The following is a 56,024-nucleotide window of genomic DNA, read 5'->3' as shown; positions in this document are numbered from 1 at the left end:
GACCCGGCCGTCGTCACCGCCGTGCGGGAGGCGGTCGCCGCGGAGCCCGCCGTGCTGCGCGCCCACCTCGGGCGGGGGCAGGCCGACGGGACCCTGGCGCTGGTGCTCGACCCGTCCGTCCCCACCGCACCCGCCGAGACCGCCCGCGCCGTGGCCGCGCGGCTCGCCGCCAGCGAGACACTGAGGGCCCGCCTGGTGCGCGGCCTCGACCTGGCACTGCTGCCGGCCGGGGCGACGCCGCCGGGCGAGCCCTTGTACGTGAAGGAGCGGGGATCGGCTGCGTGACGCAGCGGTGATCGGCTGGGTCGGGAAACGGGGATCCGCGGGAGCGTCTCAGCCGTAGATCGGCCCGGTGTACTTCTCGCCCGGGCCCTGGCCCGGCTCGTCCGGGACGACCGAGGCCTCGCGGAAGGCCAGCTGCAGCGACTTCAGGCCGTCGCGCAGCGGTGCCGCGTGGAAGGAGCTGATCTCGGTGGCGCTCGCGTCCAGCAGTCCGGCGAGCGCCGACACCAGCTTGCGGGCCTCGTCCAGGTCCTTGTGCTCGTCGCCCTCCTCGGTCAGACCGAGCTTCACGGCGGCGGCGCTCATCAGGTTGACGGCGACCGTCACGATCACCTCGACCGCCGGGACCTCCGCGATGTCGCGGGTCAAGGCGTCGAAGTCGGGCTGCTCGGCGGGGCCGGAGGGGGAGGTCTCACTCATGCCCCACACGATAGGTGCAGGACGGAGGGCTCCCGCAGCGAGCCCCGGACAGCTTGAATTAGCCCTTCCCCATCGATGCTGCTAACCTTGTGTGACGACCGGCTGGACGCGTATGCCCAGGGCATCACGAGTCCGGCCCACAAGTGGAGGCTTCGAACTCCCACCTGACCGCCCTCCGGGGCGGCGGGTCACCGGTCAGACGGTTCCCGTCCCAGTAGCGGCGATCCGTCCGAAAGTGCGCCCCGCGGCCATCGCGGCGGTCGTTCCGGTAGTTCGAGGAGCCCCGCCTGTGATCGTCCGGGGCATTTTTCGTGCTTCGGCGCGGTTAGGTCTGTCGAACACAGAGTACGCGGCTGTCCGCCAGACCGTCGCGTGGTGCTAACCGAGGAGGATCCATCAGCGCCGAGCCCCGCATCAACGACCGGATTCGCGTTCCCGAGGTGCGACTTGTCGGTCCCAGTGGCGAGCAGGTCGGTATCGTGCCGCTCGCGAAGGCACTGGAGCTTGCGCAGGAGTACGACCTGGACCTGGTCGAGGTCGCGGCGAACGCCCGTCCGCCCGTCTGCAAGCTCATGGACTACGGGAAGTTCAAGTACGAGTCGGCCATGAAGGCCCGTGAGGCGCGCAAGAACCAGGCGCACACGGTCATCAAGGAGATGAAGCTCCGGCCGAAGATCGACCCGCACGACTACGACACCAAGAAGGGTCACGTCGTCCGGTTCCTCAAGCAGGGCGACAAGGTCAAGATCACGATCATGTTCCGTGGTCGCGAGCAGTCCCGGCCCGAGCTGGGCTACCGGCTGCTGCAGCGGCTCGCGGAGGACGTCCAGGACCTCGGCTTCGTGGAGTCGAACCCGAAGCAGGACGGCCGCAACATGATCATGGTTCTCGGTCCGCACAAGAAGAAGACCGAGGCGATGGCCGAGGCCCGCCAGGCGCAGGAGGCCCGCAAGGCCGAGGCGAAGGCCCACCCGGGCCGCTCGCAGAACGCCGCTGAGGCCGAGATCACCGAGGCCCCGGCCGAGGCTTCCGCCGAGGCGTGACTCCCGGGACCCCCGTCCCAGGACGTATCCGATACAAGAGCGACGCTCACCGTGCCCGGTTCTCGCGACCGGGCACCGGAGCGCCACCTACGAGGAGAGAACGGCGCTATGCCGAAGAACAAGTCGCACAGCGGTGCCAGCAAGCGCTTCAAGGTCACCGGCTCCGGCAAGGTGCTCCGTGAGCGCGCCGGCAAGCGCCACCTGCTCGAGCACAAGTCGTCCCGTCTGACGCGTCGTCTCACCGGCAACGCCGAGATGGCCCCGGGCGACGCCAAGAAGATCAAGAAGCTTCTCGGCAAGTGACGCGGCGGCGCGTGATCGCCCTGCGATCTCCGCGCGCCGTACGTCAGGACCGGGACCCAATCGTTTCCGGGCCGTGTGAGGACAACCACGGCCCCGCTACAAGGAGTCAATCAAGTGGCACGCGTCAAGCGGGCAGTCAACGCCCACAAGAAGCGCCGGGCGATCCTCGAGCAGGCCTCCGGCTACCGCGGTCAGCGCTCGCGCCTGTACCGCAAGGCCAAGGAGCAGGTCACCCACTCGCTGGTCTACAACTACAACGACCGCAAGAAGCGCAAGGGTGACTTCCGCCAGCTGTGGATCCAGCGCATCAACGCCGCTGCCCGCGCCAACGGCATCACGTACAACCGCTTCATCCAGGGTCTGAAGGCCGCGAACGTCGAGGTCGACCGCAAGATCCTGGCCGAGCTGGCCGTCAACGACGCCGGCGCGTTCGCCGCGCTCGTCGAGGTCGCGCAGAAGGCCCTGCCGAGCGACGTCAACGCGCCCAAGGCTGCGTGACGCGGCGCCGGCCCGGCCGGTGCGATCCATACGGACCCGTGGGCTCTGCCTGCGGGTCCGTCGTATGTGCGCCGTGCGGTGCCCGAGGCGTGTCCGGCACCGCCCGGGGCCGCCGGCTGATCGCCGTCGCGGCGGAAGGTTCCTACCGAAGGTGAAGCTCTCCATGTCCCCCGCCACCCCTGACCTGCTCTCCCCCCGCTCGCCCCGCGTCTCGGCAGCGCGGCGGCTGGCCAAGCGGAACTTCCGGGGCAAGGAGCGGCTGTTCCTCGCGGAGGGGCCGCAGGCCGTGCGGGAGGCGGCGGCGCACCGGGCCGGCGACACGGCCACCCTCGTCGAGCTGTTCGCCACGGTCGAGGCCGCCGAGCGGTACGCCGACATCGTGGGGGAGGCCCGCGCCGCGGGTGCCCGGATCCACCTCGCCGCCGACGACGTCATCGCCGACATCTCCACCACCGTCACCCCGCAGGGGCTCGTCGGCGTCTGCCGGTTCCTCGACACCCCCTTCGAGGACATCGTCGCGGCCCGCCCGAAGCTCGTCGCGGTCCTCGCCCATGTGCGCGACCCCGGCAACGCGGGCACCGTCCTGCGCTGCGCCGACGCCGCCGGAGCCGAAGCGGTCGTCCTCACGGACGCCTCCGTCGACCTCTACAACCCCAAGGCCGTCCGGGCCTCCGTCGGCTCCCTGTTCCACCTGCCCGTGGCCGTCGGCGTCCCCGTCGAGCGGGCGGTCGCCGCGCTCAGGGACGCCGGAGTGCGCATCCTCGCCGCCGACGGCGCGGGCGAGCACGATCTGGACGACGAACTGGACCACGGCACCATGGGCGGCCCCACCGCGTGGGTGTTCGGCAACGAGGCCTGGGGCCTGCCGGAGGAGACCCGCGCCCTTGCCGACGCCGTCGTACGGGTTCCCATCCACGGAAAGGCCGAGAGCCTGAACCTCGCGACCGCCGCCGCCGTATGTCTGTACGCGTCGGCCCGTGCGCAGCGCGGCTCCGGAGGATGCCGCTCCGCCACCCGCAACCAGTAGGGTGACCAGCCCGGGGGCCTGCTGCACCGGCTGAGAGGTGGGGTGAGGGGATGACTGTCGGCACCGGTCGCGCGCCCGGAGCGCGGGACGCGCGACGACCACCCGCGCCCCGGCAGGACGATCCCGCCGGCCTCGGCATCGACCCCGACGACCTGCCCGACGGCCTGGTGGTCGCCGACGAGCACGGGCGGATCATCTGCTTCAACGCCGCCGCCGCCCGGATCAGCGCCGTACCCGCCGACCAGGCCCTGGGACAGCTCCTGGAGAAGGCCCTGCCGCTGGAGGACCTGGAGGGGCGCCGCTGGTGGCAGCTGACCGACCCCTACGGCGGCCTGGCCATCCGGGTGGGCCAGCCCGAGCGCAACCTCCTGCTGCACGGCGGCCGGGAGGTCCTCGTCTCCGCGAAGTACGTCCGCGCCCACCCCACCGGCCCGGTCCGCCGCGTCGTAGTCTCCCTCCGCGACACCGAGGCACGCCGCCGCACCGAGCGCAGCCACGCCGAGCTGATCGCCACCGTCGCACACGAGCTGCGCTCGCCGCTGACCTCCGTCAAGGGCTTCACTGCGACCCTGCTCGCCAAGTGGGAGAGGTTCACCGACGACCAGAAGAGGCTGATGCTGGAGACCGTCGACGCCGACGCCGACCGCGTCACCCGGCTCATCGCCGAACTGCTCGACATATCCCGTATCGACTCCGGCCGCCTGGAGGTGCGTCGCCAGCCCGTCGACATGGGCGCCGCGGTCGGGCGGCACGTCCAGGCATACGTCGCCGCCGGCCAGCCCGCCGACCGGTTCCTGGTGCGCGTCGAGAAGCCGCTGCCCGAGCTGTGGGCCGACCCCGACAAGATCGACCAGGTGCTGAGCAACCTCGTGGAAAATGCCGTGCGGCACGGCGAGGGATCCGTCACCATCGATGTCACACCGGCGCCGTCCCCACGGGAAGGGGAAGCCGCCGGGACCATCGAGAACACCGCCACGTCGGTCACGGTGAGCGACGAGGGGCCCGGCATTCCGGAGGAGTCCATGAACCGTGTCTTCACCCGCTTCTGGCGGGGCAGCAAGCGCGGCGGCACCGGTCTCGGGCTCTACATCGTCAAGGGCATCGTCGAGGCCCACGGCGGCACCATCACGGTCGGCCGCGCCCGAGGGGGCGGCGCGGAGATCCGATTCACCCTGCCCGTGGGCACCCCGGCGTACCTGCTCTGAGCACCGGCCGAGGACCCACGGGCGCATTCGCTTTCCCCAGCCCCGTTAGACTCGGCCTTTGGCACCTTTGTGTCCCGAAAGCCGTGACGATCTGTCCGCGTGGCGGTGCGAGTCGGTGACGGGGACCTCCAGCCAGCCAATCGGAAGCACGGGAAGAGATGTCGGCACCCAATAAGTCGTACGACCCTGTCGAGGTCGAGGCGTTGAAACCGGAAGAGATCGAGCGCATGCGGGACGAGGCGCTCGCCGCCTTCGCCGCCGCGGACTCCCTCGACGCGCTCCACGAGGCCAAGGTCGCCCACACCGGCCCCGCCTCCCCGCTCTCCCTCGCCAACCGCGAGATCGGCGCCCTGCCCCCGCACGCCAAGGCCGACGCCGGCAAGCGCGTCGGCATGGCCCGCGGCGCCGTCAACAAGGCGCTCGCCGCCCGCCAGGTTGAACTGGAGGCCGAGCGGGACGCCCGCGTGCTGGTGGAGGAGGACGTCGACGTCACGCTGCCGTACGACCGCGTACCGGCCGGCGCCCGCCACCCGCTGACCACGCTCTCGGAGCGCATCGAGGACGTCTTCGTGGCCATGGGCTACGAGGTCGCCGAGGGCCCGCAGGCCGAGGCCGAGTGGTTCAACTTCGACGCCCTGAACATCGGCCCGGACCACCCGGCCCGCGGCGAGGCCGACACCTTCTTCGTGCAGGGCCCCGAAGGCGGCAGCGAGTCCGGTGTCGTCCTGCGCACCCACACCTCGCCGGTGCAGATCCGCTCCCTGCTCGAACGCGAGCTGCCGGTCTACGTGATCTGCCCCGGCCGCGTCTACCGCACCGACGAGCTGGACGCCACCCACACGCCCGTCTTCAACCAGGTCGAGCTGCTCGCCGTGGACGAGGGCCTGACCATGGCCGACCTCAAGGGCACCCTGGACCACATGGTGCAGTCCCTGTTCGGCGAGGGCATGAAGACCCGGCTGCGGCCGAACTTCTTCCCCTTCACCGAGCCGTCCGCCGAGATGGACATGGTGTGCTATGTCTGCCGCGGCGAGTCCGTCGGCAACCCCGACCGGCCCTGCCGCACCTGCTCCTCCGAGGGCTGGATCGAACTCGGCGGCTGCGGCATGGTCAACCCGCGGGTGCTCACCGCATGCGGTGTCGACCCGGAGAGGTACAGCGGCTTCGCCTTCGGGTTCGGCATCGAGCGGATGCTGATGTTCCGCCACAACGTCGAAGACATGCGAGACATGGTCGAGGGTGACGTCCGGTTCACCCGGCCGTTCGGGATGGAGATCTGATGCGGATCCCGCTTTCTTGGCTGCGGGAGTACGTCGACCTGCCGGCGACGGAGACCGGGCGCGACGTCCAGGCCAAGCTCATTTCGGCCGGCCTCGAGGTCGAGACCGTCGAACAGCTCGGCGCCGACCTCAAGGGGCCGCTCGCCGTCGGCCGGGTGCTGACCATCGAGGAGCTGGAGGGCTTCAAGAAGCCGATCCGCTTCTGCACCGTCGACGTCGGCCAGGCCAACGGCACCGGCGAGCCGCAGGAGATCGTCTGCGGCGCCCGCAACTTCGCCGTCGGCGACAAGGTCGTCGTGGTCCTCCCGGGCGCCGTGCTGCCCGGCGGCTTCGCGATCAGCGCCCGCAAGACCTACGGCAAGACCTCCCACGGCATGATCTGCTCCAGCGACGAGCTGGGCATGGGCGACGACGGCAGCCAGGGCATCATCGTGCTGCCGCCCGAGACCGAGGTCGGCAAGGACGCCATCGAGCTGCTGGAGCTGGTCGACGAGGTCCTCGACATCGCCGTCACCGCCAACCGCGGCGACTGCCTGTCCCTGCGCGGCGTCGCCCGCGAGACCGCCATCGCCTACGGCCTGCCGCTGCGCGACCCCGCCCTGCTCGACGTACCGGCGCCGAACGCGTTCGGCTACGCCGTGCGGATCGACGAGCCGTACGGCTGCGACCGCTTCGCCGCGCGCACCGTCTCCGGCCTCGACCCCGAGGCGCGCTCCCCGATCTGGCTCCAGCGCCGCCTCCAGAAGGCCGGGATGCGCCCGATCTCGCTCGCCGTCGACATCACCAACTACGTGATGCTGGAGCTCGGCCAGCCGCTGCACGCCTACGACCGCAAGCTGGTCCAGGGCACGATCGGCGTGCGCCGGGCCGAGGAGGGCGAGAAGTTCACCACCCTCGACGGCGTCAAGCGCACGCTGCACGCCGAGGACCTGGTCATCACCGACGAGCGTGGCCCCATCGGCCTCGCCGGCGTCATGGGCGGTGCCAACACCGAGATCGCCGACCACGAGGACACGGAGAACGCGACCACCGAGGTCGTCATCGAGGCCGCCCACTTCGACCAGGTCTCCATCGCGCGCACCGCCCGTCGCCACAAGCTGTCCTCGGAGGCCTCCCGCCGCTTCGAGCGGGGCGTCGACCCCCAGGCCGCCTCCGCCGCGGCCCAGCGCACGGTGGACCTGCTGGTCCTGCTCGCGGGCGGCACGGCCGACGCCGGTGTCACCGAGGTCGCCGCGCCCGCGGCTCCGCGCACGATCACCGTGCCGGCCGACCACCCGGACAAGGTCGCGGGCGTCGTCTACGGCCGTGAGGCCGTCGTCCGCCGGCTCCAGCAGATCGGCTGCCAGGTGGAGGGGCAGGACGACCTGACGGTCACCGTCCCGTCCTGGCGGCCCGACCTGACGGACCCCAACGACCTGGCCGAAGAGGTCATCCGCCTGGAGGGCTACGAGAACCTGCCCTCCACGCTGCCCAGGCTCCCCTCGGGCCGCGGCCTCACCCACCGCCAGCGGCTGCACCGCCGGGTCGGCCGCGCGCTGGCCGGCGCGGGCTACGTCGAGGCGCCGACCTACCCGTTCGTCGGCGAGCAGGTCTTCGACCAGCTCGGCCTGGAGCCCGGCGACCCCGCGCGCCGCGTGGTCCGGCTGGTCAACCCGCTCAGCGACGAGGAGCCCGTGCTGCGCACCACGCTGCTGCCGGGCCTGCTCGGCGCGCTGCGCCGCAACGACGGCCGCGGCAGCCACGATCTCGCCCTGTTCGAGACCGGCCTGGTCTTCCACCCGCGCGAGGAGCAGCGGGTCGCGGCCCAGCCGCCCGTCGACCGGCGTCCCACCGACGAGGAGATCGCGGAGCTGAACGCGGCGCTGCCCGAGCAGCCGCGCCATGTGGCCGTGGTCCTCGCGGGCGCCCGTGAGCAGACCGGCTGGTGGGGCAAGGGCCGCCCGGCCGACTGGGCCGACGCGGTCGAGGCCGCGCGGACCGCGGCCCGCGAGACCGGGGCCGAACTGATCGTCCGCAAGGGCCAGTACGGACCGTGGCACCCGGGCCGCTGCGCCGAGTTCGCGGTCGTCGTGGACGGCACCGAGCGGGTCGTGGGCCACGCGGGCGAACTGCACCCGCGCGTGGTCAAGGCACTGGGCCTGCCCGAGCGCACCTGCGCGATGGAGCTGAACCTGGACGTGCTGGAGCAGGTCGGCGACGACACCCCGCAGGCGCCGGGCATCTCCACGTTCCCGGTCGCCACGCAGGACGTCGCCCTCGTCGTCGACAAGCCGGTCCCGGCCGCCGACGTCGAGGCCGCGCTGCGCGAGGGTGCCGGTGAACTCCTGGAGTCCATCCGGCTGTTCGACCTCTACGAGAACGCCGAGCAGCTCGGCGAGGGCCGCAAGTCCCTCGCCTACGCGCTGCGCTTCCGCGCGCCGGACCGCACGCTGACCGTGGACGAGGCGTCCGCCGCCCGCGACGCGGCGGTGGCGCTGGCCGCTGAGCGCACGGGGGCGGAGCTGCGCAGCTAGCCGGTGAAGTGCGGGGAACTGCGAGTCCGTTGCCGTCTGCGGGCAGTCGGTGGCCGGTCGCGCGGTTCCCCGCGCCCCTTTTTGAGCCGGCCTCGGTCGACAAGGTGGGCCATCGGTGGAGCGGGTCCGTTGTCGGCTGCGGGTGGCCGGTGGCCGGTCGCGCGGTTCCCCGCGTCCCTTCTCGAGTCCGCCTGGGTCGACAGGGCCGGCCACCTTGCGGAGCGTCGCCGTGCCGGGCCGCCGTGTTTTGTTGAGGGGGAGCCGGCGGCCCGGACGGCCTCTTGGAGGAGGCGGTTCAGTCAACCGGGTGGGGACTCTCCGCGACAGCGCGCGTACAGCGCGGATGCGCGTGCTCCGTTCACACCCCGTGTGAAGGCGAACGCACTACGCTGTCGCCACCGAGCCACCGGGGGGCACTCATGCAGCCCAACACACTGCTCGACGCGATCCTGGACGAGGCCGGGATCTCGCACGCGGGCCTGGCAGCGCACGTCAACCAGGCGGGGCGGGCCCGCGGACTCACGCTCCGGTACGAACACACCGCCGTGGCCCGGTGGTTGAAGGGCCAGCGGCCGCGCGGCCAGGTGCCCGACCTGATCTGCGAGGTACTGGCGGTCCGGCTGCACCGGCCGGTCACGCTCGACGACATCGGCCTCGGCGTGCCCGGCGAGCCCTCCGCGCCGCACGGCACCTCGCTGTCCGGGTTCGTCGAACGCGCCACCGCCCTGTGGCGGTCCGACGAGCAGCAGCGCCCGCACCTCCTCGGAGCCCCCGCCGTGACCGGCACGCCCGCCGTCATGCCCGTGTGGGAGTGGGAGAACCCGCCCGAGGACGTGGACGTCTCCCGCGGTGGCCGGCACCGGGTCACCTCGTTGGACATCGAGATGCTGCGCGCCGCCCGCACGCACTACGAGCAGATGTACCGCAAGGCCGGCGGCGTCGCGACCCGCGGCCGTGTCGTGGGCTTCCTCAACGCCGAGGCCGCCCCGCTGCTGCGGGGCAACTACACCGACGCCACCGGCCGCCAACTGCACCGCGCCACCGGCGCCTTGGTGGCGATCGTGGGCATCTGCGCCTACGACTCCGACGCGCACGGCCTGGCCCAGCGCTACTTCCACCAGGCGCTCAGGCTCGCCAAGGCCAGCGGGGACCGGGGACTTGGCGCGTATGTGATCGCGCTGCTGGTCAACCAGTCGCTGTTCATGCGGGAGTACCGCCAGGCCGTCGCCTTCGCCGAGGCCGCCCTGCGCGCCGCCGGCCAGCACATCACCCCCGCGCTCGCCTCCGACCTGTACGCGATGCAGGCCAAGGCCTACGCCCACCTCGGCGACGGCACGAGCGCCCTGGGCTGCATCGGGCGCGCCGAGTCCGCGGCAGAACGCATCCGGCGCGGGTACGAACCCGACGAGACGGGCTACGTCCAACCGGGCCTGGTCAACGTGCAGGTGGCGGAGGCCTTGCTCAGCCTCGGCGAACTGGCCGCCGCCGAGGAGCACGCCGCGGCCGCCGTGGACAACCCCGCGCACGACCGGGGCAGGGTGCACCGGCTGGCCATGCTCAGCACGATCCAACTGCGCCGGGGCAACACCGACAAGGCGGTGGCCACGGCCGTGCGGATGGCCGAACAGGCCCGTGGGATGGAGTCGCAGCGGCTGCGGGACAGACTGCGTGCGGTGCGCGAGCACCTGGTGCGCAGCGGCGGCGCCGGCACGGCCGAGGCGGCCGAACTGATCGACGGGGCCCTGCGCGTACCGCTGTGACCGCGGCGCGGTGCTCCTGGCGGCTCGCCGTGCGCCTGCTGCGGGACCGTTCCGGCTGCGATATTGCCACTGACCCGACGGAAGGTGGCAGAACCGTGCAGTGGACGAAACAGAACGAACAAACTGTGTACGCAAACCGCTGGTTCACCGTCAACCTCGCGGATGTCGAGCTGCCGGACGGCCGGCACCTCGACCACTTCCTGATACGGCTGCGGCCCGTCGCCGTGGCCACGGTGGTGAACGAGGCGGGTGAGGTCCTCCTCCTGTGGCGCCACCGCTTCATCACCGACAGCTGGGGCTGGGAGCTCGCGGCGGGCGTCGTGGAGGACGGCGAGGACGTCGCGGCCGCCGCCGCCAGGGAACTGGAGGAGGAGACCGGCTGGCGGCCAGGACCCCTGCGTCACCTCATGAGCGTGGAGCCGTCCAACGGACTCACCGACGCCCGGCACCACATCTACTGGTCGGACGAGGGCGAGTACGTCGGACACCCGGCGGACGACTTCGAGTCCGACCGCCGGGAATGGGTCCCCCTCAAGATCGTTCCCGACCTGGTCGCCCGCGGCGAGGTCCCGGCCGCCAACATGGCGGCCGCGTTGCTGCTCCTGCACCACCTCAGGCTGGGCCAGGACACCCTGCCCTGACGGGCAGCCGGGCAGGTTCCGTGCCGGCCGGGCAGGGCCCACCAGGCCTGTGAACGACACGGGCCCGGCACCACCTCGGTGCCGGGCCCGCTGACCGTCGCTCTTCGTGGTCAGCCGTAGGTGTAGAAGCCGGAGCCGGACTTCCGGCCGAGCCGGCCGGCGTCCACCATGCGCTGGAGCAGAGGGGGAGCGGCGTACAGCGGCTCCTTGTACTCCTCGTACATGGAGTGGGCGACCGAGGCCACCGTGTCCAGACCGATCAGGTCGGACAGCTTCAGCGGGCCCATCGGGTGGGCGCAGCCCAGCTCCATGCCGTTGTCGATGTCCTCGCGGCTGGCGATGCCCGACTCGAACATCCGGATCGCCGAGAGCAGGTAGGGGATCAGCAGCGCGTTCACCACGAAGCCCGAGCGGTCCTGGGCGCGGATCGCGTGCTTGCCGAGCACCTTCTCGGTGAACAGCTGCGCCCGGCTCAGCGTGCCCTCGGAGGTGGTGAGCGCCGGGATCAGCTCGACCAGCTGCTGCACCGGGGCGGGGTTGAAGAAGTGGATGCCGATCACCTGGTCGGGCCGCGCGGTGGCGACCGCCAGCCTCACCAGCGGGATGGAGGAGGTGTTGGAGGCCAGGATCGCGTCCGGCCGGGTCACCACCTGGTCCAGGACCTGGAAGATCTCGGTCTTGACCTGCTCGTTCTCCACCACGGCCTCGATCACCAGGTCGCGGTCGGAGAACTCGCCGAGGTCGGTGGTGAAGCTCAGCCGGGCCTGCGTCGCGTCCCGCTCCGCCTCGCTGATCTTGCCGCGCTCGGCCGCCTTGGCCAGGGAGTTGAACAGCCGGGTACGGCCTATCTCCAGGGCCTCGCCGGTGGTCTCGGCGACTTTCACCTCCAGGCCGGCCCGGGCGCACACCTCGGCGATGCCCGCACCCATCTGGCCGCAGCCCACCACTCCGACGCGTGCAATGTCTCCCGAAATGCCGGTCACATCGTCCCTTTCGCAGTTCCTACGGCTGTGGCAGGCGGCCCGTTGTGCGGTGCCTGCTCCGATCGTGCACGTTACCCCCGTAGTGACCGTGATCGGTTGCCCGGGTCGGGCATCCTGAGCAGGAGAACGATCCGTGACCGTGCGGATCCACGGCGTACTGGGAGTGCCCGGATGGCCCGAGCGGCACGGGTGACACGACGGTCGTTCACCATGGCGGCGCTGTCGACCCTGGCGATGACCGGCGACGCGGCCACCGCGACGGGCGGCACCGGCACGGACCGGTGGGGCCGCGCCGCGGTCAGCGAGATGCGCGGCATGTGGCTGGCGACCGTGCGCAACCGCGACTGGCCCTCACGCACCGGGCTGAGCGCGGCCCGGCAGCGCGGTGAGCTGGCCGCCCTGCTCGACGTGGCGGTGCGCCGCCGGCTCAACACGGTGTTCCTCCAGGTGCGCCCGTCGGCCGACGCGCTGTGGCCCTCGCCCCACGAGCCGTGGTCGCAGTTCCTCACCGGCACGCAGGGCAGGGACCCCGGCTGGGATCCGCTGGGCACGGCCGTGGCGGAGGCGCACGCCCGCGGACTGCGGCTGCACGCCTGGTTCAACCCCTACCGGGTCGCCCTGCACGACGACCCGGCCCTGCTGGCCGCCTCCCATCCGGCCCGCAGGCACCCCGACTGGGTGGTGCGGTACGGCGGGTGTCTCTACTACAACCCCGGACTGCCGGAGGTCCGGTGCTTCGTGCGGCAGGCGATGCTCGACGCGGTGTCCCGGTACCCGGTGGACGGCGTCCATTTCGACGACTACTTCTACCCCTATCCGGTCGCCGGCCAGACCTTCGACGACGACGCCGCCCACCACCGGTACGGCGGCGCCTTCGCCGGCCGGGCCGACTGGCGGCGCGACAACGTCGACCGGCTGATCCGCGAGACGGCCGCGGCCATCGCCGTCACCCGCCCGGGCACCCGGTTCGGGATCAGCCCCTTCGGGGTGTGGCGCAACGCCTCGACCGACCCGCGCGGCTCGGACACCCGGGCCGGCGTGCAGACGTACGACAACCTGTACGCGGACACGCGCAAGTGGGTCATGGAGGGCTGGATCGACTACGTCGTCCCGCAGCTGTACTGGGCCGTCGGCTTCGCCACCGCCGACTACGCCGCCCTGCTGCCCTGGTGGGCCGAGGTGGCGCGGGGCAGCCGTACGCGGCTGTACGTGGGGGAGGCGCTCTACAAGGCCGGCGACCCCGCGCAGGGCGCGGCCTGGCAGCAGCCCGACGAACTGTCCCGTCACCTCACCCTCGCGGCCGCGCACCCGGAAGTACGCGGGCACGTCTTCTTCGCCGCGAAGGAGGTGGCTGCCGACCCGTCGGGGGCCATGGCGCGGGTCGTCGCCGACCACTACCGCCGGCCGGCGAGACCCCCGCGCTGACTCAGTGGTGTTCGTGCTCCTTCTTGTGGCGGACCTGGCAGTCGGGGCCCGGTGACATGACGGCCTCGTGCCCGTCCGGGAAACGGACGCGGTACGGCGGGTTGCCCTCCGTGCCCATGACCTCGACGATTTCGCTGATCTGGTCGTGCTGACCGACCACCCTGCCGTGTTGGACGAGCTGGTCGCCCACGGTTGCGCGCATCTGCGGGGCCTCCTCACCATGTGCGGGAGCAGCGGTCCTCGACTTCCGAGTCTACGGGTGCGGAGCGCGACTGGAACCGGTGAGCGCCGGGCCGGTGTGCGGTCGGCACCGGTGTGAGCGCCGGTCAGCCGCGCGCCCGCTGGGTGACGGCGATGCAGACGAGCACGGCTACGGCCGTCACGGGGGCGGCCGCAGTGAGGTGCTCGCCGAGCAGCAGCACCGACCACACCAGTGTGAGCAGGGGTTGGGCCAACTGCAACTGGCTCGCCCTGGGGATGCCGACGGCGGCCATGCCCCGGTACCAGACGACCAGCCCGAGGAACTGCGAGCCCGCCGCGACCCAGAGCAGCCCGGTCACGCTGTGGACGCCCAGGTGCACGGGCTCGTGCGTCAGCGCGAGCGCGGCCGCGGGCGCGGTGAGCGGCAGGCACACCACCAGCGCCCAGCCGATGACCTGCCAGCCCGGCATCACGCGGGCCAGCCGGCCGCCCTCGGTGTAGCCGGCGGCGCACACGAGCAGGGCGCCGAACAGGTAGGCGTCGGCGGTGGTCAGCGCACCGCCGCTCTGCTGCACGGTGAAGGCCACCACGGCCGCCGCGCCCGCCAGCGCCGCCGTCCAGAACGTGCGCGAGGGGCGGATGCCGAAGCGCAGCGCGGAGAGCAGCGCCGTGGTGAGCGGCAGCAGGCCCACGACGACGGCGGCGTGCGCGGTGGTGGAGGTCTCCAGGGCGAGCGTGGTGAGCAGCGGGAAGCCGAGGACCACTCCGGCGGCCACGACCGCGAGGCCGGGCCAGTGCCGGCGTGCGGGCGGCGGTACGCGCAGCGCCAGCAGGCAGCCGCCCGCGAGGACGGCGGCGAGCACACTGCGCACGGCCACCAGGGACCAGGGTCCGAAGCCCTCCAGGCCCCAGGCGGTGGCCGGGAAGGTCAGGGAGAAGGCGACCACGCCGAGGGCCGCCTGAAGGATGCCGGCGCGCGGGTGGGCCGGGGCGTCCACCGCTATCGGTGTCGGTGCGGTAGCGCTACTCTGTACTCTCATGCAACAGCGTAGCAGCGTCGCCGAACTGGCAAAATGCCTGCGGAGGGAGCTGGACCGCTACTCACCTGGCGGAAAGCTCCCGTCGAGCCGGGTCCTCGTCGAGCGGTACCGGGTCAGTCCGGTGACCGTCTCGCGGGCCCTGTCGCAGCTGGCGGCCGAGGGCCTGGTGGTCACCCGTCCCGGCGCCGGCGCCTTCCGCGCCCCGGCGCGCGCGACGGCCGCTCCCGCCGGCGACACCTCCTGGCAGGAGGTCGCGCTCAGCGCGGACGGCGCCGCCGACCTCGTACCGCGCACGGTGGACGCCTCCGGCGTCACGATCTCGCTGGCCGCCCCGCCGCCGGGCGTGATCGAGTTCAACGGCGGCTACCTGCACCCCTCGTTGCAGCCCGAGCGGGCCATGGCCGCCGCGCTGTCCCGGGCCGGACGCCGTCCCGGTGCGTGGGGGCGGCCGCCGCTGGAGGGGCTGCCGGAACTGCGCGAGTGGTTCGCGCGGGACATCGGCGGACCGGCCGGGACCGTCACCGCCGCCGAGGTCCTGATCGCCGCGGGCGGTCAGTCCGCGCTGACCACCGCCCTGCGTGCCCTGGCCCCGCCCGGCGCTCCGGTGCTGGTCGAGTCGCCCACCTATCCCGGCATGCTGGCCATCGCCCGGTCCTCCGGGCTGCGGCCCGTACCCGTGCCCGTCGACGCGGACGGGGTGAGGCCGGAACTGCTTGCCGACGCGTTCCGGGCCACCGGCGCCCGCGTGTTCGTCTGCCAGCCCCTGTTCCAGAACCCCACCGGCGCCGTCCTCGCCCCCGACCGGCGCGCGCGGGTGCTGCGGACGGCCCGCGAGGCCGGCGCCTTCGTCGTCGAGGACGACTTCGTACGGCGGCTCGCGCACGAGGACGCCGGCACCCTGCCGCCCCCGCTCGTCGCCGGCGACCCGGACGGGGTCGTGGTGCACGTCGGCTCGCTGACCAAGGCCACCTCGCCCAGCTTCCGGGTGAGCGCGCTGGTCGCGCGCGGCCCGGTGCTGGAACGGCTGCGCGCCATCCAGGTCGTGGACACGTTCTTCGTGCCGCGGCCGTTGCAGGAGGCCGCCCTCGAACTGGTCGGCTCACCCGCCTGGCCGCGCCATCTGCGCGCGCTCGCCGCCGAGTTGAAGAGCCGTCGGGACGCGCTGACCACCGCGCTGCGGGAGCACCTTCCCGAACTCGCCCTGCCGCACGTCCCGTCCGGCGGCTACCACCTGTGGCCGCGCCTGCCCGACGGAACGGACGAGGCCGCCCTGACCGCCGCCGCCCTGCGCGCGGGTGTCGCGCTCACTCCCGGCCGCCCGTACTTCAGCGCCGAACCCCCGGCCGCCCACATGCGGTTGAGCTTCGCCGCGGTCGGCGGCACGGCGGAGATCGCCGAGGGCGTGCGCCGCCTGCGGACGGCCTGCGCGGAGGCGCTGCCCTGACGCTCGGGCAGGGGAACCGGCCGCGGGGAACAGGGAGTTCAGTCCTCGCGCGTGTAGTCCGTCGTCAGCAGCAGGTCCTTCGCGGGGCCGGCCACGCGCCACACCGTGCGCCAGTGCCCGGCGTCCCGGACGGTGAACTCGCCCCGGTAGAGATCCGCCGCGCACGGATGCCCGGCCAGGTGCCGCCCGGAGCGCAGGTCCAGATCGTGGAAGGGCCGTCCGTCCGCGAAGCGCACGTCGGCCGTGCCCGGCACGCTTCCGGGCAGAAAGCGCAGCGTCCGCTCGGCGGGCCGGGCCACCCCCTGCCAGACGAACGTGCCGCACTCCCGGTGCAGCAGCCCGCCGCCGTCCAGGGCGCCGAAGGCCGTCGTACCGGTGAACTTCCCCGTCCCGCCGCCCGCCAGGTCCCGCACCGACCGCCGGACCCGCCAGTTCCCGGCCAGGTACGCCAGCACGTCCGGCACCGGCAGGAACCGGTCCTCCACCGCCCGCTCGCCCTTTTCCACCCGCTCACCGTACGACGACCGGTCTCGATTCCGTTGCATAAACGTGCAGGAATACGTATAGTCATGCCATCGAGGAGGAGGAGGGTTCATGGCTGTACGTGTGGCGGTCGCCGGAGCGAGTGGATACGCGGGCGGAGAAGCGCTGCGCCTGCTCCTGGCGCACCCCGAGGCCGAGATCGGCGCCCTGACCGGGAACTCCAACGCCGGAGAGCGGCTCGGCGCCTTGCAGCCGCACCTGCTGCCCCTCGCCGATCGCGTCCTGGAGGAGACCACCCCCGACGTCCTCGCCGGGCACGACGTCGTCTTCCTCGCCCTGCCGCACGGCCGGTCCGCCGCCGTCGCCGAGCGACTGGGCCCCGACGTCCTCGTCATCGACATGGGCGCCGACTTCCGGCTGAAGGACCCCGCCGACTGGGAGCGCTTCTACGGCTCCCCGCACGCCGGCACCTGGCCCTACGGCCTCCCCGAACTCCCCGGCGGCCGCGCCGCGCTGGCGGGGGCCAGGCGCATCGCGGTGCCCGGCTGCTACCCGACGGCCGCCTCCCTCGCCCTCTTCCCGGCCTACGCGGCCGGACTCGCCGAGAACGAGGCCGTGATCGTCGCCGCCTCCGGCACCTCCGGCGCCGGCAAGGCGGCCAAGCCGCACCTGCTCGGCTCCGAGGTCATGGGATCCATGTCCCCCTACGGGGTGGGCGGCCTGCACCGGCACACCCCGGAGATGATCCAGAACCTCAGCGCCGCGGCGGGGGAGCCCGTCACCGTGTCCTTCACGCCCACCCTCGCGCCGATGCCCCGCGGCATCCTCGCCACGTGCAGCGCCAAGGCCCGGCCCGGGGTCACCGCCGACTCCGTGCGCGCCGCGTACGAGAAGGCCTACGCCGACGAGCCCTTCGTCCACCTCCTCCCCGAGGGGCGCTGGCCCGCCACCGCCTCCGTGTACGGCTCCAACGCCGTACAGATCCAGGTGGCGTACGACCCCGCCGCGCACCGCGTCCTCGCGATCAGCGCCATCGACAACCTGACCAAGGGCACCGCGGGCGGCGCGGTGCAGAGCATGAACATCGCCCTCGGACTTCCCGAGGAGCTCGGACTTTCCACGATCGGAGTCGCACCGTGAGCGTGACGGCAGCCAAGGGGTTCCAGGCGACGGGTATCGCCGCCGGGATCAAGGAGAGCGGAAACCCGGACCTGGCCCTCGTGGTCAACACCGGGCCCCGCCGCGCCGCCGCGGGCGTCTTCACCTCCAACCGCGTCAAGGCCGCCCCGGTGCAGTGGTCCGAGCAGGTCCTCAAGGACGGCAGGCTCTCCGCGGTCGTCCTCAACTCCGGCGGCGCCAACGCCTGCACCGGCTCCAAGGGCTTCCAGGACACCCACGCCACCGCCGAGAAGGCCGCCGGCGTGCTCGGTGTCGGCGCCATCGAGGTCGCGGTCTGCTCCACCGGACTGATCGGCGTCCTGCTGCCCATGGACAAGCTGCTGCCGGGCGTCGAGACGGCCGCCGCCCAGCTCTCCGAGCACGGCGGAGAGAAGGCCGCCATCGCCATCAAGACCACCGACACCGTCCACAAGACGTCCGTGGTGACCAAGGACGGCTGGACCGTCGGCGGCATGGCCAAGGGCGCCGGCATGCTCGCCCCGGGCCTGGCCACCATGCTCGTGGTCCTCACCACGGACGCCGACCTCGAGGCCGACGTGCTCGACCAGGCGCTGCGCGCCGCCACCAGGGTCACCTTCGACCGGGTCGACTCCGACGGCTGCATGTCCACCAACGACACCGTGCTGCTGCTCGCCTCCGGCGCCTCCGGGGTCACCCCGGGGTACGCGGAGTTCGCCGAGGCCGTACGGGCGGTGTGCGACGACCTCGGGCAGCAGCTCATCCGGGACGCCGAGGGCGCCAGCAAGGACATCAAGGTCGAGGTGGTGGGCGCCGCGACCGAGGAGGACGCCGTGGAGGTGGGCCGCTCCATCGCCCGCAACAACCTCCTCAAGTGCGCCATCCACGGCGAGGACCCCAACTGGGGCCGCGTCCTGTCCGCCATCGGCACCACCGGGGCCGCCTTCGAGCCCGACCGGCTGAACGTCGCCATCAACGGCGTCTGGGTCTGCAAGAACGGCGGCGTCGGCGAGGACCGCGCGAAGGTCGACATGCGCTACCGCGAGGTCCACATCGTGGCCGACCTCGCCGCCGGCGCCCAGACCGCCACCATCTGGACCAACGACCTCACCGCCGACTACGTCCACGAGAACAGCGCTTACTCCTCATGAGCTCCGGAATCACTCGCAAACACACCGCGCTCCCCAAGGCGAAGATCCTCGTCGAGGCGCTGCCCTGGCTGACCCGGCACCACGGCAAGATCGTCGTCATCAAGTTCGGCGGCAACGCCATGGTGGACGAGGAGCTGAAGGCCGCCTTCGCCCAGGACGTCGTCTTCCTGCGGCACGCCGGCCTCAGGCCCGTCGTCGTGCACGGCGGCGGCCCCCAGATCAGCCGGGCGCTCGACCGGCACGGCATCGTCAGCGAGTTCAGGGCGGGCCTGCGGGTCACCACCGAGGAGGCCATGGACGTCGTGCGGATGGTGCTGGCCGGGCAGGTGCAGCGGGAGCTGGTGGGCCTGCTCAACCAGCACGGGCCGTTCGCCGTCGGCCTCACCGGCGAGGACGCGCACACCATCACCGCCACCAAGCACACCCCCGAGATCGACGGCGAGCCGGTCGACATCGGGCGGGTGGGCGAGATCACCGCGATCGACACCGGCGCGATCGAGGCGCTGCTCGCCGACGGGCGCATCCCGGTCGTCTCCTCGATCGCCCGCTCCGAGGACGACGGGCACGTCTACAACGTCAATGCCGATACGGCGGCCGCGGCACTCGCGGCGGCACTGGGCGCCGAGACCCTCATGGTCCTCACCGACGTCGAGGGCCTCTACGAGGACTGGCCGAACTCCGACGAGGTGATCAGCCGCCTGACCGCGAGCGAGCTGGAGAAGCTGCTGCCGGAGCTGTCCTCCGGCATGGTGCCGAAGATGCGGGGCTGCCTGCACGCGGTGCGCGGCGGCGTGACCACCGCCCGCGTCATCGACGGCCGGGTCCAGCACTCGATCCTGCTGGAGATCTTCACCGACGAGGGCATCGGCACGATGGTCGTGCCGGACGAACAGGGGGAGTCGTGAGCAACCAGGACGTGAGCCACCAGGACCCGAGCAATCAGGACGTGGGCAACCAGGCACTGGCCGCGCGCTGGCAGGGCGCGCTCATGAACAACTACGGCACCCCGCGGCTCGCCCTCGTCCGCGGCGCGGGCGCGAAGCTGTGGGACGCCGACGGCCGGGAGTACGTCGACTTCGTCGGCGGTATCGCGGTCAACGCGCTCGGCCACGCCCACCCCGCCGTCGTCGAGGCGGTCGGACGGCAGATCGCCTCCCTCGGCCACGTCTCCAACCTGTTCATCGCCGAACCGCCCGTCGCCCTGGCCGAACGGCTGCTCCAGCTCTTCGGCCGGGACGGCAAGGTGTTCTTCTGCAACTCCGGCGCCGAGGCCAACGAGGGCGCCTTCAAGATCGGCCGGCTGACCGGGCGACCGCACATGGTCGCCACCGAGGGCGGCTTCCACGGCCGTACGATGGGCGCCCTCGCGCTCACCGGCCAGCCCGGCAAGCAGGAGCCGTTCCTGCCGCTGCCCGGCGAGGTCACCCACGTGCCCTACGGGGACGCGCGGGCCCTGGCCGCCGCGGTCACCGAGGAGACCGCCCTCGTCGTCATCGAGCCCGTTCAGGGCGAGAACGGGGTCGTGGTGCCCCCGCCCGGCTATCTGAAGGCGGCCAGGGCGATCACGGCGGCCACCGGTTCGCTGCTGGTCCTCGACGAGGTGCAGACCGGGGTCGGGCGCACCGGGCACTGGTTCGAGTACCAGGCCCACGAGGGCGTCCTGCCGGACATCGTCACGCTCGCCAAGGGCCTGGGCGGCGGACTGCCGCTCGGCGCCACCGTCGCCTTCGGGCGCGCCGCCGACCTGCTCCAGCCCGGTCAGCACGGTACGACCTTCGGCGGCAACCCGGTCGCCTGCGCCGCCGGACTCGCCGTCCTGGACACGATCGCGGGCGAGGGACTGCTGGAGAACGTCAAGCGGCAGAGCGAGAAGCTGCGCGAGGGAATCGAGTCACTGGATCACCCGCTGGTCGCCCACGTCAGGGGCGCGGGTCTGCTGCTGGGTATCGTGCTCACCGAGCCGCGCGCGCCCCAGGTGCAGCAGGCGGCTCAGGAGGCCGGTTTCCTGGTGAACGCGCCCGCCCCCGACGTCGTACGGCTGATGCCGCCGCTGAACCTCGGCGACGACGAGGTGGACGCCTTCCTCGGAGCGCTGCCCGGCGTCCTGGACGTGGCAAACGGGGACGGATGATCCGGAGATTGAGACGACGATGAGTCAGGCGCAGAACGGTCAGACCGAGGCCGGGCCGGCGGTGCCGCAGACCCGCACCGCCCGTCACCGCCGGATCGTGGACATCCTCAACCGGCAACCGGTGCGCTCCCAGAGCCAGTTGGCGAAGCTGCTGGCCGACGACGGGCTGAGCGTCACCCAGGCGACGCTCTCCCGCGACCTGGACGAGCTGAACGCGGTGAAGATCCGCAACACCGACGGCGACCTCATCTACGCGGTGCCCAGCGAGGGCGGTTTCCGCACCCCGCGCGCACCGCTGGGGGAGTCGGTGAAGGAGGAGCGGATGCGGCGGCTCTCGCAGGAGCTGCTGATCTCCGCGGAGGCCTCCGCCAACCTCGTGGTCCTGCGGACGCCCCCGGGGGCTGCGCAGTTCCTCGCCTCGGCCATCGACCAGGCCGAACTGCACGACATCCTGGGGACCATCGCGGGCGACGACACGCTGCTGCTGATCAGCCGGGACCCCACCGGGGGACAGGCACTGGCTGACCACCTGCTGAGGCTGGCGCAGAACGGCCAGTGACCCCTGGCGCGGGCCCGGCCGGATCTCAGCCCAGCCGGGCGGCGAGCCCGTGCGTGCACCTGACCTCGTCGCCAGCCGTGATCAGCAGCGCCTCCACGTCCGGCAACGACTCCAGCCAGGCCAGGCCCGCGCGGGAGCCCATGGCGAACGCGGCCGTCGCCCAGCAGTCCGCCCAGGTCAGGCTGGGGGCGACCACGGTGACCGCGACCAGGTCGGTGACCGCCGACCTGCCGGTGCTCGGGTCGACGATGTGGGCGCCGCGCTCGGCCATGCCCGACGTCGCCACCGCCAGCTCGCTCGTACCCGCCGCGGAGACCACCGCCGCGAGTCCGCCGGGGCGCAGGGGGTCCGACACACCCACGCGCCAGGGCCGCTGCGCGCCGGGGGAGCCGAGCAACTGCACGTCTCCGCCGCCGTTCACGCTGACTCCGTCCACCCCCGCCGCCGCGATCCGCCGGGCGGCCCGTTCGGCGGCCCAGCCCTTGACGATCCCGGTCGGATCCAGGCTCCCCTGGTAGCGCAGGCTGAACCAGCCTTCGCTGCCCCGTTCGGCCTCGGCGCCCAGTTCGAGCACCTCGGCGACCTCGGGGTCGCACTCCGCCACGGTCAGCTCACCGCGTGCCAGGCGGGAGAGCTGGCTGTCGTCGCGATAGGTGCTGAACACCTCGTCGACCCGGTGCAGCCCGGCGATCGCCTCGCCCAGGGCCGCCGCCACCGCGTCGGACCGACCGCCGCGGACGTCGAAGGAGAAGACGGTCCCCATGACCTCCTCCGCGTGCCGCACCGCGGCGGGACGCTCGGCCGACCCGGGCACGGCCTCAGCCACCGGCCTTGTCCAGTGCCGACTGGAGGGACTTCTTGTAGCCGCCGCTGGTGTAGGTCGCTCCGGAGATGGTGTCGATGTTCGCGCTCTGCGCGGTCACGGCCTCCTGGTTGAGCCGGGGCACCGCCAGTTCGCTCTTCTGGCCGCTGACCCCACCCTGCGGCGCCCGCACGGCCTCAGCCTTGGTGATCCTGCCATTGCTGACCGTGATCCGGACCTGTACCGGGCCGTAGTCGGTCTGGGCGGCCTCACCCGTGACGGTGCGGGCCTGGGCGGCTCCCGATCCGGCGGCCCCCGAGGAGGACGAACCGGACGGCGCCCCGGAGGACGAACCGGAGGCCGGTCCCGACGCCGAACCGCCCGCCTTCGCCTTGTCCAGTGCCGACTGGAGGGACTTCTTGTAGCCGCCGCTGGTGTAGGTCGCTCCGGAGACGGTGTCGATGTTCGCGCTCTGCGCGGTCACGGCCTCCTGGTTGAGCCGGGGCACCGCCAGTTCGCTCTTCTGGCCGCTGACCCCACCCTGCGGCGCCCGCACCGCCTCCGCCGCGGTGATCCTGCCGTCGCTGACGGTCAGCCGGACCTGCACGTCGCCGTACTGGGTCCGGGCCACGTCGCCGGTCACGGACCGCGTGCCTGTCCGCTGTGCACCGCTGCCGCCCTGCGGCGACTCCTGCGCCGCCGCGGTCCGCTGCGGCGCCGCGCCGGCCGCCGAGGCGGAGGCGGGGTCGGAGGCCGGCTTCAGCGACAGCAGCAGCACGATGCCGGACACGGTCGCGGCGCCGGCCAGCACGGCACGTCGGATGGGGTGGCTCTTCCTCATCGGCGATGAGCTCCTGAATTCCCGTGAGTCCCGTAAGTCATGTGGTTTCCGCTCCGTTCCGCGTTCCCGTCGCTCACATCTCGAACGACTCGTGATGGATGCGGCGAGCGGGGACTCCCGCGCCGCGCAGTGCCTCGTACACCGACTGCGCGAAGCCGGGCGGGCCGCACATGAAGACGTCGTGGCGGTCGATGTCGGCGATCTTGCGGCGCAGCGACTCGGCGGAGATGTCGGGGCGTTCCCCGTCCGGGCTGTTGACCGCGTACATCAGGCGGGCGCCGCGCTCGTCGGCGATCTTCGCCAGCTCGTCCCACAGGGCCAGGTCCTGCGTGCTGTTGGCCCGGTACAGCAACGTGATGTCACCGGCCGCGCCGGGCAGCGTCTCGAACAGCGCCCGCATCGGCGTGATGCCCACCCCGCCCGCCACCAGCAGCACCTGGCCACGGCTGCGCCGGGACGCGGTCAGCGCGCCGTACGGCCCCTCCGCCCACACCCGGGTGCCGGGGGTGAGGTCGCGCAGCCCGGTGCTGTGGTCGCCGATCGCCTTGACGGTGATGCGCAGCAGGTCCGGACGGGGCGCCGCCGACAGGGAGTACGGGTGGGAGGAGAACCGCATGCCCGGCGCCAGGAACCGCCAGCGGAAGAACTGCCCGGCCTCCGCGCCCATCCGGTGCAGCTTCTTGCCGCCGATCAGCACCGACACGATGCCCGGCGTCTCCTCGATCACCGCCTCCACCCGCATGCGGTGGCGCAGGTTCAGCCGGATCGGGGTGAGGATCCGGCACCAGATCACCAGCGCGGTCACCGCGCCGTACAGGCCGTACCAGAAGGTCCTGGCGGCCGGTTCCACGGCGAAGTCGTTGCCGGTGGTGATCTGGTGCCAGAACGTCAGGAACACCGTGGCATAGGTGAACAGGTGCACGTGGTACCAGGTGTCGTACGGCATCCGGCGGCGCACCGGGCCGATCGAGACCAGTCCGACGACCACCAGCAGACCGGTGCCGATCGCGGCCTTGCCCATGTCGGGCAGCTGCTCGACGGACTCGACGGTCTGCGCCACGATGTCGCCGAGCGACCTGCCGCCCAGCAGCGCGTAGCCCCACATGGTGAGGAAGACGTGCGCGAGGACCAGGCACAGCGTGTACCGGCCGGTCATGGCGTGCCAGCGCGCGACCCGGTCGGAGCCCACCCGCCGCTCCAGGGCCGGCACCCGCGCCATCTGGAGCACGACCAGCGCCATGAGATAGCCGGCGAGCAGGCCGGTGATCCGGCCCGCGTTCAGGACCTTCCCGGCGGTGCCGTCGATGGACGGAGTGTTCATCCACCACAGCCAGACGACGCCCGCCGCGCCCGCCCAGACGGCGGTCAGCAGTGGGACGGCGGGGGAACGGCGCGGCCGGATGCGGCGCATCGTCTGGCGCCGGGCGGCGCGGCCTCCTGCGAGCGTGCTGGTCACGGTTCCTCCGCGGACGGGGTCAAGGGGGGCGGCGTGGTCCCTTGGCCCTGGAATACGTGCCACGGCGGCCCCGCGTTCAGTGTCCGGCCGAGGTTCAGCGCCGGGCCGCGTCCAGCGCGGACTGGAGCGAGCGGCGGTATCCGTCACTGGTGTACGTCGCCCCCGAGACGGTGTCGATGCTCGCGCTCTGCGCGGCCAGCGCCTCCCTGCGCAGCCGGGGGATGGCGTAGCCGCTGATCTCCCGGTCCCGCGGGTTGCCGGAGGGCTGGGCGAGCGCGGTCACGTCGGTGATCCGGCCGTCGACGAGCGTGACCCGCACCTGCACCGGGCCCCAGCGGGTCCGCACCGTCTCACCGGTGACGGTCCTGGTACCGGTGGACCGGCCGGCCCCGCCGGCCGCACCCGATCCGCCGGACGTGCTCGAACCGCTGGACGGGGTCGGCGCCGGATCCGCGGCGACCTGCGGCGGCGTGTGCGGCTTGAGCGACAGCAGCATCACCAGCCCGGAGACGGTGGCGGCGCTCGCCAGCACGACACGGCGCAGCGGACGGTTCTTCCTCAACGCGTGCAACAGGGCCTCACAGCTCGAACGACTCGTGGTGGATACGGCGGTCCGGCACCCCGGCGGCGCGCAGTACCTCGTACAGGTCCCGGGCGAAGGCGTGCGGGCCGCAGAGGTACACGTCGTGCCCGGCCAGGTCGGAGACGGCCGCGCGCAGGGACTCCACGGTGAGGCGGGGACGTTCGCCGCGCGGGCCGTTGAGCGCGTACAGCACCCGCGCCCCGCGCCCGTGCGCTATGGCCTCCAACTCACCGCCCAGGGCGAGGTCTTCGGCCGTACGCGCCCGGTACAGCAAGGTGACGTCACCGGGCAGCGTCTCGAACAGCGCCCGCAGCGGCGTGATGCCGACCCCGGCCGCGATCAGCAGGGACTGGTGCGAGGTGCGCCGGTCGGCGGTCATCGACCCGTAGGGGCCCTCCGCCCACACCCTGGTGCCCGGCCGCAGCAGCGGCACGGCCGCGCTGTGGTCGCCGAGCGCCTTCACCGTGATGCGCAGCAGGTCCGGACGGGACGGCGCCGACAGGGAGTACGGCGTCGACGTCCAGCCCATGCCCTCGGCGAGGAACCGCCAGCGGAAGAACTGCCCCGGCCGCGCGCCCAGTTCGTCCAGCCGGTGGCCGCGCACGACGACGGAGTACACACCCGGCGCCTCCTTGTGGACCGCCTCGACCCGCATCCGGTGGCGCAGGTTGAGCCGCACCGGGATCAGGATCCGGAACCACACCACCAGGGCCGCGACGCCCAGGTACAGCGCGTACCAGGCGGCTGTGGCCAGGGCGTGACCGGTGAACTCGCCACCGAGCGCCACCTGGTGACCGAAGGCCAGGAAGACGGCGGCGTAGGTGAGCAGGTGCGTGTAGTACCAGAACTCGTGGCCGGTCCGGCTGCGCACCGCGCGCGCCGAGGTGACGCCGACCGCGAAGAGGATCACGGTCCCGGCGGTGGCCTTCAGCATCTCCGGGTAGTCCAGCACCACCGTGACCGCCTCGCGCAGGACGGAGGAGCCGTCCTGCGCGGCGTATCCGGCGAGGATCAGCACCACGTGCACGACCAGCAGGCACACCGTGTAGCGGCCGGCCATCGCATGCCAGCGCGTCACCCGGTCCGAGCCGATCCGGCGCTCCAGCAGCGGCACCCGCGCCATCAGGCCCACCAGCACCGCGCAGGCGTACCCGCACAGCAGGCCCGCGATCCGCCCGGCGCCGGTCAGCCAGCCCGCCGCGCCCACGACGGAGGCGGTGTCGTACCACCACAGGAGGACCACCGCGGCGGCCCCCGCCCACAGCAGCGCCAGCATCGCGCCCGCCGGGGAGCGGCGGGGCGCCAGTGGCACGGGCGGTGCCGCCCGCCGCTCGTACACCGTGGTCATCCGCTCTCCCGTCCCTACGCCGGTCCAGGACACAACTGTGCGGGGCGAACCTCTGAGGAAGCTCTGAGCCGTGGGCCGCGTGGGCCCGCTCACAGAAAACTCAGAGGGTCCTCCCTCGCCGTCCGGGCCGGGGACCGGCGATGCTGGAGGGGCCATGGACACCTTCCGCCCGAGCCCTGCCGGCCTGCCCGCCCTCACCCGCCTCGACGGCACCCCCGTGCGCGTCCTCGTCGTCGACGACGACCCCGACCTCGCCGAAGTGCTCTGCGGAGCCCTGCGCTACCAGGGCTGGGAGGTGGGCGCCGCGGGCGACGGGGCCTCGGCCATCGCCGCGGCGCGCGAGGTGCGGCCCGACGCCGTCGTCCTCGACGTGATGCTCCCGGACACCGACGGATTCGCCGTGCTGCGCGAGCTGCACGCCGCGCAGCCGGACATCTGTGTGCTCTTCCTCACGGCGCGGGACGCGGTGGAGGACCGTGTCGCGGGGATCACCGCGGGCGGCGACGACTACGTGACCAAGCCGTTCAGCCTGGAGGAGGTGGTCGCCCGGTTGCGCGGACTGCTGCGCCGCGCCGGCATGGCCCGGCAGCCGGCGGACGGCCCACGGCTGACCGTGGGCGACCTGGTCATGGACGAGGACGCCCGCGAGGTCACCCGGGCGGGAGAGCTGATCGAGCTGTCCCCGACCGAGTTCGAGCTGCTGCGCTTCCTGATGCACAACCCGCGCCGGGTGCTGAGCAAGGCGCGGATCCTCGACCGTGTGTGGTCCTACGACTTCGGCGGCCAGGCCCATGTGGTGGAGCTGTACATCTCGTATCTGCGCAAGAAGGTGGACGCCGGACACGAACCCATGATCCACACGGTGCGCGGGGCCGGGTACGTGCTGAAGCCGGCGGTACGGTGACCGCGCCGCGGCGGGCGATGACACCGCGGATACGCCGGCTGCCCCGGCCGCGCACCCTGCGGGCCCGGCTCACCTTCGGCCTGGTGGTGCTGCTGGCCGTCGGCTGCGCCGCCGTCGGCGTGGCCGCGGTCATCGAACTGGACGGCTTCCTCACCGGCCGGATCGACCAGCAGCTCCAGCAGGCCGGGCCGGGCTTCCCGGAGAGCCTGGAGCACGGCACCGCCACGCCCGCCAAGCCCTCCGACCACGACGGCGACGAGCGCGGCGACACCCGCCGCCAGGCCGCCGCCACCTTCGGTGCCCGGCTCCTCGGCGGCACGGTGACCCACGCGGCCATGGTCCCCTCCCCGTCCCGTCCCGGCTTCGACGTCACCCTCACCGGTGCCGACCGCAGGGCACTGGCCGCGCTCCCGGCGGACCACGGCGGGCACACGGTGCGCCTGTCCGACCTGGGCGAGTACCGGCTGGCCGCCTGGCCTGGCCGGGACGGCGACGTGCTGGTCACCGGGCTGCCGATGGCGCCGGTGCGGGCCGCCGTCCACCGCCTCGAACTGGTCGCGGGAACCGTCTCCGCCCTGGCTCTGGCCGTCGCCGGGGTCGCCGGTGCCCTGTGGGTGCGCTGGTCGCTGCGGCCGCTGACCCGGGTCGCGGAAACCGCCGCCCGGGTCAGCGAGCTGCCGCTGGCCAGCGGAGAGGTGGCGCTGCCGCCCCGCGCCCCGCGCGCCGACCCGCGCAGCGAGGTCGGGCGGGTCGGCGCCGCCTTCAACCGGATGCTCCACCACGTCGAGGACGCGCTGACCAAACGGCACGCCAGTGAGGAGCGGCTGCGCGGCTTCGCCGCCGACGCCAGCCACGAGCTGCGCACTCCGGTCGCCACCGTGCGCGGCCACGCCGAGCTCGCCCTGCTGCATCCCGGGCCGGTGCCGCCCGAGGTCACCCGCGCCCTGGAACGCATCGCCTCCGAGTCCGCGCGCATGGGCGAGATGGTCGACGAGATGCTGCTCCTGGCCCGGCTGGACGCCGGGCGTCCCCTGCACCGCCGACCGGTCGACCTGACCCGCCTGGTCCTGGACGCGGTGACGGACGCCCGGGCCGCCGGTCCGGAGCACCGCTGGACGCTGGAGCTGCCGGAGGAACCGGTGACGGTCACCGGTGACGCCCACCGGCTCCAGCAGGTGCTCGCCAACCTGCTGGCCAACGCGCGTGCGCACACGCCCGCGGGGACCGAGGTGACGGTGTCCCTGGACCTGGAGTGCGACCGGGAGGCGGACCCGGGGAGTGCCGCCACGGCCGTGCTGCGTGTGCACGACGACGGGCCCGGCGTCCCCGAGGAGGTCCAGCCCGGTGTCTTCGAGCGCTTCACCCGGGCCGACCGCCGCCGCACCGACTCCTTCGGCGGCGCCGGGGCCGGTCTGGGCCTGTCGATCGTGGCGGCCGTGACGGAGGCCCACGGCGGCGGTGTCGGCCTGGACAGCCGCCCCGGCTCCACGGCCTTCACCGTCCGGCTGCCGGCGGGCGGTGGCGGGTTCAGTAACGGCTGATCGCGGTCGCCCCGCCCGCCGTGCCGATCGCGATGTGCGGCCGGCGCCCGGGATCCGCCCACGCCAGGATCCGCCGCATGGCCTCCCGCGGCACCGACACACAGCCGGCCGTCGCCCCGGGCCCGTCGACGTGCAGGAAGATCCCCGCTCCCCGGCCGCGTACCGGACGGGAGTAGACGTGCAGGAAGATCCCCGCTCCCCGGCCGCGTACCGGACGGGAGTAGTTGAAGCCGATGACGAGAGCGTGCGCGTACTGCCTCGGGTACGCCACCAAGTGCTCGGACTCGGTGGCCCGGCAGTCCGCGGGGCGCGGCTGGGTCCAGCGGTTGTAGGAGCGCGAGCCGTTGTCCTGGCACCACCAGGAGTCCGGGCCCACCCGCCGGTACCGCAGCCGGGTCCCATCCGGTGCGGACGTGACGCCGAAGGCGAACGGCAGGTGGTACAGCCCGGTCGGGGTCGTGTACGTGCCCTGCCGTCGCACCGTGCCCTCGCCGAGGCCCTTCGCGCCGAACCGGGCCGGTGCCGAACCGGCCCGCACCCAGCGCCCGCCGCGCAGGTTCCACCAGGTGACCGTGCCCGACGTGGCGCCGGTGCGGGCCGCCTGAGCGGTGATCAGCTGGGTGCCGCCGCCGGTGTCCCGCATCCGCGCCGGGAGCGGTACCTCACCCGCGGGCGCGGCACCGAGCGTGAGGAGGGACAGGGCGGCGAGGATCACGGCACAGCGGGGCGCATGGCTCAGACCGTAGACGGCGGCAGCGGCAACGGCAGCCCAGGCAGGCCGTCCAGGCTGGTGGCCACGTGCTCCTTCCGGGTGAAGTAGTCACTCAGCGAGGCATCGTCCTCGCGCGCGAAGCGCCTGCCATGCAGATCGCGGTCCGCCTCGTACGCCATGAAGGGCACCGCGTACCCGCAGGTGTCCCGCACCAGTTCGGCGTGCACGACGATGATGGCGCGCAGCCCGTGCGCGGCCGGGTCGATGCCGGGGAAACGGGTGAGGAGTTCGCCGAAGCGCGGGTCGTCGCGGAAGACGGGCTCGCCCCGGCCGTGGACGCGCACGATGCTCGGCGGCCCCTCGAAGGCGCACCACATCAGGGTGATCCGGCCGTTCTCACGCAGGTGGGCGATGGTCTCCGCGTTGGAACCGGCGAAGTCCAGGTAGGCCACGGTGTGCTCGTCGAACACCGTGAAGGAGCCCTTGAGGCCCTTGGGGGAGAGGTTGACCGTGCCGTCGCCGGAGAGCGGGGCGGTCGCGGTGAAGAAGAGGGGCTGCCGCTCGATGAACGTGCGCAGCCTGCCGTCGATGCGCTCATACGTCTTTCCCATGTCCAGCGATTATCCGGGGAAGTTCTTTCGGCTGTCTAAGGAATTACGGCCTCCGCCCGGCCCACCGTGGCCGCCCCGGCCGGCGCTTCCTCGGGGCGGCCACGGCTGCCTGTCACCCCACGGAGTGGGGGGCAGGCGGCCGGGGAGGCCGGCGCCCGGGGCCTGGCGGCCGGGGCGCCTTGTTCGGCGATACGCGGAAGCGGTTGCGCTCGTTCAAGGAATGACGGACGAGTTCTGAAAACACCTTGCGAATCCCCTGGTGCCACGACGCGCCCCGGACGAGATTGACGAACCATGCAGAGTTCTGCATACTCATGCATGTCAGCGAATGCAGTGTGAGGAGAATCCCGTGACCGAGCGCGTCGTACTCGCCTACTCGGGCGGTCTGGACACCTCCGTCGCCATCGGCTGGATCGCCGAGGAGACGGGCGCCGAGGTCATCGCCGTTGCGGTCGACGTCGGCCAGGGCGGCGAGGACCTGGACGTCATCCGCAAGCGCGCGCTCGCCTGCGGTGCCGTCGAGGCCGAGGTCGCCGACGCCAAGGACGAGTTCGCCGACGAGTACTGCCTCCCGGCGATCAAGGCCAACGCCCTCTACATGGACCGCTACCCGCTGGTCTCCGCGCTGTCGCGGCCGACGATCGTCAAGCACCTGGTCGCCGCCGCCCAGAAGCACGGCGCCGGCATCGTCGCCCACGGCTGCACCGGCAAGGGCAACGACCAGGTCCGCTTCGAGGCCGGCATCGTCGCCCTCGCCCCCGACCTGAAGTGCATCGCCCCGGTCCGCGACTACGCGATGACCCGGGACAAGGCCATCGCGTTCTGCGAGGAGAAGAACCTCCCGATCGCGACCACCAAGAAGTCCCCGTACTCCATCGACCAGAACGTCTTCGGCCGCGCCGTGGAGACCGGCTTCCTCGAGGACATCTGGAACGCGCCGATCGAGGACATCTACGAGTACACCCAGAACCCGGCCGTCGCCCGTGAGGCCGACGAGGTGATCATCACCTTCAAGGAGGGCGTCCCGGTCGCCATCGACGGCAAGCCCGTCTCCGTCCTCCAGGCCATCCAGCAGCTCAACGAGCGCGCCGGCGCCCAGGGCATCGGCCGGATCGACATGGTCGAGGACCGCCTCGTCGGCATCAAGTCCCGCGAGGTGTACGAGGCTCCCGGCGCGATCGCCCTGATCACCGCCCACCAGGAGCTGGAGAACGTCACCGTCGAGCGCGAACTCGCCCGCTACAAGCGGCAGGTCGAGCAGCGCTGGGGCGAACTGGTCTACGACGGCCAGTGGTTCTCCCCGCTCAAGCGCGCCCTGGACGGCTTCATCAACGAGGCCAACCAGCACGTCTCCGGCGACGTCCGCATGACCCTGCACGGCGGCCGCGCGGTTGTCACCGGCCGGCGCTCCCAGGAGTCGCTGTACGACTTCAACCTCGCCACCTACGACACCGGCGACACCTTCGACCAGTCCGCCGCCAAGGGCTTCATCGACATCTACAGCCTGTCGTCGAAGATCGCCGCACAGCGCGACCTGGCCTAGGTACCAACTGGCCTTTGACGGGTCCGACCCGGCGCGGACCTCGCGTCACGGCGCCGGGTCGCCTCGCACGCACTAGCCTGACAACCGCCTCCTCACTCACGGGTGGGGAGGCGGTCGCGCACATCGCCATCCCCGAGGAGCAACGCAAGTGAGCAGCAACAGCGGTGACGTACGGCTCTGGGGCGGCCGTTTCGCCGACGGTCCCGCCGAGGCCCTGGCGAAGCTGTCCGCGTCCGTCCACTTCGACTGGCGCCTCGCGCCCCACGACATCGCCGGCTCCCGCGCCCACGCGCGCGTGCTGCACAAGGCCGGGCTGCTCACGGACGACGAACTGCGGCGCATGCTGGCGGGCCTCGACCAGCTGGAGGCGGACGTCGCCGACGGCTCCTTCACCGGCACCATCGCCGACGAGGACGTGCACACCGCCCTGGAGCGCGGACTGCTGGAGCGCCTCGGCGCCGACCTCGGCGGCAAGCTGCGCGCCGGCCGGTCCCGCAACGACCAGGTCGCCACCCTCTTCCGCATGTACCTGCGCGACCACGCCCGGATCATCGGCGGTCTGATCGCCGACCTCCAGGACGCGCTCATCGGCCTGGCCGAGGCCCACCCGGACGTGGCCATGCCCGGCCGCACCCACCTCCAGCACGCCCAGCCGGTCCTGTTCGCCCACCACGTCCTCGCGCACGTCCAGTCCCTGTCGCGGGACGCCGAGCGGCTGCGCCAGTGGGACGAGCGGACGGCCGTGTCGCCGTACGGCTCCGGCGCCCTGGCCGGTTCCTCCCTCGGCCTGGACCCGGAGGCGGTGGCGCGGGACCTCGGCTTCGAGCGCGGCAGCGCCGGCAACTCCATCGACGGCACGGCCTCCCGGGACTTCGTCGCGGAGTTCGCCTTCGTCACCGCGATGATCGGTGTGAACCTCTCCCGGATCGCCGAGGAGGTCATCATCTGGAACACGAAGGAGTTCTCCTTCGTGACCCTGCACGACGCCTTCTCCACCGGCTCGTCGATCATGCCGCAGAAGAAGAACCCGGACATCGCAGAGCTGGCGCGCGGCAAGTCCGGCCGGCTGATCGGCAACCTGACCGGGCTGCTCGCCACCCTCAAGGCCCTGCCGCTGGCGTACAACCGCGACCTCCAGGAGGACAAGGAGCCCGTCTTCGACTCCTGCGACCAGCTGGAGGTCCTGCTGCCGGCCTTCACCGGCATGATGGCCACCCTCACCGTGCACCGCGAGCGCATGGAGGAGCTGGCCCCGGCCGGGTTCTCGCTGGCCACCGACATCGCCGAGTGGCTGGTCAAGCAGGGCGTGCCGTTCCGGGTGGCGCACGAGGTCGCCGGCGAGTGCGTGAAGGCCGCCGAGGCCGAGGGCAAGGAGCTCGACGAGCTGACCGACGACCAGTTCGCCAAGATCTCCGCCCATCTGACGCCCGAGGTGCGCACCGTCCTCAACGTCCCCGGCGCCCTCGCCTCCCGCAGCGGCCGCGGCGGCACCGCCCCGAGCGCGGTCGCCGTCCAGCTCGCCGAGGTCAAGGCGGACGTGGCGGCGCAGCACCAGTGGGCGGACGCCCGGAAGTAGTTCGCCCGCCTTCGGGGTCTCGCGGGTTACGTTGGTCCACAGCCGTAAGGAAGCGACCGAACGGAGCCCGCGATGCCCTTCGCCCGACTGGCCTCGGCCACGACCCCCACGTGCCACATCGGTCTGGGGCTGGCCGCCGTCGGGCGTCCGGGGTACATCAACCTCGGCCGCGACAAGGACCTCCCGGCCGACCGTACCGTGGACGCCCTGCGCGAGCGCACCCACGAACTCCTGGACGCCGCCTACGCGCAGGGCGTCCGCTACGTGGACGCCGCCCGCTCCTACGGCCGCGCCGAGGAGTTCCTCGCCGACTGGCTCAGGGCACGCCCCGACGCCGCCGACGTCGTCGTCGGCAGCAAGTGGGGCTACACCTACACCGCGAACTGGACCACCGACGCCGACCGGCACGAGGTCAAGGACCACAGCCTCGCCACCTACGAGCGGCAGCGCGCCGAGACCGCCGAACTGCTCGGTGACCGGCTCGACCTGTACCAGATCCACTCGCTGACCCCGGACAGCCCGGCGCTCACCGACAAGGAGCTGCACGCCAGGCTCGCCGAGGCCGCCGCCGGCGGTCTCACGATCGGCTTCTCCACCAGCGGGCCCGCACAGGCCGACACCGTCCGGGCCGCGCTCGGCGTGACGGTCGACGGCGCTCCCCTCTTCCGTACCGTCCAGTCGACCTACAACGTCCTGGAGACCTCCGCCGGTCCCGCCCTCGCCGAGGCGCACGACGCCGGACTGACGGTGATCGTCAAGGAGGGCATGGCCAACGGGCGGCTCGCCGAGCCGTACGCCCCCGAGGCGCTCAAGGCGGTCGCCCGGGAGACGGGCCTGGGCTGCGACGCGGTCGCCCTCGCCCTGATCCTGCGCAGGCCGTGGGCCGGTCTGGTCCTTTCCGGCGCCGCCACCCCCGGCCAGCTCGCCTCCAACCTGCACGCCCCGGCCGTCGACCTCGACGAGGACCAGCTCGCCCGCCTCGACGCGCTGGCCGAGGAACCCCGGGCCTACTGGGAGCGGCGCGGGCAGCTGCCCTGGCACTGAGCGCCCACGGCACCCTCCTCCAGCATGCCAGTGAGACCAGTGAGACACGTACACCTAATGTGAGACACTAATGTCTCACATGGGCTATCGTTGTCTCATGGCTGTCGATCGTGACCACGTGCTGCGCAGCGCAGCCACCCTGCTCACCCACAAGTCCACCGCCACCATGGACGACGTCGCCAAGGCGGCCGGGATCAGCCGGGCCACGCTGCACCGCCACTTCGCCGGACGCGACTCGCTCGTCAGGGCGCTGGAGGCGCTCGGCATCGCCGAGTGCGAGGCCGCCCTCGACGCGGCCCGTCTGGGGGAGGGGCCGGCCGGCGACGCCGTACGGCGCCTGGTCCGCGAGATCGAACCGGCGGCCGGGCTGCTCTCCTTCCTCTACACGGAGAACCAGCTGTTCGAGGGCGAGGCGCAGAACGAGGGCTGGAACCGGCTCGACGAGCGCATCTCCGAGGTCTTCCGGCGCGGCCAGCTCAGCGGCGAGTTCCGTATCGACCTCACCCCCGCCTGGCTCACCGAGGCCCTCTTCGGCCTCATCGCCTCCGGCGCCTACGTCGTGCTGAGCGGCAAGGTCGCCCCCAAGGACTTCCACCACATGATCGCCGAGCTGCTGCTCGGTGGCGCACTGCGCACGGACACTTCACGGAACGAGGAATCATGACCAGCACCCTGCAGCCGGCTCGCGTGGCGGAGGTGGAGCAGCGTCCGGGCCGCTGGCTCGCGCTCTCCGTCCTCGTGCTCGCCGTGCTGCTGGTGGCCGTCGACGCGACCGTCCTCGGTCTCGCGACCCCCTTCATCAGTGAGGACCTCAGGCCCTCGGGCACCCAGCTGCTATGGATCGGCGACGTCTACTCCTTCGTCATCGCCGGTCTGCTCGTCTCCATGGGCAGCCTCGGCGACCGCATCGGCCGCAAGCGCATCCTGCTCGGCGGGGCCACAGCGTTCGGCGCGGTCTCCGTGCTCAACGCCTACGCCGCCACACCGGAACTGATGATCCTGGCGCGGGCGCTGCTGGGTGTCGCGGGTGCCACCCTGATGCCCGCCACGCTCGCCCTGATCCGCAACCTGTTCCACGACCCGCGCGAGCGCAGCCTCGCCGTCGGCATCTGGGGCGCCACCGCCTCCGGTGGCACGGCCGTCGGCCCGATCGTGGGCGGCCTGCTGCTCGAGCACTTCTGGTGGGGCTCGGTCTTCCTCATCAACCTGCCCGTGATGGCGGTCCTCGTCCTGGTCGGCATCAAGACCCTGCCCGAGTCCCGCAACCCCGACCCGGGCCCGTGGGACCTTGCGAGCGTCGTGCTGTCGCTGGTCGGCGTGGTCGGCGTCGTCTACGCGGTCAAGGAGGCCGCGGCACGAGGGTTCACCTGGCCGGTCCTGGCCACGGGTCTGCTGGGCGCGGCCGCACTGTACGGCTTCGTCCGCCGCCAGCTCACGCTGCCGAAGCCGCTGCTGGACATACGGCTCTTCCGCAACCGGGGCTTCTCCGGCGCCGTCCTCGCCGATCTGCTGACCGTGCTCGGCATGTCCGGTCTGGTGTTCTTCCTGTCCCAGTACCTGCAACTCGTCCAGGGCAGGCGGCCGTTCGAGGCGGGGCTGTTCGAACTGCCCGCCGCCGTGGGCGCGGTGGCGGCCGGACTGCTCGCCGGGCGGGCGGCCCGGCGCTTCTCGGTGCGGACCGTGGTCTCCGGCTCACTGGCCGCCATCGGCCTGGGGCTGGCCGCGCTGACGACGCTCAGCGGGACCACCGGCTACCCGCTGCTGGGTACGTCCCTGCTGGTGGTCGGCGTCGGTGCCGGCTTCTCCTTCACGGTGACCGCCGACGTGATCCTCTCCAGCGTGCCCAAGGAGCAGGCGGGCGCCGCCTCGGCGGTCTCCGAGACGGCGTACGAACTGGGCGCGGCCCTCGGCATCGCCCTGCTGGGCTCCATCGTGACCGGTGTCTACAGGGGCTTCACCGGCCCGGCGGGCACACCGTCCGCCGCCCACGAGTCGCTGGGCGGCGCGGTCGAGGTGGCGGCGAGCCTGCCCGCGCAGACCTCCGAGGCCCTGCTGCACGCGGCCAGGGAGTCCTTCGTCCACGGCCTGCACCTGGCGTCGGGAGCGGGAGCGGCGGTACTGCTGGCAACGGCGCCGGCGGCGTGGCTCCTGCTGAAGGGCCAGAAGCTCTGACCCCTGGGCGGGATACGACGGGGGCGGGGGCCGTGTCGGGACACGGCTGCGTGGCGCGGTCGCGACCGGCCACGGTGGACCCGCGGCCGTCGTGCCCTGCCCGACCGCCGGAGGCCTACGCCGCCTTCGCCTTGGTCGCGTAGATGTCGACGTACTCCTGCCCGGACAGCCGCATGACCTCCGCCATCACCGAGTCGGTCACGGCCCGCAGGACGTACCGGTCCCGGTCCATGCCCTCGTACCGGGAGAACTCCATCGGCTCGCCGAAGCGGACCGTGACGCGGCCCGGCCGGGGCAGACCCGAGCCGCCCGGCTGGAGCTTGTCGGTGCCGATCATGGCGAACGGGACCACGGGCGCCCCGGTCATCAGGGTGAGCCGGGCGATGCCGGTGCGGCCGCGGTAGAGGCGGCCGTCGGGGGAGCGGGTGCCCTCCGGGTAGATGCCGAACATCCTGCCCTCCTCCAGCACGCGGCGGCCGGTCATCAGCGCGGCCACACCGCCCCGGCCGCCGTCACGGTCGACCGGGATCATGCCGACGCCGGTGAAGAACCAGGCCATCAGCCGGCCCTTGAAGCCCTTCCCGGTGACGTACTCGTCCTTGCCGATGAAGAAGACCTGACGGTCGCAGACCAGCGGCAGGATCATCGAGTCGATGAAGGTCAGGTGATTGCCGGCCAGGATCACCGGGCCGTCGCCCGGAATCCGCTCCGCGCCCTCCACCCGTGGGCGGAACATCAGGCGCATGATCGGGCCGAGCACTGCCTTGATGAGCGCGAAGCGGGACAACGGGCCCTCCGGTGTCTGGAGATGTCGAGGGATTGTTCATGAGTCTGTGCAGGTGAGGACGATACTCGCGGCCCGGGGCCGAATGCACATCGGGCTCACCGCCTCTTACACACTGTTGACATACGTTTACCTGCGACGGAGGTACGTTTCACCCCGGTGACCCGAACGGACCGATGTGATGGAGGTCGCTCGCCGTCCGGGGGAGAACGGGATGTCCATCGGGGTCGCCTTCGTCGTGCTGCTCATGGTGCCGGCCGGGGCCGTGGCGGTTCTGGTCCGCAGGGACCGGCGCCGATCCGCGGGCCACGACACGCCGCGGCCGGAGGCGGCGGCGCCCGGACCGCGCGCCGCGCGCGGCGGCGCCCGCGCCGTCCACCACTTCGCCCCGTTCGGCGGATCGGCCGCGCCACGGGGCCGCGACGACCGCCACTGAGTGCGTCTTCCCGGGCCGGGCCGGGACATGCCGATGGGACGTCACCCGTTCGGCGGGCGGCGCCCCTTGTGTCCCGTACGGCCTCCGGCGACACCCGGCGTCACGCCGGTGTTCGCCGCGCGGTCTCCCGTCCGTCATCGGCGCCCACCTACGATCGGCGCGCACGGACGACACGAGACCAGGAGGCGGTCATGGGTACGCGGGAGTCGGACGAGCGGGGACGCGGGACCGGACGCAGGGCCGTCCTCGGGGCCGCGGTGCTGGGCGCGGGCGGAGCGGTCCTCGGACTGCCCGGCGTGGCCGGAGCCGCCCAGGGCGGAGCCGGCGACCGGAAGGGCGGCGGACTGAAGAACCTGCCCGTGCCGACGATCGTCGGCCACCGGGGAGCCAGCGGCTACCGGCCCGAGCACACCTTCGGCTCCTACGACCTGGCCCTCGACCTCGGCGCCCATGTCGTCGAGGCCGGTGACCTGGTGCCGACGAAGGACGGTCACCTCGTGTGCCGGCACGAGCCGGAGATCGGCGGCACCACGGACGTCGCCGACCACCCCGAGTTCGCCGCCCGCAGGACCACCAAGACCCTGGACGGGGTGGCCACCACCGGCTGGTTCACCGAGGACTTCACCCTCGCCGAGCTGAAGACGCTGCGCGCGATCGAACGTATCCCGGCCAACCGCCCCCACAGCACCCTCTACAACGGCCGCTGGGAGATTCCCACCTTCGAAGAGGTCCTGAAGTGGCAGGACGAGCAGACCCGCAAGCGCGGCCGGCAGGTGTGGATCTACCCCGAGACCAAGCACCCGACGTACTTCCGCGCGCTGGGCCTCGGCCTGGAGGAGCGGGTCGCCGCGCTGCTGCGCAAGTACGGCAAGGACAAGAAGGACTCCCCGGTGATCCTCCAGTCCTTCGAGCCGAGCAGCATCCAGCGGCTGGACCGGCTCGTCGGCAATCCGCTCGTGGTGCTGCTGTCGGGCGCCCGCAGCCGCCCCTGGGACTTCGTCGAGGCGGGCGATCCGCGCACGGTCGCCGACCTGATCACGCCCAAGGGCCTGAAGGAGATCGCCTCCTACGCGCAGGGCATCGGCCCGACCGTCGACCTGGTCATCCCCAAGGACGCCGACGGCAACCTCACCCAGCCGAGCACACTCGTCCGGGACGCGCACGCCGCGGGTCTGATCCTGCACCCCTACACCGCCCGCAACGAGAACCCGTTCCTGCCGCCCAAGTTCCGCAAGGGCACCGCCGCCGACGCCTACGGTGACGTCTTCGGCGTGTTCCAGGCCTACTTCGCCACCGGCATCGACGGCATCTTCACCGACAACGCCGACACCGGACTGCTCGCCCGCGAGGACTTCCTGAGCGGCCGGCCCGTCAACCGCTGAACCCCGCGGCCCCGTTCGGGGCCGACCACGGCCGTCCCGGCAGCCCGCGCCGGGACGGCCGTGGTCGTGTCGCCCGGGCATCGCGTCGCCGCGGGACCCCACCCACTGCGCGAGGGCGGGTGAGTTGGGTATCTCACAGGGCAGCACAGGCCCGGAACATGCCAGTTGTCCGAGATGCCCGCAACGATTGTCCGCACCGGAGGTTGCGGCACGTGAAGCGCGGGGATAGGAGTGGGGGACGACCGGTGATCAAGTGAGCGGGAGGCGTGCGCACATGGGCATGAGCGTGACCATCTCTGCGGCGGCCGAACAGGACGCGGAGCAGATCTTCAGGTTGCAGTACCTGTGCTTCCAGAGCGAGGCCGCGCTGTACGGCAACTACCGCATCGACCCGCTCGTCGAGAGTCTCGACTCGATCCGCCACGAGCTCGCCGCCGACTGCGTCTTCGTGGCGCGGCTCGGCGACGAGGTGGTCGGCTCGGTGCGCGGCCGGGTGACCGAGGACGGCGCGGCCCTCATCAGCAAGCTCTGCGTCCACCCGCGCCTCCAGGGGCACGGCATCGGCGCCCGGCTGCTGCGCGCGGCCGAGGACGCTCTGGCCGCGGAGCGTGGCGCCACCAGGTTCCGGCTGCACACGGGGCACCGCAGCGAGGGCAACCTGCGCCTGTACCGGCGCGTGGGCTACCAGGTGGTCGGCACCTCCCAGGGCGCCGACGGCGTACCGATGATCATCCTGGAGAAGCCCGAGGGCAGCTACGCGGCGACCGCGTAGCGCGGCTGCGGACCTGCTCAGGCCGCTTGCGGCTGCTGCTTCCGCGCCTTGCGCAGCCAGTAAAGGGCCGACAGCGGAAGCAGCACCGGGATGAAGACGTAACCCCGGCCGTAGCCTGACCACACGGTCGCGTCCGGGAACGCGGACTTGTCGAGAAGTGTCCACGTGCCGACCGTCAGCACGCCCACCAACTCGGCGACGCAGCACGCCAGCGCGGCCCTGCGCGCCTTCTCCCCGCCGCGCACCAGCGAGTACGTGATGAAGCCGTACACGACTCCGGCGACCGCGGACAGCGAGTAGGCGAGCGGCGCCCGGTCGAACTCGGTGGCGATCTGGTAGGCCGAGCGCGACACCGCGCCGACGACCATCACGCCGTACAGCCAGACCAGCAGCGTGCCCGGACCGCTGACGAGCCGTGCCCCGGCCGGCTTCTCCTTCACGGCGCTCATCTCACCTTCCCCAGATGTCATAGAGCCGCACCTCCAGGACGGCGAGGACCACTCCGCCCGCCGCGGCCGTCACCGAACCCCAGCGCGTCCGCTCGGTCAGCGACATGAGCCCGGCCGCCGGGACGCACGCGAAGGCTCCCAGCAGATACGCGACGAAGATCGTCGTCCCCTGCGCCGGCTTCTCGCCCCGCGCCAGCGCCACGACCCCGACCACCAGTTGGACCAGGGCGAGCAGCGACACCACCGCCATCCCGATGAAGTGCCAGTCCTTGGTCGGCTGGTCACGGTAGGCCGCCCAGCCGCACCAGGCGGCGAGCAGCAGCGCGGCGACGCCGGTCATCAGCGTCAGGGCATCAAGCATGCTGCGACCTTATTACGGGGCGAACGCCCCGCCGCGCCCGGCCCGGCCCCGCGGACCCGGTGCCCGCCGGTGCGGCTCCCCCCGGTGCGGCGCCGTGGTGTTGGCCACAGTCCGGAGTCCCCCGCGCCCGCCCCCGGCCGTCCGGACGGACGCCCGCGGGCCTTGTCCACCCTGGTCACAGGCGCCAAACCCCCAGGTCCGCGCCGCATCGCCGTGGTGTCCACGTGTGTCCAGCATGTGGACTGCGATGGCCTCCCGTCCCCGTGGGTCTGGTTTACTGACCGCATGACCACGACGAGCGACCGCATCCCGGCGACCGAGGCGACTGTGCCGCCCGGTGCTCGTTGTATGTGTCCTGTACGTCGAATGTGCGCCTTCTAGAGGGCCCCTGCACCAGCTGAGCCTCGCGCCCCGAAGCGAGAGCCCGCTCATGTCCGCGCCCGCGTCCGGTCCGTCCGGGCGCCCGTGGCCGAGCCACGCCCCCGCGCACACGTTTCTCCCGGTTTGAGCACCACTGCGAGAGTCGTGCCGCGTTCTGGCGCTCCCCGACCATGAATGCCGTGCCCGGCGCCCACGACGCGCCGCGCACTCGACAGTGACGGAAACCCACGTGATCACCACATCGGGCCTCACCAAGGTCTACAGTTCGCGCGGTCGCGAGATCACCGCGCTCGACGGCGTCGACCTGCACGTCCGCGAAGGCGAGGTGTACGGCGTCATCGGCCAGTCCGGCGCCGGCAAGTCCTCGCTCATCCGCTGCGTCAACCTGCTGGAGCGGCCCACCTCCGGCACGGTCACCATCGCCGGACAGGACCTCACCGCCCTGGCCGGCCGCGGCCACCGGGCCGGCAAGGACCTGCGGCGGGCCCGCAGCCGGATCGGCATGGTCTTCCAGCACTTCAACCTGCTGTCCACGCGCACCGTCCAGGACAATGTCGAGCTGCCGCTGGAGATCCTCGGCACATCCGGGAAGGAACGTTCCCGCAGGGCGCTCGAACTGCTCGACCTCGTCGGTCTCGCCGACAAGGCCCGGGCCTACCCCGCTCAGCTCTCCGGCGGCCAGAAGCAGCGCGTCGGCATCGCCCGCGCCCTCGCAGGCGACCCCAAGGTGCTGCTGTCCGACGAGGCCACCAGCGCCCTCGACCCGGAGACCACCCGCTCCGTCCTCCAACTGCTGCGCGACCTGAACCGGCAGCTCGGCCTGACCGTCCTGCTCATCACGCACGAGATGGACGTCGTGAAGTCCGTCTGCGACTCGGCGGCGCTCATGGAGAACGGCCGCATCGTCGAGTCCGGCACGGTGAGCGAACTCCTCGCCACCCCGGGCTCCGAACTGGCCGCCGCGCTCTTCCCGGTCGGCGGGGAGGCATCCGCCGACGACCGGACCGTCATCGACGTCACCTTCCACGGCGAGAGCGCCACCCAGCCCGTCATCTCGCAGCTGTCCCGCACCTACAACATCGACATCTCGATCCTCGGCGCGGCCATCGACACCATCGGCGGCCTCCAGGTCGGCCGGATGCGCATCGAACTGCCCGGCCGCTACGAGGACAACGTGGTGCCCATCGGCTTCCTGCGCGAGCAGGGCCTGCAGATCGACGTCGTCGACCACGCCCTGGCCCCGCGGCCGGAACTGGTGAAGGAAGGTTCCAAGTGACCTGGTACGAAATGCAGCCCCTGCTGTCCCAGGCCAGTTGGGACACCCTCTACATGGTCGGCTGGTCCACGCTCATCGCCGTCGTCGGCGGACTGCCCCTCGGCGTCCTGCTGGTCCTCACCGACCGGGGCGGGCTGCTCCAGAACGTCGTCGCCAACAAGGTGATCGGGCAGGTCGTGAACATCACCCGCTCGATGCCGTTCATCATCCTGATGGTGGCCCTGATGAGCTTCACCCGCTTCGTCACCGGCACGACGATCGGCCGCGAGGCCGCCATCGTGCCGCTGGCCATCGGCGCCATCCCATTCTTCGCCCGGCTCGTCGAGACGTCCGTCCGCGAAGTGGACGGCGGACTGGTCGAGGCCGTCCAGGCGATGGGCGGCAACACCTGGACCATCGTCCGCAAGGTCCTCGTCCCCGAGTCCCTGCCCTCGCTGATCGCCGGTACCACCACCACGATCGTCGCCCTCATCGGCTACTCCGCGATGGCCGGCACCGTCGGCGCCGGCGGCCTCGGCGACATCGCCATCCGCTACGGCTACCAGCGCTTCGACACCCAGCTCATGTGGATCACCGTGGCCATCCTCGCCGTGGTCATCTCGGCCATCCAGTTCGCCGGCGATCTCGCGGCCCGGTCCCTGCACCGCCGCTCCGGCCGCTCCGGCCCCGCGCCGAAACTGCGGCTGCTGAAGGCCGGGGAACCCGCGGCCACCGGCGTCGGCAAGGCCGCCTGAAGACCTCCTCCCCAATCTCCCCGTACCCGGGGTCGCACCACCCAAGGAAAGGCACTTTTCGTGCGTAACACCACCAAGATCACCGCCGCCGTCCTCGCCGCCGGAGCCCTCACCCTCGGGCTCACCGCCTGCGGCTCGGAATCCGGCTCCGGCAAGGCCGACGCGAACGCCCCGCTGACGGTCGCCGCCACCCCCACCCCGCAGGGCGAGATCCTCGCCTACGTCAAGGACAACCTGGCGAAGAAGGCCGGCCTCAAGCTGGAGGTCAAGGAGTTCACCGACTACGTGACCCCGAACACGGCCGTCCAGCAGGGCCAGGTCGACGCCAACTACTTCCAGCACAAGCCGTACCTCGACGACTTCAACAAGAAGAACGGCACCGACATCGTGCCGGTCCCCGGCGGCACGGTGCACCTGGAGCCGCTCGGCGTGTACTCCAAGGGCGTCAAGAAGCTGGCCGACCTGAAGAAGGGCGCCACCGTCGCGCTGCCCAACGACACCACCAACGAGGCCCGCGCCCTGAAGCTGCTGGAGGCCAACGGCGTCATCAAGCTGAAGGCCGGCGCCGGATACGACGCGACCCCCAAGGACGTCACTTCCAACCCCAGGAACCTGCAGTTCAAGGAGCTGGAGGCGGCCCAGCTGCCGCGCTCCCTCGGTGACGTCGACGCCGCGGTGATCAACGGCAACTACGCACTGGAGGCCAAGCTCAGCCCGGCCAAGGACGCCATCGCCGCCGAAGCCGCGAAGGACAACCCGTACGCCAACTTCCTCGCCGTGAAGAAGGGCGACGAGAACGACCCGCGGGTCAAGAAGCTCGCCCAGCTCCTCACCTCGCCCGAGGTGAAGAAGTTCATCGAGGACAAGTACGACGGCGCGGTCGTCCCGGCGTTCTGATCCGCGCGACCGCCATCCGCACGACGCACGGGGTCCGCGCCCTCACAGGGTGGGGGTACCCCCACGCCGTTCAGGCAGTGGGGGAGGACCCCGTGGTGCGGTTCACTGCTTTCATGCTGCATGCTGGGCAGTTCAGCAGGCCCTGACGGTTCTTCCGAAGGTTACGGAGCGGCGCATGAACAGCACCTTCCCCAACATCTCCATCAGCACGGAGCGGTTGGTGCTGCGTCCCCTCGAGGAGGACGACGTACCCGCCCTGGCCGAGATGATGAACGACGAACAGGTCGCGGCCTGGACCGACGTCCCCCAGCCCTTCACCGAGGACGGGGCCCGCAGCTGGATCACCGGGTACGCCCCCGCCGAACGCACCGCCGGCCGCGGCCTGGACCTCGCGGTCACCGAGTTCCTCACCCAGCGGCTGGTCGGCATCGTCCAGCTGACCAAGGCCGACTGGCACGTGCGCTCCGCCGAGCTGTCGTACATCGTCGCACCTTGGGCGCGCGGCGAGGGATACGCCGCCGAGGCCGCGCTCGCCACCGCGCAATGGCTCTTCGGGGACCAGAAGTTCGAACGCATCGAGCTGCGCACGGCCGCCGACAACACCGCATCCCAGCAGGTCGCCCAGAAGATCGGCTGCATCAGCGAGGGCGTGCTGCGCAACGCCTGCATAGCGCACGTCCGCACCGAGGACGGCACCTGGACCGACATGCGCACCGACTTCATCGTGTGGAGCCTGCTGCCGGAGGACCTGGAGGGTGCGGGCGAGCAGCTGGCCGAGTCCGGCGGCTACACGTCCTTCCCGGAATGGAACTGAGGCGCCGGGACCCGCGGGCACACCCGCCCCGCCCCGCCGCGCACCCGACAGCTCCACCCGGTACGCTCGCGGGACACGCCCTCGGGCGTCCGTACCCCGACGACCTGCGCAATCCTGGAGACTGACGACGATGGCCGACCGGGTCACGGTGATCGGCTGGGACGGTTCGCCGCTGACCGACGCGGCGCGCGGCGCCCTGGGCGCCGCCACCCTCGTGGCAGGCGCGGCCCACCACCTGGCGCTGCCCGAGGTACCGCGCACCGCCGAACGCATCCGCCTCGGCAGTGTCGCCCTCGCCGCCCGCCGCATCGCCGGCCACCGCGGCACCGCGGTGGTGCTCGCCGACGGCGACCCGGGTTTCTTCGGGGTCGTACGGACCCTGCGAGCACCGGAGTTCGGCCTGGAGGTCGAGGTCGTCCCCGCCGTCTCGTCCGTGGCCGCCGCCTTCGCCCGCGCCGGAATGCCCTGGGACGACGCTCAAGTGGTCGTCGCACACAAGCGCACCCTGCGACGCGCGGTGAATGTGTGCCGCGCCCACGCCAAGGTCGCCGTGCTCACCGCCCCCGGCGCCGGACCCGCCGAACTCGGCCTGCTCCTGGACGGAGTGCACCGCACCTTCGTCATCTGCGAGGAACTCGGCACCGAACGCGAGCAGGTCAGCATCGTCACCTCCGACAAGGCCGCCGACCACACCTGGCGCGACCCCAACGTCGTCATCGTCATCGGCGGCCGGAGCGGCGGCGAGGGCGGCGGCTGGATCGCCGGGAACGACCCCGCCCACGGGCCGCGCGGCTGGACACAGCCCGCCGAGGTCTACGGCGGCGGGCTCGGCGAGGGGGAGACCGATCTGCTCCGGGCCGCCCAACTCGCTCGCCTCGGACCGCGCGTGGGCGACCTCGTGTGGGACATCGGCTGCGGCAGCGGCGCCTTCGCCACCGAGGCCGCGCGCGGCGGCGCCGCCGTCATCGCCGTCGACCGGGACGCGCGGGCCTGCGCCCGCACCGAGTCGGCCGCGCACCGCTTCGACGTCCGCATGCAGGTGGTGCACGGCACCGCCCCGCACATTCTGGAGAACCTGCCCGAACCGGACGTCGTCCGCGTCGGCGGCGGGGGAGTGGCCGTGGTCTCCGCGGTCGCCGACCGGCGTCCGCAGCGGATCGTCGCCCATGCCGCCACCCGGGACGCCGCCGAACTCGTCGGCCGCGACCTGACCGAGCACGGATACCAAGTCGAGTGCGCCCTGCTCCAGTCCGTCGCGCTCGACACGCGCGCCTGGACGGAGACCGAGCGCAGCGTCGTGTTCCTGCTCAGTGCCGTGCTGCCCGAGCGTGCCCCGTGATCGGGTTGTCGTACCGCGCGCGGTAGGCTGGCCGATCGTTGCACCGCACCGGGTGGTCCGGAAGTTCGTTCGTCAATGTCCGGAAAACCCACCCGATTCGGGGCGGGTGTGGTACGGCAGACCCGGAGAACACGCAACGTGGCGCAGTCCACAGCGGGCCGTCGCGGATCACGCTGTCGCGGCGGCCGGACGACCGCGAGAATGCCACTCAATGGCTTTGTCGCCTTTTCCGGGCGGGTTGTTCGTGCCGCACGGCGCGGACGCTCGTTCTTCACTGGGGGCGGTCGGTGCGCCGTTCCGGGTGAGCTGGTCGTAGGAGCACTAAACCGATGGGCGAGGGGTACGCATGACCGACACCGGCCAGGTCCCGGGCGAGGGACTGCCGGAGAGCGCAGGCATGGTGGAGCAGCCGGGCGTCCCCGCGCACGGTGCGTACGCCTACCTCTCCGAGTCTCCCGCCGAGGACGAAGACCTGCTCCTGCCGGGCTCCCACGGGGCGTGGGGCAACGAGGTGGCCCCGCCCGCCCCGGAGCCGGTCCTCGAGGCCGTCCACGAGCAGGACCCGCACGCGACGGCCGGCCGCGACACCGGCTCCGTCGACCTCGGCGCTGTGTGGCACCACGACCCGGCGGCCACGCCGCCGGCCGGGATCGCCGCGGCGGTGCCCCCGCGCCGGCCGCTGCACCTCGGTCCGCCGATCCCCGACGCCTCCGCGAGCCCGGTCCGCTCCCTGGCCGACCGCGGCCCCGCGGACGCGCCGGTCCGCCGGCCCGGACCGCCCACGACCGGCCCCCAGTACTTCGACGCCCCGCAGTTGCGCGAGACGGCCCCGCGGGGCGCCGCGCCCTGGGGCGCCCAGCCCACCGTGGCGGCCCCTCCGGTGCTCGCCGGGGCGGGAACCGCGGACACGGTCGTTCCGGTTCCGGTTCCGGAGCCGGTCGGCGTGGCCCAGGCCGTCGTCGCCCCCGACGCGGCCCTGTCCGGCGCCGCCCCGTACGTCCCTGACACGAGCCACCTGCAGACGGACGGCCGGGGCCAGGTCCCGACCGGTGGTCGGACGCCGGAGGCGGGGCCGCGGTCGGAGGGTGCCGGTGTTGCCGTGCCGGGGGCCGGGATCGAGCCCGGTGGTGCGGCTGAGGGTGCGTCAACCCGGCCCGAGGGCGCCGTGGCCGGGGTTGTCCCGGGTGCGGGTCAGGTGCCCGAGGCCGGTCCGGAGTTGGAGGACGCCGGTGTCGCGCCCGGTGCGCCGGTGCCGGGGGCCGGAGTTGAGCCCGGTGGTGCGGCCGGGGCCGAGTCCCGGTCCCAGGGCGCTGTCGCCGGCGTTGCCCCGGACACTGGTCAGGTTCCGGCGGTTGGCCAGGAGCCGGAGGCCGGGCCCCGGTCGGAGGGTGCCGCCGCCCCGGACGCCGGCCAGGTGCCGGATGGTGGGCAGGTGCCCGAGGCCGGCCCGCAGTCGGAGGGTGCCGGCGTCGTTCCCGGTGCCCCTGTGCCGGCGGCCGGCGCCGCGCCCGGAGGTCCGGCCGAGCCCGCGCACGCCCCGGACGCCGCGCAGGTGACGGATGGCGTGCAGGTGCCCCAGACCGGTGACGCTGCCGAAGGCGCGGCCGAGGTCGCGCAGGTGGGTGTCCCCGCCGCCGTGGCCGCCGCCGAGACGACGAGCGCAACCGGAACCGGCCCTGGGGGAGTGCAGGCCGTGCAGGTCGAGCCCGCGCCCGTCGCCGTCAACACCCCTGAGGCGGGCCAGAGTCCGGAAGGGGCCGCCCCGCAGACCGCCCAGGCCGAGGCCGCGCAGGTTCCGGCAGCCGCTCACGCCCCGGAGACCGGCGGCACCGCCGAGGCCACCGTCGCGGCAGCTGAGCCGGCCGAGGCCACGCAGCCGCAGGCTCAGGCCACCGACGCCGCCGAGGCCACGCCCGCCCCGGCGGTTCCAACCGACGCCACCGCGACGCCCATCCCCGCCGTGGAACAGCCGACTTCGCCGGAGGTGCCCACGGCCGTGGCGCCCGGCCCGCAGGACGCGGCCGATGCCGCCGTACCCGCCGCGGCTCGCATCGCGGACCTCGCCGTCCAGAATGCGGACGGATCCCAGGCCGCCGAAGCGGCCCCCGCGGCCCCCGAAACGGCCGGGCCCCAGCCCGTCCAGCCGGACGCGGCGACGCCGCCCGCGGACCGGACCCCCGGCGAGCACGCCCACGGCGCGCCCCTCCGCCCCGGCGTCCCCCTTCAGCCGCAGCCCGGCCAGACCCTCGGAGAGTTCGTGCCCGTCGAGGGCTCGGTGCCCACCACCCCGCACCTGGCCCCGACCCCGCCGCACCCCATCGTCGTCCCGGCGGACCAACTCACCCCCGAGGAACCCGCCGCCAGGGTCCCCGCACCCCGCGACGGCGAGGCCGCCGCCGCGTCGAGCGAGGAGCCCGCGCCCGAGGCCGTCCAGCACGCGGACGACCTGGACACCCACGGCGCCGACGCGGAAGAGGCCCGGGAGGAGAACGCGGCCGCGGAGGCAGAGGCACCGCGGGCCATTGGTCCGGCCGCCCCCGGTTACGACGACGCCGAGCGCGAGGCCGTGCTCAAGGTGATGCGCGAGCGCCGCGACATCCGCAACGGCTTCCGCGGCGACCCCATCCCGCACGAGGTGCTGCTGCGCGTCCTGGAGGCCGCTCACACGGCACCGTCCGTGGGCCACTCGCAGCCCTGGGACTTCGTCGTCATCCGCTCCGCCGAAACCAGGCAGGCGATGCACGAGCTGGCCATGCGCCAGCGTGAGGCGTACGCCAAGTCGCTGCCCAAGGGCCGGGCGAAGCAGTTCAAGGAACTGAAGGTCGAGGCCATCCTCGACACCCCGGTGAACATCGTCGTCACCGCCGACCCGACCCGCGGCGGCCGGCACACCCTGGGCCGCCACACCCAGCCGCAGATGGCGCCGTACTCCTCCGCGCTCGCGGTCGAGAACCTCTGGCTCGCGGCCCGCGCCGAGGGCCTCGGCGTCGGCTGGGTGAGCTTCTTCGACGAGCGCGAGATGGTCCGCGCCCTCGGCCTGCCCGAGCACCTGGAGATCGTCGCCTACCTGTGCGTGGGCTACGTCGACGAGTTCCCGGACGAGCCCGAGCTGATGCAGGCCGGCTGGTCCAAGCGCCGCCCGCTGTCCTGGGTCGTGCACGAGGAGACGTACGGCCGTCGCGCCCTGCCCGGCGAGGACCCGCACGACCTGCTCGCCGAGACCGTCGCGCAGATCCGCCCGCTGGACGCCAAGGCGCTCGGCGAGGCCTGGGAGCGGCAGAAGCGGATGACCAAGCCGGCCGGCGCGCTCGGCATGCTGGAGATCATCTCTGCGCAGTTGTGCGGCCTGTCCCGCCAGTGCCCGCCGCCGATCCCCGAGCCCGCGGCCGTCGCGGTCTTCGCCGGCGACCACGGGGTGCACGCCCAGGGCGTCACCCCCTGGCCGCAGGAGGTCACCGCCCAGATGGTGGCCAACTTCCTCGGCGGGGGAGCGGTCTGCAACGCCTTCGCCGCCCAGGTGGGTGCCGAGGTCTGCGTCGTCGACGTGGGCGTCGCCGCCGACCTCCCGGCCACGCCGGGCCTGCTGCCCCGCAAGGTCCGCGCGGGCACCTCCGACATGACCGCCGGTCCCGCGATGACCCGCGAGGAGGCCAAGCAGGCCATCGAGGTCGGCATCGAGACCGCCCGCGACCTGGTGGCGGCCGGGAACAAGGCGCTGCTCACCGGTGAGATGGGCATCGCCAACACCACGGCCTCCGCGGCCCTCATCTCCGTCTTCACCGGTGTCGAACCCGCCGAGGTCACCGGCCGGGGCACGGGCATCAACGACGAGACCCTGGCCCGCAAGACCGACGTGGTCCGGCGCGCCCTGGAACTGCACCAGCCGGACCCGGCCGACCCCATCGGCGTGCTCGCCGCGATCGGCGGCTTCGAGCACGCGGCCATCGTCGGCCTGCTGCTGGGCGGCGCCTCCCTGCGCACACCGGTCATCCTGGACGGCGTCAGCGCCGGCGCCGCCGCCCTGGTCGCCCGCGCCATCGCCCCCGAAGTGCTGGCGGCCTGCATCGCCGGCCACCGCAGCGCCGAACCGGGCCACGTCGCCGCCCTCAACAAGCTCGGCCTGCGCCCCCTGGTCGACCTCGACCTGCGCCTCGGCGAGGGCACGGGCGCGCTGCTCGCCCTGCCGCTGGTGCAGAGCACGGCCCGGGCGATGCACGAGGTGGCCACGTTCGACTCGGCGGGAGTGACGGAGAAGTAGCCGCGCGGAATCCACAATTCCCCGACTGTCGGCCGCGTTTGGGGACGGACCGGACCCTCGGTCCGTCCCCCACCTGCCGCGGCGATGCCCACGGCCGGGACCCGGCCACGCCGCCCAGCCACCGGACGCCCAGGCCGCCGCACCCCCCGACCGCGTAAAATCCGCACGTCAGGGCTATCGCACCGCCGCCGCAAGAGGAGCTCGCCTCATGGCCGAACACCCCGCCTACCCCGTAGGCATCCGCCTGACCGGCCGCCGTGTGGTCGTCCTCGGCGGCGGGCAGGTGGCTCAGCGCCGCCTCCCGGCGCTCGTCGCGGCGGGCGCGGACGTCGTCCTCGTGTCGCCCGAGGCCACCCCCTCCGTGGAGGCGATGGCGGACGCGGGCGAGATCACCTGGAAGCGGCGGCCCTACGAGGACGGCGACCTCGCCGACGCCTGGTACGCCCTGATCGCCACCAGCGACCACGACGCCAACACGCGCGCCTCGGCCGAGGCCGAGCGCCTGCGCGTGTGGTGCGTCCGCTCCGACGACGCCGACGCCGCGACCGCCTGGACCCCGGCCACCGGCCACAGCGAGGGCGTCACGGTCGCCGTGCTCACCACCAGCGCGCGCGGCCGCGACCCCCGGCACACCGCGGCCATCCGCGACGCGGTCGTGGAGGGCCTGCGCGACGGCACGCTGGTCGCCCCGCACCACCGCACCCGCACCCCCGGCGTCGCCCTGGTCGGCGGCGGCCCCGGCGACCCGGACCTGATCACGGTCCGCGGCCGCCGGCTGCTCGCCGAGGCCGACGTCGTCATAGCCGACCGGCTCGGCCCGCGCGATCTGCTCGCCGAACTCCCGCCGCACGTCGAGGTGATCGACGCCGCGAAGATTCCCTACGGCCGCTTCATGGCCCAGGAGGCGATCAACCACGCCCTCGTCGAGCACGCCAAGCAGGGCAAGTCGGTGGTCCGGCTCAAGGGCGGCGACCCGTACGTCTTCGGCCGGGGCATGGAGGAGGTCCAGGCACTCGCCGAAGCCGGGGTTCCCTGCACGGTCGTCCCCGGCATCTCCAGCTCCATCTCGGTCCCGGGCGCGGCCGGCATCCCGGTCACCCACCGCGGGGTCGCCCACGAGTTCACCGTGGTCAGCGGGCACGTGGCGCCCGACGACGAGCGTTCCCTGGTCGACTGGCCGTCCCTGGCCAGGCTCACCGGCACGCTCGTCGTCCTGATGGGCGTCGACAAGATCGGCAGGATCGCCGAGACGCTCGTGGCCCACGGCAAGTCCCCGGACACCCCGGTCGCCCTGGTCCAGGAGGGCACGACGGCCGCCCAGCGCCGGGTCGACGCGACCCTCGCGACGGTCGCCGAGACCGTACGGGCGCAGGACGTGAGGCCGCCGGCCGTCATCGTCATCGGCGAGGTCGTCGCGGTGGGCCCGCGCACCGAAGAGTGACCCCCGCCACCCGAGCCACCCGCACCATCACCAGGACAAGGCGGTATCACCCGTGGCCGAACTCATCACCGTCGAGGACCCCGACGACCCGCGCCTGCACGACTACACGGACCTGACCGACGTGGAGCTGCGCCGCAGGCGCGAACCCGCCGAGGGCCTGTTCATCGCCGAGGGCGAGAAGGTCATCCGCCGGGCCAGGGACGCCGGGTACGAGATGCGCTCGATGCTGCTGTCCGCGAAGTGGGTCGACGCGATGCGCGACGTCATCGACGAACTCACCGCACCTGTCCACGTGGTGAGCCCGGAAGTCGCCGAACGGGTCACCGGCTACCACGTCCACCGCGGCGCTCTCGCCTCCATGCAGCGCAAGCCGCTGCCCACCGCGGCCGAGGTGCTGCGGACGGCCCGCCGGGTCGCGGTCATGGAGTCCGTCAACGACCACACCAACATCGGCGCCATCTTCCGGTCCGCCGCCGCCCTCGGCATGGACGCGGTCCTGCTCTCCCCGGACTGCGCCGACCCGCTCTACCGCCGCAGCGTGAAGGTCTCCATGGGCGCGGTCTTCTCCGTGCCGTACGCCCGTCTCGGCATCTGGCCGGGGGGCCTGGAGGCGGTCCGTGAGGCCGGTTTCACGCTGCTCGCCCTCACCCCCGACGAGAAGGCCAAAACCCTGGACGAGGCCGCCCCGCACCGGATGGACCGGGTCGCGCTGATGCTCGGAGCCGAGGGCGCCGGCCTGTCCACCCGCGCCCTGGCGGCCGCCGACGAGTGGGTCCGCATCCCCATGTCACACGGCGTCGACTCCCTCAACGTGGGCGCCGCAGCCGCGGTCGCCTTCTACGCGGTGACGACGGGCCGCCCTCAGGAGTAGGCCCCGCCCAACAAGCCGTGAGACCGCCGGGCACCCGAGATCGTCCGCGGCGACTGCGGCCGGCCCCTACGGCCGCTGCGGTTGAGGTCGCCTTTCACGCGGAGACGGGTCGTCCTCAGCTGTAGGCCTTGCCCGATGAGCTTGACGAGCTGTGGGACTGCCGGTTGCTCGGGATCGTCCGTGGTGATTCCCGGCGGCCTCTACGGCGCTGCGATTGAGGTCGCCTTTCATGCGGCGACGGGTCGCCTTCAGCCGTAGGTCTTGCCCGACGAGGCCGGTGCCCAGCCCGACGAGCCTGACGAGCTGTGGGGCCGCTGGACGCCTGGGATCGTCCGTGGCGGCTGCCTCCGGCACCGCTACGACCGCTGCGGTTGCGGTCGCCTTTCACGCGGCGAAGGATCGCCCTCAGCCGTAGCCCCTGCCCGACGAGTCGGCGTCCGGCCCGACGAGCCGTGGGACTGCCGGGTGCTCGGGATCGTCCGTGGCGACTCCCTCCGGGCCTCTACGTCCGCCGCGGCTGCGGTCGCCAATGACGCGGTGGCGACGGGTTGCCCTCAGCCGCAGGCCCCGCTCAACGAGTAGGCGCCCCGCCCAACGAGCCGTAGAACCCGCCGCCCGACGGGCCCGAGAAGCGTTGGACCCGCCCGACGCCCGACGCCCGAGTGCGTCCCCGGCCGCTCCCACCGACCCTCACGTCCGCCGCGGCTGCGGTCGCCAATGACGCGGTAGCGACGGGCCGCCCTCAGCCGCAGGCCCCGTCCGACACCTGAAGCCCGAGAGCGTCACCGGCGGCTCCCGCCGGCCCTACGTCCCCCGCGGCGACGGTGTCTCCACCGCCTCCGCGTGCGCGTGCCGCTGCTCCCGGGCGCCATGGCCGTCGTCGCCCAGCCCCCGCGCGGGCCCCTGGCAGCCCTGTGCCGCCGCGATGCCGAGCGCGACCAGCAGCGTCACCACCACGAACACGGTCAAACGCTGTCGCAGCAGCCTCGGGTTGGCGGGCCGCAGGCCGCTCGACGTGCCGCGCGGCCCCGTCCGCCCGGCGCCGTCGCGCCGCACCGGACGGCCGCCGCTGCCCGAGCGCGAACCGCCCCGGGACGCCGGTGCCGGGCGCGAACCGCCCGTACGGGAGGGACCGCCCCGGGACGACGAGCCGCCCGTGCGGGACGACGAGCCGCCCCGCGACGGAGGGACCGAGCCCTGTGGGGCGGGGGTGCCCGGCGGACGCCGCCGGCCCCGCGCCTGCTCGGTCTGACCGGGTCGCTGGTGTCCCGGGTAACTGTCGACCAGCGGACCGCTCGAACGGTCCGCCTCCGCGGCACGCGGCGCCGGCGCCTGGGCCTCGCCCAGGTCCTGCGCCTCGCGCGCGGCGATCTCCTTCAGCCGCAGCGACAACTGCAGCGTGGTGGGCCGCTCCTCGGGGTCCTTCGCCAGGCACGCCCGGACGAGCGGAGCGAGCGCGTCCGGCACGCCGTGCAGCTGCGGCTCCTCGTGCACCACGCGGTACAGCATCACCTCGGAACTGCCGTGCCCGAACGGCGAGTCGCCCGTCGACGCGTAGGCCAGGGTCGCCCCCAACGAGAACACGTCGGTGGCCGGAGTGACCGCGGCGCCGCGCACCTGCTCCGGGGCGAGGAAGCCCGGAGAGCCGACCGCCGTGCCGACGTGCGTGAGCGTGGAGGCACCGGTCGCCCACGCGATGCCGAAGTCGATGATCCGCGGCCCCTTGGGGGACAGCAGGATGTTGGAGGGCTTGAGATCCCGGTGCACCACCCCGGCCTCGTGCACCGCGACCAGCCCCTCCGACAGCGCGGCCCCGATCGCCGCCGTCTCCGCCGCGTACAGGGCGCCCTCTTCGGCCACCTTGTCGTGCAGGGAGGGCCCGGGCACGTACTGCGTGGCGAACCACGGCCGGTCCGCCTCCAGGTCCGCGGCCACCAGCCGCGCCGTGCACCCGCCCCGGATCCGCCGCGCCGCCGAGACCTCGCGCGCGAACCGCGAGCGGAACTCCTGGTCCTCCGCCAGATCCGGCCGGATGACCTTCAGCGCCACGCGCTGGCCCTTCCGGTCGGAGCCCAGGTAGACCACGCCCATCCCGCCCGCGCCGAGCCGTCGGTGAAGCCTGAACGAGCCGACGACGCGCGGGTCCTCGCGCCTCAGGCGCATCATCGCCATGTTCATCCCCGCTGCCCGGTCCCTGTGACGAGCCACAGCTTACGTATCCGGGACCGCCTGCGCGCAGAGGCCGCGCCCTCTCGACCCCATCGATTGTCCGCGCGAGACCGTGGATTTGACACGCGGTCAACGTGCTTGGGGCAAGCCCGCCTTGAGGTGTCTCAAGATCCCAACCGCCCGCAGGGGGAAGGAGGTTGGACCCGTGCCGGGCGGCTGTGGGGGCAGGGGGCGGACGGGCCCCGCCGCCGGGGGGAGCAGGGCCCGTACCGGGGTGCGGCCCAGGTGAGCGAAGTCACGCACAGCGGGGGCGGCTCATCCGGTGGGCCGGTGGGTGCGGTGGTGCCGCGGGCGTCCCCTCCGGGAAGACCCCGAGGCGCGGAGCCATGTCTCCACCCAGGGGAGTAGTCCCCAACTCACGGCTCATCCTCCGGGAGGCCCTCCAATCGGTACGAGGGCATGACGCCCCGGATACGCCGCGCGCCTAGATTTGAGGTCAAGCGGCGGGTGCGGCACTCGTCCCCCGAGGTCAGGCACCCGCCGCTGCCAACGACAACCGAGACGGTCAGGAGAGGGACCATGGCCCTGACGGCATCGCGGACGCTGCTCCGCACCCAGGCGCGGTTCGCGCGCTCCCGCCGAACGGGCCGCCGCCACCCCCTGGTGGCGACGCTGATGGCCCTTCCCCTGGCGGCCCTGCTCCTGCTCGTCTTCGACGGCTGGAACACAGTGGCCACACAGGCGTCGTCCGTGGGTGTGATGCTGGGGCGCTGAGCGGCGACCTCAGGCCCGGAAGAGCGGTCCGGGCGGGGACATCCACCCATGAAACCCCGTGGGGACGGGGGTGCGGCGGACGGCAGAATGCCGGCGCAGCTGGGGAGCTGCGCCGGCATTGTTCTGTGCCCCGGCGGCCCGGCCGCCGTCGCGTGGAACGACGAAGCCCCCGGCCGTACGCGACGGCCGGGGGCTTCCTGGTGTGTGGACGATACTGGGATTGAACC

General features: G+C 72.8%; 52 protein-coding genes, 1 tRNA gene and 1 pseudogene (2 of these 54 only partly in view). 37 read left to right on the top strand and 17 right to left on the bottom strand.

The genetic code is table 11. The annotated features are described in order from the left end of the window. Positions 1–285 carry the 3' end of an SseB family protein gene (locus tag ABZ818_RS10540; protein ID WP_361412816.1) on the top strand. The gene continues 468 nt to the left of window position 1, outside the view, so the window shows 285 of its 753 coding nt (coding positions 469–753); the start codon falls outside the window, past its left edge; its stop codon occupies positions 283–285. 48 nt (positions 286–333) lie between these two features. Here the strand turns inward: ABZ818_RS10540 and ABZ818_RS10535 are convergent, their stop codons facing one another. Next, entirely contained in the window at positions 334–702 is a 369-nt protein-coding gene (locus ABZ818_RS10535) for a DUF1844 domain-containing protein (protein ID WP_361412815.1), read from the bottom strand. A 395-nt stretch (positions 703–1,097) separates the two neighbouring features. On the opposite strand from ABZ818_RS10535, the gene infC reads away from it, so the two are divergent. The 9 genes from infC to ABZ818_RS10490 all read left to right on the top strand — a co-directional run bounded on the left by infC (position 1,098) and on the right by ABZ818_RS10490 (position 10,972). Beyond that, on the top strand, positions 1,098–1,745 hold the full coding sequence (infC, locus tag ABZ818_RS10530; RefSeq protein WP_361412886.1) for a translation initiation factor IF-3: 648 nt from the start codon (positions 1,098–1,100) through the stop codon (positions 1,743–1,745). A gap of 108 nt (positions 1,746–1,853) precedes the next feature. Continuing rightward, positions 1,854–2,048, top strand: a complete 195-nt coding sequence (rpmI, locus tag ABZ818_RS10525) for a 50S ribosomal protein L35 (RefSeq protein WP_007829094.1) — start codon at positions 1,854–1,856, stop codon at positions 2,046–2,048. 114 nt (positions 2,049–2,162) lie between these two features. Then, the gene (rplT, locus tag ABZ818_RS10520; RefSeq protein WP_004002577.1) at positions 2,163–2,546 is read left to right on the top strand and encodes a 50S ribosomal protein L20; all 384 of its coding nucleotides are present in this window, start codon (positions 2,163–2,165) and stop codon (positions 2,544–2,546) included. Positions 2,547–2,709: 163 nt separating this feature from the next. Beyond that, complete coding sequence (locus ABZ818_RS10515; protein WP_361412814.1) at positions 2,710–3,573, top strand: RNA methyltransferase; 864 nt, start codon at positions 2,710–2,712, stop codon at positions 3,571–3,573. Between the two features lie 50 nt (positions 3,574–3,623). Beyond that, positions 3,624–4,778, top strand: a complete 1,155-nt coding sequence (locus ABZ818_RS10510; protein WP_361412813.1) for an ATP-binding protein — start codon at positions 3,624–3,626, stop codon at positions 4,776–4,778. Positions 4,779–4,936: 158 nt separating this feature from the next. Then, a complete protein-coding gene (gene pheS / locus ABZ818_RS10505; protein ID WP_361412812.1) occupies positions 4,937–6,058 on the top strand; it encodes a phenylalanine--tRNA ligase subunit alpha in 1,122 nt (373 codons plus the stop codon). Continuing rightward, entirely contained in the window at positions 6,058–8,571 is a 2,514-nt protein-coding gene (pheT, locus tag ABZ818_RS10500) for a phenylalanine--tRNA ligase subunit beta (RefSeq protein ID WP_361412811.1), read from the top strand. Before pheS ends, pheT begins: the two co-directional genes overlap by 1 nt. 419 nt (positions 8,572–8,990) lie before the next feature. Next, entirely contained in the window at positions 8,991–10,331 is a 1,341-nt protein-coding gene (locus ABZ818_RS10495; protein WP_361412810.1) for a transcriptional regulator, read from the top strand. Positions 10,332–10,426: 95 nt separating this feature from the next. Next, complete coding sequence (locus ABZ818_RS10490) at positions 10,427–10,972, top strand: NUDIX domain-containing protein (protein ID WP_361412809.1); 546 nt, start codon at positions 10,427–10,429, stop codon at positions 10,970–10,972. Positions 10,973–11,082: 110 nt separating this feature from the next. On the opposite strand, the gene ABZ818_RS10485 is transcribed toward ABZ818_RS10490, so the two are convergent. Next, positions 11,083–11,955, bottom strand: coding sequence for a 3-hydroxybutyryl-CoA dehydrogenase (locus ABZ818_RS10485; protein ID WP_361412808.1), 873 nt, complete (start codon positions 11,953–11,955; stop codon positions 11,083–11,085). A gap of 171 nt (positions 11,956–12,126) precedes the next feature. Between ABZ818_RS10485 and ABZ818_RS10480 the strand changes: the two genes are divergently transcribed. After that, positions 12,127–13,380, top strand: a complete 1,254-nt coding sequence (locus ABZ818_RS10480) for a family 10 glycosylhydrolase (RefSeq protein WP_361412807.1) — start codon at positions 12,127–12,129, stop codon at positions 13,378–13,380. Position 13,381: 1 nt separating this feature from the next. Here the strand turns inward: ABZ818_RS10480 and ABZ818_RS10475 are convergent, their stop codons facing one another. Further along, entirely contained in the window at positions 13,382–13,582 is a 201-nt protein-coding gene (locus tag ABZ818_RS10475; RefSeq protein WP_141362616.1) for a DUF1918 domain-containing protein, read from the bottom strand. 124 nt (positions 13,583–13,706) lie between these two features. Next, positions 13,707–14,621: a DMT family transporter gene (locus ABZ818_RS10470; RefSeq protein WP_361412806.1), complete on the bottom strand. Its 915-nt coding sequence runs from the start codon at positions 14,619–14,621 to the stop codon at positions 13,707–13,709. On the opposite strand from ABZ818_RS10470, the gene ABZ818_RS10465 reads away from it, so the two are divergent. Next, on the top strand, positions 14,620–16,065 hold the full coding sequence (locus ABZ818_RS10465; protein ID WP_361412805.1) for a PLP-dependent aminotransferase family protein: 1,446 nt from the start codon (positions 14,620–14,622) through the stop codon (positions 16,063–16,065). The two genes, ABZ818_RS10470 and ABZ818_RS10465, sit on opposite strands and share 2 nt — an antisense overlap. Positions 16,066–16,103: 38 nt before the next feature. On the opposite strand, the gene ABZ818_RS10460 is transcribed toward ABZ818_RS10465, so the two are convergent. Then, positions 16,104–16,571: a DUF6314 family protein gene (locus ABZ818_RS10460; protein ID WP_361412804.1), complete on the bottom strand. Its 468-nt coding sequence runs from the start codon at positions 16,569–16,571 to the stop codon at positions 16,104–16,106. 88 nt (positions 16,572–16,659) lie between these two features. Here ABZ818_RS10460 and argC point away from each other — a divergent pair, with 88 nt between their 5' ends. Genes argC through ABZ818_RS10435 form a run of 5 tightly spaced genes read left to right on the top strand, consistent with a single transcriptional unit; the run spans position 16,660 to position 21,526 of the window. Continuing rightward, entirely contained in the window at positions 16,660–17,688 is a 1,029-nt protein-coding gene (argC, locus tag ABZ818_RS10455; protein ID WP_361412803.1) for an N-acetyl-gamma-glutamyl-phosphate reductase, read from the top strand. Then, the gene (gene argJ, locus ABZ818_RS10450; RefSeq protein ID WP_361412802.1) at positions 17,685–18,836 is read left to right on the top strand and encodes a bifunctional glutamate N-acetyltransferase/amino-acid acetyltransferase ArgJ; all 1,152 of its coding nucleotides are present in this window, start codon (positions 17,685–17,687) and stop codon (positions 18,834–18,836) included. The genes argC and argJ overlap by 4 nt, the downstream gene beginning before the upstream one ends. Then, positions 18,833–19,741, top strand: a complete 909-nt coding sequence (gene argB, locus ABZ818_RS10445; protein WP_361412801.1) for an acetylglutamate kinase — start codon at positions 18,833–18,835, stop codon at positions 19,739–19,741. Before argJ ends, argB begins: the two co-directional genes overlap by 4 nt. A gap of 41 nt (positions 19,742–19,782) precedes the next feature. Further along, on the top strand, positions 19,783–20,967 hold the full coding sequence (locus ABZ818_RS10440; RefSeq protein ID WP_361412885.1) for an acetylornithine transaminase: 1,185 nt from the start codon (positions 19,783–19,785) through the stop codon (positions 20,965–20,967). A 19-nt stretch (positions 20,968–20,986) separates the two neighbouring features. Then, positions 20,987–21,526: an arginine repressor gene (locus ABZ818_RS10435; protein ID WP_100567805.1), complete on the top strand. Its 540-nt coding sequence runs from the start codon at positions 20,987–20,989 to the stop codon at positions 21,524–21,526. A gap of 25 nt (positions 21,527–21,551) precedes the next feature. On the opposite strand, the gene ABZ818_RS10430 is transcribed toward ABZ818_RS10435, so the two are convergent. The 5 genes from ABZ818_RS10430 to ABZ818_RS10410 form a co-directional block, all read right to left on the bottom strand. Further along, positions 21,552–22,289 (bottom strand): FAD:protein FMN transferase, encoded by a 738-nt coding sequence (locus tag ABZ818_RS10430; RefSeq protein ID WP_361412884.1) that lies wholly within the window; start codon positions 22,287–22,289, stop codon positions 21,552–21,554. Between the two features lie 55 nt (positions 22,290–22,344). Further along, positions 22,345–23,169 (bottom strand): FMN-binding protein, encoded by an 825-nt coding sequence (locus ABZ818_RS10425; RefSeq protein ID WP_361412800.1) that lies wholly within the window; start codon positions 23,167–23,169, stop codon positions 22,345–22,347. Positions 23,170–23,242: 73 nt separating this feature from the next. Beyond that, positions 23,243–24,625, bottom strand: a complete 1,383-nt coding sequence (locus tag ABZ818_RS10420; protein WP_361412799.1) for a ferredoxin reductase family protein — start codon at positions 24,623–24,625, stop codon at positions 23,243–23,245. A gap of 94 nt (positions 24,626–24,719) precedes the next feature. Further along, positions 24,720–25,196, bottom strand: a complete 477-nt coding sequence (locus ABZ818_RS10415) for an FMN-binding protein (RefSeq protein WP_361412798.1) — start codon at positions 25,194–25,196, stop codon at positions 24,720–24,722. A 7-nt stretch (positions 25,197–25,203) separates the two neighbouring features. Further along, the gene (locus ABZ818_RS10410) at positions 25,204–26,556 is read right to left on the bottom strand and encodes a ferredoxin reductase family protein (protein ID WP_361412797.1); all 1,353 of its coding nucleotides are present in this window, start codon (positions 26,554–26,556) and stop codon (positions 25,204–25,206) included. Between the two features lie 154 nt (positions 26,557–26,710). Here ABZ818_RS10410 and ABZ818_RS10405 point away from each other — a divergent pair, with 154 nt between their 5' ends. Further along, a complete protein-coding gene (locus ABZ818_RS10405) occupies positions 26,711–27,460 on the top strand; it encodes a response regulator transcription factor (RefSeq protein ID WP_361412796.1) in 750 nt (249 codons plus the stop codon). Positions 27,461–27,477: 17 nt separating this feature from the next. Further along, positions 27,478–29,001: a HAMP domain-containing sensor histidine kinase gene (locus ABZ818_RS10400; protein WP_361412795.1), complete on the top strand. Its 1,524-nt coding sequence runs from the start codon at positions 27,478–27,480 to the stop codon at positions 28,999–29,001. Here ABZ818_RS10400 and ABZ818_RS10395 read toward each other — a convergent pair. Both ABZ818_RS10395 and ABZ818_RS10390 read right to left on the bottom strand, forming a co-directional pair. After that, positions 28,988–29,716, bottom strand: coding sequence for a L,D-transpeptidase family protein (locus tag ABZ818_RS10395; protein ID WP_361412794.1), 729 nt, complete (start codon positions 29,714–29,716; stop codon positions 28,988–28,990). The two genes, ABZ818_RS10400 and ABZ818_RS10395, sit on opposite strands and share 14 nt — an antisense overlap. A 20-nt stretch (positions 29,717–29,736) precedes the next feature. Then, positions 29,737–30,324 carry a pyridoxamine 5'-phosphate oxidase family protein gene (locus tag ABZ818_RS10390; protein WP_361412793.1) on the bottom strand — a complete coding sequence of 196 codons (588 nt, stop codon included), beginning with the start codon at positions 30,322–30,324 and terminating at the stop codon, positions 29,737–29,739. Between the two features lie 349 nt (positions 30,325–30,673). Here ABZ818_RS10390 and ABZ818_RS10385 point away from each other — a divergent pair, with 349 nt between their 5' ends. The 5 genes from ABZ818_RS10385 to ABZ818_RS10365 all read left to right on the top strand — a co-directional run bounded on the left by ABZ818_RS10385 (position 30,674) and on the right by ABZ818_RS10365 (position 36,659). Continuing rightward, entirely contained in the window at positions 30,674–31,867 is a 1,194-nt protein-coding gene (locus ABZ818_RS10385; protein WP_361412792.1) for an argininosuccinate synthase, read from the top strand. Between the two features lie 148 nt (positions 31,868–32,015). Then, positions 32,016–33,443 (top strand): argininosuccinate lyase, encoded by a 1,428-nt coding sequence (argH, locus tag ABZ818_RS10380; RefSeq protein WP_361412791.1) that lies wholly within the window; start codon positions 32,016–32,018, stop codon positions 33,441–33,443. 72 nt (positions 33,444–33,515) lie between these two features. Continuing rightward, positions 33,516–34,487, top strand: coding sequence for an aldo/keto reductase (locus ABZ818_RS10375; protein WP_361412790.1), 972 nt, complete (start codon positions 33,516–33,518; stop codon positions 34,485–34,487). Between the two features lie 97 nt (positions 34,488–34,584). Beyond that, the gene (locus ABZ818_RS10370) at positions 34,585–35,151 is read left to right on the top strand and encodes a TetR/AcrR family transcriptional regulator (protein ID WP_361412789.1); all 567 of its coding nucleotides are present in this window, start codon (positions 34,585–34,587) and stop codon (positions 35,149–35,151) included. Further along, entirely contained in the window at positions 35,148–36,659 is a 1,512-nt protein-coding gene (locus ABZ818_RS10365; RefSeq protein WP_361412788.1) for an MFS transporter, read from the top strand. The genes ABZ818_RS10370 and ABZ818_RS10365 overlap by 4 nt, the downstream gene beginning before the upstream one ends. Before the next feature lie 115 nt (positions 36,660–36,774). Here the strand turns inward: ABZ818_RS10365 and ABZ818_RS10360 are convergent, their stop codons facing one another. Next, complete coding sequence (locus tag ABZ818_RS10360; RefSeq protein ID WP_361412787.1) at positions 36,775–37,446, bottom strand: lysophospholipid acyltransferase family protein; 672 nt, start codon at positions 37,444–37,446, stop codon at positions 36,775–36,777. Between the two features lie 211 nt (positions 37,447–37,657). Here ABZ818_RS10360 and ABZ818_RS10355 point away from each other — a divergent pair, with 211 nt between their 5' ends. The 4 genes and pseudogenes from ABZ818_RS10355 to ABZ818_RS10340 all read left to right on the top strand — a co-directional run bounded on the left by ABZ818_RS10355 (position 37,658) and on the right by ABZ818_RS10340 (position 40,033). Then, a complete protein-coding gene (locus ABZ818_RS10355) occupies positions 37,658–37,879 on the top strand; it encodes a hypothetical protein (protein WP_361412786.1) in 222 nt (73 codons plus the stop codon). 191 nt (positions 37,880–38,070) lie between these two features. Further along, a complete protein-coding gene (locus ABZ818_RS10350) occupies positions 38,071–39,261 on the top strand; it encodes a glycerophosphodiester phosphodiesterase (RefSeq protein WP_361412785.1) in 1,191 nt (396 codons plus the stop codon). Between the two features lie 79 nt (positions 39,262–39,340). Next, positions 39,341–39,490 (top strand): annotated as a pseudogene (locus tag ABZ818_RS10345) (sigma-70 family RNA polymerase sigma factor); the annotation flags it as partial. A gap of 45 nt (positions 39,491–39,535) precedes the next feature. Beyond that, a complete protein-coding gene (locus ABZ818_RS10340; protein ID WP_361412784.1) occupies positions 39,536–40,033 on the top strand; it encodes a GNAT family N-acetyltransferase in 498 nt (165 codons plus the stop codon). A 17-nt stretch (positions 40,034–40,050) separates the two neighbouring features. Here the strand turns inward: ABZ818_RS10340 and ABZ818_RS10335 are convergent, their stop codons facing one another. Next, positions 40,051–40,482 (bottom strand): hypothetical protein, encoded by a 432-nt coding sequence (locus ABZ818_RS10335; protein ID WP_361412783.1) that lies wholly within the window; start codon positions 40,480–40,482, stop codon positions 40,051–40,053. Position 40,483: 1 nt separating this feature from the next. Next, positions 40,484–40,843 carry a hypothetical protein gene (locus ABZ818_RS10330; protein WP_361412782.1) on the bottom strand — a complete coding sequence of 120 codons (360 nt, stop codon included), beginning with the start codon at positions 40,841–40,843 and terminating at the stop codon, positions 40,484–40,486. A gap of 610 nt (positions 40,844–41,453) precedes the next feature. On the opposite strand from ABZ818_RS10330, the gene ABZ818_RS10325 reads away from it, so the two are divergent. The 8 genes from ABZ818_RS10325 (at position 41,454) to ABZ818_RS10290 (ending at position 52,854) form a co-directional block, all read left to right on the top strand. Beyond that, positions 41,454–42,500, top strand: coding sequence for an ATP-binding cassette domain-containing protein (locus tag ABZ818_RS10325; protein ID WP_361412781.1), 1,047 nt, complete (start codon positions 41,454–41,456; stop codon positions 42,498–42,500). Further along, complete coding sequence (locus tag ABZ818_RS10320) at positions 42,497–43,234, top strand: methionine ABC transporter permease (protein ID WP_361412780.1); 738 nt, start codon at positions 42,497–42,499, stop codon at positions 43,232–43,234. The genes ABZ818_RS10325 and ABZ818_RS10320 overlap by 4 nt, the downstream gene beginning before the upstream one ends. A gap of 60 nt (positions 43,235–43,294) precedes the next feature. Continuing rightward, positions 43,295–44,131 (top strand): MetQ/NlpA family ABC transporter substrate-binding protein, encoded by an 837-nt coding sequence (locus ABZ818_RS10315; protein WP_361412779.1) that lies wholly within the window; start codon positions 43,295–43,297, stop codon positions 44,129–44,131. Positions 44,132–44,306: 175 nt separating this feature from the next. Further along, positions 44,307–44,945 carry a GNAT family N-acetyltransferase gene (locus tag ABZ818_RS10310; protein WP_361412778.1) on the top strand — a complete coding sequence of 213 codons (639 nt, stop codon included), beginning with the start codon at positions 44,307–44,309 and terminating at the stop codon, positions 44,943–44,945. 130 nt (positions 44,946–45,075) lie between these two features. Beyond that, entirely contained in the window at positions 45,076–46,284 is a 1,209-nt protein-coding gene (gene cbiE / locus ABZ818_RS10305; RefSeq protein WP_361412777.1) for a precorrin-6y C5,15-methyltransferase (decarboxylating) subunit CbiE, read from the top strand. A gap of 346 nt (positions 46,285–46,630) precedes the next feature. Then, positions 46,631–50,542, top strand: coding sequence for a nicotinate-nucleotide--dimethylbenzimidazole phosphoribosyltransferase (gene cobT / locus ABZ818_RS10300; RefSeq protein WP_361412776.1), 3,912 nt, complete (start codon positions 46,631–46,633; stop codon positions 50,540–50,542). 208 nt (positions 50,543–50,750) lie between these two features. Beyond that, the gene (gene cobA / locus ABZ818_RS10295) at positions 50,751–51,983 is read left to right on the top strand and encodes a uroporphyrinogen-III C-methyltransferase (protein ID WP_361412775.1); all 1,233 of its coding nucleotides are present in this window, start codon (positions 50,751–50,753) and stop codon (positions 51,981–51,983) included. Between the two features lie 52 nt (positions 51,984–52,035). Beyond that, positions 52,036–52,854, top strand: coding sequence for an RNA methyltransferase (locus ABZ818_RS10290; protein WP_361412774.1), 819 nt, complete (start codon positions 52,036–52,038; stop codon positions 52,852–52,854). Positions 52,855–53,658: 804 nt separating this feature from the next. On the opposite strand, the gene ABZ818_RS10285 is transcribed toward ABZ818_RS10290, so the two are convergent. Then, the gene (locus ABZ818_RS10285) at positions 53,659–55,032 is read right to left on the bottom strand and encodes a serine/threonine-protein kinase (protein ID WP_361412773.1); all 1,374 of its coding nucleotides are present in this window, start codon (positions 55,030–55,032) and stop codon (positions 53,659–53,661) included. A 570-nt stretch (positions 55,033–55,602) separates the two neighbouring features. Between ABZ818_RS10285 and ABZ818_RS10280 the strand changes: the two genes are divergently transcribed. After that, positions 55,603–55,797, top strand: a complete 195-nt coding sequence (locus ABZ818_RS10280; RefSeq protein WP_361412772.1) for a hypothetical protein — start codon at positions 55,603–55,605, stop codon at positions 55,795–55,797. A gap of 205 nt (positions 55,798–56,002) precedes the next feature. On the opposite strand, the gene ABZ818_RS10275 is transcribed toward ABZ818_RS10280, so the two are convergent. Next, positions 56,003–56,024 (bottom strand) — tRNA-Val (locus ABZ818_RS10275); it runs 50 nt beyond the window's last position.

It is taken from the genome of Streptomyces sp. NPDC047453 (assembly GCF_040643155.1).
In the GTDB taxonomy this organism is placed as follows: Bacteria; Actinomycetota; Actinomycetes; order Streptomycetales; family Streptomycetaceae; genus Streptomyces.
The sequence above is the reverse complement of the archived record's forward strand: the minus strand, read 5'-3'. Positions and strand labels throughout refer to the sequence as shown.

What these genes read in the sequence shown, in the direction of transcription:
- ABZ818_RS10535 (WP_361412815.1), bottom strand. Translation starts at nt 702, where the DNA reads ATGAGTGAGACCTCCCCCTCCGGCCCCGCCGAGCAGCCCGACTTCGAC.
- rpmI (WP_007829094.1), top strand. Translation starts at nt 1,854, where the DNA reads ATGCCGAAGAACAAGTCGCACAGCGGTGCCAGCAAGCGCTTCAAGGTC.
- ABZ818_RS10515 (WP_361412814.1), top strand. Translation starts at nt 2,710, where the DNA reads ATGTCCCCCGCCACCCCTGACCTGCTCTCCCCCCGCTCGCCCCGCGTC.
- ABZ818_RS10510 (WP_361412813.1), top strand. Translation starts at nt 3,624, where the DNA reads ATGACTGTCGGCACCGGTCGCGCGCCCGGAGCGCGGGACGCGCGACGA.
- pheS (WP_361412812.1), top strand. Translation starts at nt 4,937, where the DNA reads ATGTCGGCACCCAATAAGTCGTACGACCCTGTCGAGGTCGAGGCGTTG.
- pheT (WP_361412811.1), top strand. Translation starts at nt 6,058, where the DNA reads ATGCGGATCCCGCTTTCTTGGCTGCGGGAGTACGTCGACCTGCCGGCG.
- ABZ818_RS10495 (WP_361412810.1), top strand. Translation starts at nt 8,991, where the DNA reads ATGCAGCCCAACACACTGCTCGACGCGATCCTGGACGAGGCCGGGATC.
- ABZ818_RS10480 (WP_361412807.1), top strand. Translation starts at nt 12,127, where the DNA reads ATGGCCCGAGCGGCACGGGTGACACGACGGTCGTTCACCATGGCGGCG.
- ABZ818_RS10475 (WP_141362616.1), bottom strand. Translation starts at nt 13,582, where the DNA reads ATGCGCGCAACCGTGGGCGACCAGCTCGTCCAACACGGCAGGGTGGTC.
- ABZ818_RS10465 (WP_361412805.1), top strand. Translation starts at nt 14,620, where the DNA reads ATGCAACAGCGTAGCAGCGTCGCCGAACTGGCAAAATGCCTGCGGAGG.
- ABZ818_RS10470 (WP_361412806.1), bottom strand. Translation starts at nt 14,621, where the DNA reads ATGAGAGTACAGAGTAGCGCTACCGCACCGACACCGATAGCGGTGGAC.
- argC (WP_361412803.1), top strand. Translation starts at nt 16,660, where the DNA reads ATGGCTGTACGTGTGGCGGTCGCCGGAGCGAGTGGATACGCGGGCGGA.
- argB (WP_361412801.1), top strand. Translation starts at nt 18,833, where the DNA reads ATGAGCTCCGGAATCACTCGCAAACACACCGCGCTCCCCAAGGCGAAG.
- ABZ818_RS10435 (WP_100567805.1), top strand. Translation starts at nt 20,987, where the DNA reads ATGAGTCAGGCGCAGAACGGTCAGACCGAGGCCGGGCCGGCGGTGCCG.
- ABZ818_RS10430 (WP_361412884.1), bottom strand. Translation starts at nt 22,289, where the DNA reads ATGGGGACCGTCTTCTCCTTCGACGTCCGCGGCGGTCGGTCCGACGCG.
- ABZ818_RS10425 (WP_361412800.1), bottom strand. Translation starts at nt 23,169, where the DNA reads ATGAGGAAGAGCCACCCCATCCGACGTGCCGTGCTGGCCGGCGCCGCG.
- ABZ818_RS10410 (WP_361412797.1), bottom strand. Translation starts at nt 26,556, where the DNA reads ATGACCACGGTGTACGAGCGGCGGGCGGCACCGCCCGTGCCACTGGCG.
- ABZ818_RS10405 (WP_361412796.1), top strand. Translation starts at nt 26,711, where the DNA reads ATGGACACCTTCCGCCCGAGCCCTGCCGGCCTGCCCGCCCTCACCCGC.
- ABZ818_RS10400 (WP_361412795.1), top strand. Translation starts at nt 27,478, where the DNA reads ATGACACCGCGGATACGCCGGCTGCCCCGGCCGCGCACCCTGCGGGCC.
- ABZ818_RS10390 (WP_361412793.1), bottom strand. Translation starts at nt 30,324, where the DNA reads ATGGGAAAGACGTATGAGCGCATCGACGGCAGGCTGCGCACGTTCATC.
- ABZ818_RS10375 (WP_361412790.1), top strand. Translation starts at nt 33,516, where the DNA reads ATGCCCTTCGCCCGACTGGCCTCGGCCACGACCCCCACGTGCCACATC.
- ABZ818_RS10370 (WP_361412789.1), top strand. Translation starts at nt 34,585, where the DNA reads ATGGCTGTCGATCGTGACCACGTGCTGCGCAGCGCAGCCACCCTGCTC.
- ABZ818_RS10365 (WP_361412788.1), top strand. Translation starts at nt 35,148, where the DNA reads ATGACCAGCACCCTGCAGCCGGCTCGCGTGGCGGAGGTGGAGCAGCGT.
- ABZ818_RS10355 (WP_361412786.1), top strand. Translation starts at nt 37,658, where the DNA reads ATGTCCATCGGGGTCGCCTTCGTCGTGCTGCTCATGGTGCCGGCCGGG.
- ABZ818_RS10350 (WP_361412785.1), top strand. Translation starts at nt 38,071, where the DNA reads ATGGGTACGCGGGAGTCGGACGAGCGGGGACGCGGGACCGGACGCAGG.
- ABZ818_RS10340 (WP_361412784.1), top strand. Translation starts at nt 39,536, where the DNA reads ATGGGCATGAGCGTGACCATCTCTGCGGCGGCCGAACAGGACGCGGAG.
- ABZ818_RS10335 (WP_361412783.1), bottom strand. Translation starts at nt 40,482, where the DNA reads ATGAGCGCCGTGAAGGAGAAGCCGGCCGGGGCACGGCTCGTCAGCGGT.
- ABZ818_RS10330 (WP_361412782.1), bottom strand. Translation starts at nt 40,843, where the DNA reads ATGCTTGATGCCCTGACGCTGATGACCGGCGTCGCCGCGCTGCTGCTC.
- ABZ818_RS10310 (WP_361412778.1), top strand. Translation starts at nt 44,307, where the DNA reads ATGAACAGCACCTTCCCCAACATCTCCATCAGCACGGAGCGGTTGGTG.
- cbiE (WP_361412777.1), top strand. Translation starts at nt 45,076, where the DNA reads ATGGCCGACCGGGTCACGGTGATCGGCTGGGACGGTTCGCCGCTGACC.
- cobT (WP_361412776.1), top strand. Translation starts at nt 46,631, where the DNA reads ATGACCGACACCGGCCAGGTCCCGGGCGAGGGACTGCCGGAGAGCGCA.
- cobA (WP_361412775.1), top strand. Translation starts at nt 50,751, where the DNA reads ATGGCCGAACACCCCGCCTACCCCGTAGGCATCCGCCTGACCGGCCGC.
- ABZ818_RS10285 (WP_361412773.1), bottom strand. Translation starts at nt 55,032, where the DNA reads ATGAACATGGCGATGATGCGCCTGAGGCGCGAGGACCCGCGCGTCGTC.
- ABZ818_RS10280 (WP_361412772.1), top strand. Translation starts at nt 55,603, where the DNA reads ATGGCCCTGACGGCATCGCGGACGCTGCTCCGCACCCAGGCGCGGTTC.